Annotated in this window: 55 protein-coding genes, 5 tRNA genes, 2 pseudogenes and 3 riboswitches; of the genes and pseudogenes, 32 read left to right on the top strand and 30 right to left on the bottom strand. The window is 40.0% G+C overall.

Annotation, left to right across the window (positions count from 1 at the left end; genetic code table 11):
• Positions 1–126: 126 nt before the first annotated feature.
• From HNQ82_RS12690 to HNQ82_RS12670, 5 genes are all read left to right on the top strand, one after another.
• A tRNA-Gly gene (locus tag HNQ82_RS12690) sits at positions 127–197 on the top strand.
• A gap of 5 nt (positions 198–202) precedes the next feature.
• A tRNA-Ile gene (locus HNQ82_RS12685) sits at positions 203–276 on the top strand.
• Between the two features lie 19 nt (positions 277–295).
• Positions 296–370, top strand: a tRNA-Asn gene (locus tag HNQ82_RS12680).
• 3 nt (positions 371–373) lie between these two features.
• Positions 374–465, top strand: a tRNA-Ser gene (locus tag HNQ82_RS12675).
• 11 nt (positions 466–476) lie between these two features.
• A tRNA-Glu gene (locus tag HNQ82_RS12670) sits at positions 477–548 on the top strand.
• 191 nt (positions 549–739) lie between these two features.
• On the opposite strand, the gene HNQ82_RS12665 is transcribed toward HNQ82_RS12670, so the two are convergent.
• On the bottom strand, positions 740–1,720 hold the full coding sequence (locus tag HNQ82_RS12665; protein WP_183250101.1) for a cation diffusion facilitator family transporter: 981 nt from the start codon (positions 1,718–1,720) through the stop codon (positions 740–742).
• A 274-nt stretch (positions 1,721–1,994) separates the two neighbouring features.
• Between HNQ82_RS12665 and glgB the strand changes: the two genes are divergently transcribed.
• The 5 genes from glgB to HNQ82_RS12640 are packed head-to-tail and all read left to right on the top strand — an operon-like array spanning position 1,995 to position 9,875.
• Positions 1,995–3,920, top strand: coding sequence for a 1,4-alpha-glucan branching enzyme (gene glgB, locus HNQ82_RS12660; RefSeq protein ID WP_183250109.1), 1,926 nt, complete (start codon positions 1,995–1,997; stop codon positions 3,918–3,920).
• The gene (locus HNQ82_RS12655) at positions 3,868–5,040 is read left to right on the top strand and encodes a glucose-1-phosphate adenylyltransferase (RefSeq protein ID WP_183250099.1); all 1,173 of its coding nucleotides are present in this window, start codon (positions 3,868–3,870) and stop codon (positions 5,038–5,040) included. Before glgB ends, HNQ82_RS12655 begins: the two co-directional genes overlap by 53 nt.
• Entirely contained in the window at positions 5,028–6,050 is a 1,023-nt protein-coding gene (locus HNQ82_RS12650; protein ID WP_055442073.1) for a GlgC family sugar phosphate nucleotidyltransferase, read from the top strand. Before HNQ82_RS12655 ends, HNQ82_RS12650 begins: the two co-directional genes overlap by 13 nt.
• On the top strand, positions 6,047–7,501 hold the full coding sequence (glgA, locus tag HNQ82_RS12645) for a glycogen synthase GlgA (RefSeq protein ID WP_032100477.1): 1,455 nt from the start codon (positions 6,047–6,049) through the stop codon (positions 7,499–7,501). Before HNQ82_RS12650 ends, glgA begins: the two co-directional genes overlap by 4 nt.
• Positions 7,488–9,875 (top strand): glycogen/starch/alpha-glucan phosphorylase, encoded by a 2,388-nt coding sequence (locus tag HNQ82_RS12640; protein ID WP_183250096.1) that lies wholly within the window; start codon positions 7,488–7,490, stop codon positions 9,873–9,875. Before glgA ends, HNQ82_RS12640 begins: the two co-directional genes overlap by 14 nt.
• A 40-nt stretch (positions 9,876–9,915) precedes the next feature.
• Here HNQ82_RS12640 and HNQ82_RS12635 read toward each other — a convergent pair whose 3' ends face one another.
• Both HNQ82_RS12635 and HNQ82_RS12630 read right to left on the bottom strand, forming a co-directional pair.
• Positions 9,916–10,650: a yteA family sporulation protein gene (locus HNQ82_RS12635; protein WP_425486271.1), complete on the bottom strand. Its 735-nt coding sequence runs from the start codon at positions 10,648–10,650 to the stop codon at positions 9,916–9,918.
• A gap of 83 nt (positions 10,651–10,733) precedes the next feature.
• On the bottom strand, positions 10,734–11,669 hold the full coding sequence (locus HNQ82_RS12630) for a 1,4-dihydroxy-2-naphthoate polyprenyltransferase (protein ID WP_183250091.1): 936 nt from the start codon (positions 11,667–11,669) through the stop codon (positions 10,734–10,736).
• Positions 11,670–11,826: 157 nt separating this feature from the next.
• On the opposite strand from HNQ82_RS12630, the gene HNQ82_RS12625 reads away from it, so the two are divergent.
• The 5 genes from HNQ82_RS12625 to HNQ82_RS12605 are packed head-to-tail and all read left to right on the top strand — an operon-like array spanning position 11,827 to position 18,038.
• On the top strand, positions 11,827–13,182 hold the full coding sequence (locus tag HNQ82_RS12625) for an isochorismate synthase (protein ID WP_183250089.1): 1,356 nt from the start codon (positions 11,827–11,829) through the stop codon (positions 13,180–13,182).
• A complete protein-coding gene (gene menD, locus HNQ82_RS12620; RefSeq protein WP_183250087.1) occupies positions 13,179–14,912 on the top strand; it encodes a 2-succinyl-5-enolpyruvyl-6-hydroxy-3-cyclohexene-1-carboxylic-acid synthase in 1,734 nt (577 codons plus the stop codon). Before HNQ82_RS12625 ends, menD begins: the two co-directional genes overlap by 4 nt.
• 2 nt (positions 14,913–14,914) lie before the next feature.
• Complete coding sequence (gene menH, locus HNQ82_RS12615; RefSeq protein WP_183250085.1) at positions 14,915–15,742, top strand: 2-succinyl-6-hydroxy-2,4-cyclohexadiene-1-carboxylate synthase; 828 nt, start codon at positions 14,915–14,917, stop codon at positions 15,740–15,742.
• Complete coding sequence (menB, locus tag HNQ82_RS12610) at positions 15,732–16,550, top strand: 1,4-dihydroxy-2-naphthoyl-CoA synthase (protein WP_032100470.1); 819 nt, start codon at positions 15,732–15,734, stop codon at positions 16,548–16,550. Before menH ends, menB begins: the two co-directional genes overlap by 11 nt.
• A 57-nt stretch (positions 16,551–16,607) precedes the next feature.
• Positions 16,608–18,038 carry an o-succinylbenzoate--CoA ligase gene (locus HNQ82_RS12605; protein WP_183250083.1) on the top strand — a complete coding sequence of 477 codons (1,431 nt, stop codon included), beginning with the start codon at positions 16,608–16,610 and terminating at the stop codon, positions 18,036–18,038.
• A 20-nt stretch (positions 18,039–18,058) separates the two neighbouring features.
• Here HNQ82_RS12605 and cydB read toward each other — a convergent pair whose 3' ends face one another.
• From cydB to HNQ82_RS12590, 3 genes are all read right to left on the bottom strand, one after another.
• Complete coding sequence (cydB, locus tag HNQ82_RS12600) at positions 18,059–19,087, bottom strand: cytochrome d ubiquinol oxidase subunit II (RefSeq protein WP_183250081.1); 1,029 nt, start codon at positions 19,085–19,087, stop codon at positions 18,059–18,061.
• Positions 19,077–20,426, bottom strand: a complete 1,350-nt coding sequence (locus HNQ82_RS12595) for a cytochrome ubiquinol oxidase subunit I (RefSeq protein WP_183250079.1) — start codon at positions 20,424–20,426, stop codon at positions 19,077–19,079. The genes cydB and HNQ82_RS12595 overlap by 11 nt, the downstream gene beginning before the upstream one ends.
• Before the next feature lie 180 nt (positions 20,427–20,606).
• On the bottom strand, positions 20,607–20,762 hold the full coding sequence (locus HNQ82_RS12590) for a DUF1540 domain-containing protein (RefSeq protein ID WP_072242634.1): 156 nt from the start codon (positions 20,760–20,762) through the stop codon (positions 20,607–20,609).
• Positions 20,763–20,937: 175 nt separating this feature from the next.
• Here HNQ82_RS12590 and HNQ82_RS12585 point away from each other — a divergent pair, with 175 nt between their 5' ends.
• Entirely contained in the window at positions 20,938–21,228 is a 291-nt protein-coding gene (locus HNQ82_RS12585) for a DUF2325 domain-containing protein (RefSeq protein ID WP_183250077.1), read from the top strand.
• Entirely contained in the window at positions 21,225–21,677 is a 453-nt protein-coding gene (locus tag HNQ82_RS12580) for a diverged REC-like domain-containing protein (RefSeq protein WP_183250075.1), read from the top strand. Before HNQ82_RS12585 ends, HNQ82_RS12580 begins: the two co-directional genes overlap by 4 nt.
• 12 nt (positions 21,678–21,689) lie before the next feature.
• Here the strand turns inward: HNQ82_RS12580 and HNQ82_RS12575 are convergent, their stop codons facing one another.
• The 8 genes from HNQ82_RS12575 to yidD form a co-directional block, all read right to left on the bottom strand.
• Positions 21,690–22,727 carry a ribonucleotide-diphosphate reductase subunit beta gene (locus HNQ82_RS12575; RefSeq protein WP_183250073.1) on the bottom strand — a complete coding sequence of 346 codons (1,038 nt, stop codon included), beginning with the start codon at positions 22,725–22,727 and terminating at the stop codon, positions 21,690–21,692.
• Entirely contained in the window at positions 22,681–23,172 is a 492-nt protein-coding gene (locus HNQ82_RS12570; protein ID WP_183250071.1) for a flavodoxin domain-containing protein, read from the bottom strand. The genes HNQ82_RS12575 and HNQ82_RS12570 overlap by 47 nt, the downstream gene beginning before the upstream one ends.
• A gap of 11 nt (positions 23,173–23,183) precedes the next feature.
• Positions 23,184–25,463 (bottom strand): ribonucleoside-diphosphate reductase subunit alpha, encoded by a 2,280-nt coding sequence (locus HNQ82_RS12565; protein WP_183250069.1) that lies wholly within the window; start codon positions 25,461–25,463, stop codon positions 23,184–23,186.
• A gap of 109 nt (positions 25,464–25,572) precedes the next feature.
• Positions 25,573–25,773, bottom strand: a riboswitch (cobalamin riboswitch).
• 93 nt (positions 25,774–25,866) lie between these two features.
• Positions 25,867–26,904 (bottom strand): cytochrome d ubiquinol oxidase subunit II, encoded by a 1,038-nt coding sequence (locus HNQ82_RS12560; RefSeq protein ID WP_183250067.1) that lies wholly within the window; start codon positions 26,902–26,904, stop codon positions 25,867–25,869.
• Positions 26,905–26,918: 14 nt separating this feature from the next.
• A complete protein-coding gene (locus tag HNQ82_RS12555; RefSeq protein WP_183250107.1) occupies positions 26,919–28,247 on the bottom strand; it encodes a cytochrome ubiquinol oxidase subunit I in 1,329 nt (442 codons plus the stop codon).
• Between the two features lie 97 nt (positions 28,248–28,344).
• Complete coding sequence (locus HNQ82_RS12550; RefSeq protein ID WP_183250065.1) at positions 28,345–29,346, bottom strand: metal ABC transporter substrate-binding protein; 1,002 nt, start codon at positions 29,344–29,346, stop codon at positions 28,345–28,347.
• 94 nt (positions 29,347–29,440) lie between these two features.
• Positions 29,441–30,625, bottom strand: a complete 1,185-nt coding sequence (locus tag HNQ82_RS12545; RefSeq protein WP_183250063.1) for a GTP-binding protein — start codon at positions 30,623–30,625, stop codon at positions 29,441–29,443.
• 75 nt (positions 30,626–30,700) lie between these two features.
• Entirely contained in the window at positions 30,701–30,925 is a 225-nt protein-coding gene (gene yidD / locus HNQ82_RS12540) for a membrane protein insertion efficiency factor YidD (RefSeq protein WP_032100458.1), read from the bottom strand.
• A gap of 129 nt (positions 30,926–31,054) precedes the next feature.
• Between yidD and HNQ82_RS12535 the strand changes: the two genes are divergently transcribed.
• The 4 genes from HNQ82_RS12535 to ytkD all read left to right on the top strand — a co-directional run bounded on the left by HNQ82_RS12535 (position 31,055) and on the right by ytkD (position 33,043).
• Positions 31,055–31,528: an S-ribosylhomocysteine lyase gene (locus tag HNQ82_RS12535; RefSeq protein ID WP_055440163.1), complete on the top strand. Its 474-nt coding sequence runs from the start codon at positions 31,055–31,057 to the stop codon at positions 31,526–31,528.
• A gap of 121 nt (positions 31,529–31,649) precedes the next feature.
• Positions 31,650–32,087 carry a Dps family protein gene (locus HNQ82_RS12530; RefSeq protein WP_055440162.1) on the top strand — a complete coding sequence of 146 codons (438 nt, stop codon included), beginning with the start codon at positions 31,650–31,652 and terminating at the stop codon, positions 32,085–32,087.
• Between the two features lie 110 nt (positions 32,088–32,197).
• Positions 32,198–32,506, top strand: a complete 309-nt coding sequence (locus HNQ82_RS12525) for a hydrolase (protein ID WP_183250060.1) — start codon at positions 32,198–32,200, stop codon at positions 32,504–32,506.
• 63 nt (positions 32,507–32,569) lie between these two features.
• Entirely contained in the window at positions 32,570–33,043 is a 474-nt protein-coding gene (gene ytkD, locus HNQ82_RS12520; protein WP_183250105.1) for an RNA deprotection pyrophosphohydrolase, read from the top strand.
• 30 nt (positions 33,044–33,073) lie between these two features.
• Here the strand turns inward: ytkD and HNQ82_RS12515 are convergent, their stop codons facing one another.
• From HNQ82_RS12515 to HNQ82_RS12500, 4 genes are all read right to left on the bottom strand, one after another.
• Entirely contained in the window at positions 33,074–33,880 is an 807-nt protein-coding gene (locus HNQ82_RS12515) for an ABC transporter permease (RefSeq protein WP_183250059.1), read from the bottom strand.
• On the bottom strand, positions 33,867–34,637 hold the full coding sequence (locus HNQ82_RS12510) for an ABC transporter ATP-binding protein (protein ID WP_183250056.1): 771 nt from the start codon (positions 34,635–34,637) through the stop codon (positions 33,867–33,869). The genes HNQ82_RS12515 and HNQ82_RS12510 overlap by 14 nt, the downstream gene beginning before the upstream one ends.
• 9 nt (positions 34,638–34,646) lie before the next feature.
• Positions 34,647–35,624 (bottom strand): ABC transporter substrate-binding protein, encoded by a 978-nt coding sequence (locus HNQ82_RS12505; protein WP_183250054.1) that lies wholly within the window; start codon positions 35,622–35,624, stop codon positions 34,647–34,649.
• A gap of 100 nt (positions 35,625–35,724) precedes the next feature.
• The gene (locus tag HNQ82_RS12500) at positions 35,725–35,967 is read right to left on the bottom strand and encodes a DUF2584 domain-containing protein (protein ID WP_055440158.1); all 243 of its coding nucleotides are present in this window, start codon (positions 35,965–35,967) and stop codon (positions 35,725–35,727) included.
• Between the two features lie 232 nt (positions 35,968–36,199).
• Between HNQ82_RS12500 and desB the strand changes: the two genes are divergently transcribed.
• Positions 36,200–37,279 carry a Delta(10) desaturase DesB gene (gene desB, locus HNQ82_RS12495; protein WP_183250103.1) on the top strand — a complete coding sequence of 360 codons (1,080 nt, stop codon included), beginning with the start codon at positions 36,200–36,202 and terminating at the stop codon, positions 37,277–37,279.
• A gap of 65 nt (positions 37,280–37,344) precedes the next feature.
• Here the strand turns inward: desB and HNQ82_RS12490 are convergent, their stop codons facing one another.
• From HNQ82_RS12490 to pckA, 5 genes are all read right to left on the bottom strand, one after another.
• The gene (locus tag HNQ82_RS12490) at positions 37,345–38,070 is read right to left on the bottom strand and encodes an energy-coupling factor ABC transporter ATP-binding protein (protein WP_246349050.1); all 726 of its coding nucleotides are present in this window, start codon (positions 38,068–38,070) and stop codon (positions 37,345–37,347) included.
• Entirely contained in the window at positions 38,070–38,804 is a 735-nt protein-coding gene (locus tag HNQ82_RS12485) for an energy-coupling factor transporter transmembrane component T family protein (RefSeq protein ID WP_246349048.1), read from the bottom strand. The genes HNQ82_RS12490 and HNQ82_RS12485 overlap by 1 nt, the downstream gene beginning before the upstream one ends.
• Entirely contained in the window at positions 38,801–39,766 is a 966-nt protein-coding gene (locus HNQ82_RS12480) for an energy-coupling factor ABC transporter permease (RefSeq protein ID WP_183250048.1), read from the bottom strand. Before HNQ82_RS12480 ends, HNQ82_RS12485 begins: the two co-directional genes overlap by 4 nt.
• A 51-nt stretch (positions 39,767–39,817) precedes the next feature.
• Complete coding sequence (locus HNQ82_RS12475) at positions 39,818–40,795, bottom strand: N-acetylmuramoyl-L-alanine amidase (protein WP_183250046.1); 978 nt, start codon at positions 40,793–40,795, stop codon at positions 39,818–39,820.
• Between the two features lie 117 nt (positions 40,796–40,912).
• On the bottom strand, positions 40,913–42,499 hold the full coding sequence (pckA, locus tag HNQ82_RS12470) for a phosphoenolpyruvate carboxykinase (ATP) (protein WP_183250044.1): 1,587 nt from the start codon (positions 42,497–42,499) through the stop codon (positions 40,913–40,915).
• A 174-nt stretch (positions 42,500–42,673) separates the two neighbouring features.
• Positions 42,674–42,782: riboswitch (SAM riboswitch) on the top strand.
• Positions 42,783–42,903: 121 nt separating this feature from the next.
• On the opposite strand from pckA, the gene metK reads away from it, so the two are divergent.
• On the top strand, positions 42,904–44,109 hold the full coding sequence (gene metK, locus HNQ82_RS12465) for a methionine adenosyltransferase (RefSeq protein ID WP_004888955.1): 1,206 nt from the start codon (positions 42,904–42,906) through the stop codon (positions 44,107–44,109).
• Positions 44,110–44,171: 62 nt separating this feature from the next.
• Complete coding sequence (gene asnB, locus HNQ82_RS12460; RefSeq protein ID WP_183250042.1) at positions 44,172–46,061, top strand: asparagine synthase (glutamine-hydrolyzing); 1,890 nt, start codon at positions 44,172–44,174, stop codon at positions 46,059–46,061.
• Here asnB and HNQ82_RS12455 read toward each other — a convergent pair.
• The 3 genes from HNQ82_RS12455 to HNQ82_RS12445 form a co-directional block, all read right to left on the bottom strand.
• The gene (locus HNQ82_RS12455; protein WP_183250040.1) at positions 46,052–47,179 is read right to left on the bottom strand and encodes a glycosyltransferase family 4 protein; all 1,128 of its coding nucleotides are present in this window, start codon (positions 47,177–47,179) and stop codon (positions 46,052–46,054) included. The two genes, asnB and HNQ82_RS12455, sit on opposite strands and share 10 nt — an antisense overlap.
• A 13-nt stretch (positions 47,180–47,192) precedes the next feature.
• Positions 47,193–47,711, bottom strand: a complete 519-nt coding sequence (locus HNQ82_RS12450; protein WP_183250038.1) for a phosphatase PAP2 family protein — start codon at positions 47,709–47,711, stop codon at positions 47,193–47,195.
• 75 nt (positions 47,712–47,786) lie between these two features.
• Positions 47,787–48,317: a gamma carbonic anhydrase gene (locus HNQ82_RS12445; RefSeq protein ID WP_183250036.1), complete on the bottom strand. Its 531-nt coding sequence runs from the start codon at positions 48,315–48,317 to the stop codon at positions 47,787–47,789.
• An 82-nt stretch (positions 48,318–48,399) separates the two neighbouring features.
• Here HNQ82_RS12445 and HNQ82_RS12440 point away from each other — a divergent pair, with 82 nt between their 5' ends.
• The 3 genes from HNQ82_RS12440 to HNQ82_RS12430 are packed head-to-tail and all read left to right on the top strand — an operon-like array spanning position 48,400 to position 50,869.
• A complete protein-coding gene (locus HNQ82_RS12440) occupies positions 48,400–49,218 on the top strand; it encodes an alpha/beta hydrolase (RefSeq protein ID WP_183250034.1) in 819 nt (272 codons plus the stop codon).
• Entirely contained in the window at positions 49,193–50,263 is a 1,071-nt protein-coding gene (locus HNQ82_RS12435; protein ID WP_183250032.1) for a tetraprenyl-beta-curcumene synthase family protein, read from the top strand. The genes HNQ82_RS12440 and HNQ82_RS12435 overlap by 26 nt, the downstream gene beginning before the upstream one ends.
• A gap of 42 nt (positions 50,264–50,305) precedes the next feature.
• The gene (locus HNQ82_RS12430; protein WP_032100441.1) at positions 50,306–50,869 is read left to right on the top strand and encodes a Uma2 family endonuclease; all 564 of its coding nucleotides are present in this window, start codon (positions 50,306–50,308) and stop codon (positions 50,867–50,869) included.
• A 41-nt stretch (positions 50,870–50,910) separates the two neighbouring features.
• Here the strand turns inward: HNQ82_RS12430 and mnmM are convergent, their stop codons facing one another.
• Positions 50,911–51,483, bottom strand: coding sequence for a tRNA 5-(aminomethyl)-2-thiouridylate-methyltransferase MnmM (gene mnmM, locus HNQ82_RS12425; protein ID WP_032100440.1), 573 nt, complete (start codon positions 51,481–51,483; stop codon positions 50,911–50,913).
• Complete coding sequence (mnmL, locus tag HNQ82_RS12420) at positions 51,483–52,433, bottom strand: tRNA modification radical SAM protein MnmL/YtqA (RefSeq protein WP_055440145.1); 951 nt, start codon at positions 52,431–52,433, stop codon at positions 51,483–51,485. The genes mnmM and mnmL overlap by 1 nt, the downstream gene beginning before the upstream one ends.
• 124 nt (positions 52,434–52,557) lie before the next feature.
• On the opposite strand from mnmL, the gene HNQ82_RS12415 reads away from it, so the two are divergent.
• Together HNQ82_RS12415 and HNQ82_RS12410 are read left to right on the top strand one after the other, a co-directional pair.
• Positions 52,558–52,821 carry a YtzC family protein gene (locus HNQ82_RS12415; protein WP_003397789.1) on the top strand — a complete coding sequence of 88 codons (264 nt, stop codon included), beginning with the start codon at positions 52,558–52,560 and terminating at the stop codon, positions 52,819–52,821.
• A 10-nt stretch (positions 52,822–52,831) separates the two neighbouring features.
• Positions 52,832–52,972 (top strand): hypothetical protein, encoded by a 141-nt coding sequence (locus HNQ82_RS12410; RefSeq protein ID WP_009361597.1) that lies wholly within the window; start codon positions 52,832–52,834, stop codon positions 52,970–52,972.
• Positions 52,973–53,007: 35 nt separating this feature from the next.
• Here HNQ82_RS12410 and HNQ82_RS12405 read toward each other — a convergent pair whose 3' ends face one another.
• A complete protein-coding gene (locus HNQ82_RS12405) occupies positions 53,008–53,784 on the bottom strand; it encodes a hypothetical protein (protein WP_183250030.1) in 777 nt (258 codons plus the stop codon).
• Positions 53,785–53,804: 20 nt separating this feature from the next.
• Positions 53,805–54,308, bottom strand: coding sequence for a hypothetical protein (locus HNQ82_RS12400; RefSeq protein WP_183250028.1), 504 nt, complete (start codon positions 54,306–54,308; stop codon positions 53,805–53,807).
• Positions 54,309–54,599: 291 nt separating this feature from the next.
• On the opposite strand from HNQ82_RS12400, the pseudogene HNQ82_RS12395 reads away from it, so the two are divergent.
• The 3 genes and pseudogenes from HNQ82_RS12395 to HNQ82_RS14760 form a co-directional block, all read left to right on the top strand.
• Positions 54,600–55,939, top strand: a pseudogene (locus HNQ82_RS12395) (ISLre2 family transposase).
• Positions 55,940–56,264: 325 nt separating this feature from the next.
• A riboswitch (purine riboswitch) is annotated at positions 56,265–56,366 on the top strand.
• A 196-nt stretch (positions 56,367–56,562) separates the two neighbouring features.
• Positions 56,563–57,489 (top strand): dGTP triphosphohydrolase, encoded by a 927-nt coding sequence (gene dgt / locus HNQ82_RS12390; protein WP_183250026.1) that lies wholly within the window; start codon positions 56,563–56,565, stop codon positions 57,487–57,489.
• A gap of 54 nt (positions 57,490–57,543) precedes the next feature.
• Positions 57,544–57,671, top strand: a pseudogene (locus tag HNQ82_RS14760) (ISL3 family transposase); the annotation flags it as partial.

Genomic DNA, 57,671 nt, shown 5'->3' with positions numbered 1-57,671 from the left:
CAACGCATCTGTTGAATAAGCTACGAGTTGCCTCGACGCATCAATCATCATTGAGTTTGCGAGTAGAGGAAGAGGCATGATTAGGTGTAGCGAGTAGTATTGTTTATGGAGAGTTTAGTCGATCATGCGGGTGTAGTTTAGTGGTAAAACCTCAGCCTTCCAAGCTGATGTCGTGGGTTCGATTCCCATCACCCGCTTACATGGGCCTATAGCTCAGCTGGTTAGAGCGCACGCCTGATAAGCGTGAGGTCGGTGGTTCAAGTCCACTTAGGCCCATTTGTTTTTGTACTTTTATTCCGCAGTAGCTCAGTGGTAGAGCACTCGGCTGTTAACCGAGCGGTCGTAGGTTCGAATCCTACCTGCGGAGCCATTTGGAGAAGTACCCAAGTGGCTGAAGGGGACGGTTTGCTAAACCGTTAGGTCGCGTTTTGCGGCGCGCGGGTTCAAATCCCGCCTTCTCCGCCATTGCCACATATGGCCCGTTGGTCAAGTGGTTAAGACACCGCCCTTTCACGGCGGTAACACGGGTTCGAATCCCGTACGGGTCACTAATAAAAAGGACATCTCCTATCATGAGATGTCCTTTTTTTATTTGTACAAAACCAGGAATTTGTTCTGTTTTGCTTTAAGAACAAATTGTAAAAAAGTATTACCATCCCCACATCATATTGACCCCAATGCTTCACTTTAACACATTGATACATTGTTTTCATCTATAGAGCATAAAAAAGAAGAAACGCTACTCAATGTGAGTAACGTTTTTATATACTTCTTCTTCACCTGTATGCATTTTACTTTTCCGTTCTAAAAATTTTTTTCCATACTCTCCGTGTTGATGAATAGATGGATGTTCAACTTGAACGGTGACATGGGAGAGATTGTATTTTTCTTTTAACATTTCATTAATTGCTAAAATGACACAAAATGGTTGAATGTGCTCATGAATGAGAACATGTGCAGTTAAAGAATAATGATCTGTTGAAATGGACCATATATGCAATTCGTGTACATCCTCAACGCCTTCAATAGATAGAATATCGGTTCGAATGCGTTCGATATCAAATTCGTGCGGAACTGCGTCCATTAAAATAAAATACGATTCTCGAACAATTTTTGCTCCACCTATAAAGATAATGCTGCCAATAACCATACTAATAAGCGGATCAAATATATATATTCCTGTAAAGTAAATTAAAATAGCTGAAATAATAACACCGATAGAGCTGAGTAGGTCACCAATAAAGTGCCATAACGCGCTTTTTACATTTAAATTTTCTTCTTCTTTCATACTTTTGCTTAAAACGATGGTTAATACGAGATTGACAACAAATCCAATCGTTGCGATGGTTAGCATGAAGGAAAATTGAATAGCTTCAGGATGAATGAAACGACGAATTCCTTCGATGAAAATCCAAATAGCAATAATGATAAGCGCAAGCCCATTTAAAAATGAGGCGATAATTTCAAATCGTAAATAACCGAATGTGAATTTTTTATTTGGTGGACGAGAAGCTAAATAAATAGCAATCATGCTTAGTCCTAATGCGATCACATCGGAAGCCATATGCGCTGAGTCTGATAATAAAGCAAGAGAGTTAGATAAAATGCCTCCTACTATCTCTACAATCGTAAAAAAAGTTGTTAACAACAATGTCGTCCAAAGTGCTTTCTTTGACGTCGTCTGTACTTTCATATGCGGTAAATGATGAAAATCGTACATATAAACTCTCCTCATTATTTAAAATAAATATAAAAAAGTATATATAATAATTACTATAAAATATTCTATATAATTATCATTTGATAATCAATCGACAATTTTATGGATGTTCGTATTGATTTTCATTTCGTCATATTTAGCATGTGATTTGTTGAACATTGTCGAAAAATATCTTAATTTTCTTACAGGAATTTTATATGACCTAGTGTAATATATTCAGTACGGAATTATTTCTGTACCCTTTAAAGAAAGGAAGGATGAACATTTGCTAACGATGAGTCCAACCGATTTGCAGTTGCATTTATTTCACGAAGGAACGTTTTATAAAAGCTACCATTTATTCGGGGCCCATCTTGTGAAACAAGATGGGGGAGTAGAAACACGTTTTTGTGTATGGGCTCCACATGCCGAAAAAGTTCGACTTGTTGGGACGTTTAACGACTGGAACGGAGAGAAGCATGAATTAACAAAAATAAACGACCAAGGAGTATGGATGATTGTTGTCCCAAAAAATTTAGAAGGGCATTTATATAAATACGAAATGACAACAAAAGATGGACGCACTCTTCTTAAAGCAGATCCATATGCTTTTTATGCTGAAGAACGCCCCCACACAGCCTCTATTGTATATCAGTTAGATGGATATAAATGGAATGATCAAACGTGGCAAAGAAAAAAGAAGCGAAAAACGATTTATGAACAACCAGTGTTTATTTATGAAGTTCATCTTGGTACATGGAAAAAGAAAGAAAACGGGCAATTTTATACATATGCGGAGATGGCAGATGAGTTAATTCCTTATGTTGTTGAGCACGGATTTACTCATATTGAACTATTACCGCTTATTGAGCATCCGCTCGATCGCTCATGGGGATATCAAGGAACAGGCTATTATGCTGCGACGAGCCGTTACGGAACGCCCCGTGATCTGATGTATTTCATTGATCGCTGTCACCAAGAAGGAATTGGTGTTATTTTAGATTGGGTACCTGGGCATTTTTGTAAAGATGCACATGGATTATATATGTTTGATGGTCAACCGACATATGAATATATGAATATGCAAGATCGTGAAAATATTGTGTGGGGAACAGCCAACTTTGATTTAGGAAAACCGGAAGTGCATAGCTTTTTAATTTCAAACGCTTTATTTTGGTTAGAGTATTACCATATTGACGGTTTTCGTGTTGATGCGGTTGCAAATATGCTTTATTGGCCAAATAGCGATGTGCTACATCCGAACCCATATGCGATTTCATTTTTAAAAAAATTAAACGAAGTTGTGTTTGCTTTTGATCCAAACGTATTAATGATCGCTGAAGACTCAACGGATTGGCCAAAAGTGACTGCACCGACGTACGATGGAGGTTTAGGATTTAACTACAAATGGAATATGGGCTGGATGAACGATGTATTAAGTTATATGGAAACGAGCGTCAATGAACGAAAACATATGCATCATAAAATGACGTTTTCATTGTTATATGCTTATACGGAAAATTTTATTTTGCCTTTATCCCATGATGAAGTAGTGCATGGAAAAAAATCATTACTAAATAAAATGCCGGGCGATTATTGGGATAAATTTGCTCAACTTCGTCTACTTTATGGATATTTCATGACACATCCAGGAAAAAAACTATTGTTTATGGGGGGAGAGTTTGGGCAATTTGATGAATGGAAAGATTTAGAACAGCTCGATTGGGTGTTGTTTGATTTTGACATGCATCGCAAAATGGACGATTACGTGAAATCTCTCACGCATTTTTATAAAAAACAAAAAGCATTGTATGAATGTGATCATGATCCAAGTGGCTTTGAGTGGATTGATGTGAACAACGCTGAACAAAGTATTTTTTCTTTTATTCGGCGAGGTAAAAAAGAAGAAGATATGTTGATTGTTGTTTGTAATTTTACAAATGTCGTGTACGATGATTACAAAATTGGTGTGCCACTTCTTACGTCGTATCGAGAAGTATTCAATAGTGATGATGTGATGTACGGTGGTGCAGGTCATATAAACAAAAAATTGCTTGTCGCATATGAAGAACCATATCACGGAAAACCATATCATATTCGCATGACGATTCCGCCGTATGCTATAACGATTTTACGACCAACAAGAAGAAGAGAAGGGAAGGAAAGCCATGGTACGAAAAAAGTGCGTCGCTATGCTACTCGCAGGGGGGCAAGGGAGTAGATTAAGTTCATTAACAAAAAATTTAGCTAAACCGGCCGTTCCGTTCGGAGGAAAGTATCGCATTATTGATTTTACACTAAGCAATTGCGCTAATTCCGGCATTGATACTGTTGGGGTGCTCACGCAATATCAGCCGCTAGAGTTAAATACGTATATTGGAATTGGAAGCGCATGGGACTTAGATCGGAAAAATGGCGGGGTAACTGTTCTCCCTCCATATGCCGAGTCGTCAGAAATGCGATGGTATAAAGGAACCGCAAATGCAATTTATCAAAATTTAAACTATTTAAAGCAGTATGATCCAGAGTATGTACTCATTCTTTCTGGCGATCATATTTACAAAATGAACTATGCAGATATGTTGCAATATCATATTGAGAAAAAGGCGGATGTGACGATTTCCGTTATTGAAGTACCATGGGAAGAAGCGAGCCGTTTTGGAATTATGAATACAAATGAAGATATGGAAATTATAGAGTTTGAAGAAAAACCGGCGCATCCGAAAAACAATTTAGCGTCTATGGGCATTTACATTTTTAAATGGTCTATTTTGAAAGAATATTTGGAAATGGATAATCGAAATGATCGCTCGAGCCATGATTTCGGCAAAGATATTATTCCTCTGCTTATTGATGAAAAAAAACGACTGATTGCTTATCCATTTAAAGGGTATTGGAAAGACGTTGGAACAGTAAAAAGTTTATGGGAAGCAAATATGGATTTACTCGCAGATACCCCGGCATTAAATTTATTCGATCATACGTGGCGCATTTATTCTGTAAATCCAAATGAGCCGCCGCAATATATTGCCCCATATGCGCAAGTAAAAGAGTCTTTAGTAAATGAAGGATGCATCGTTGAAGGAAATGTAGAACATTCTGTATTGTTCCAAGGGGTGTACATTTCACAAGGTACGACAGTAAAAGATTGCGTTGTTATGCCTAATGCAGTGATTGGGAAAAATGTATACATTGAAAAAGCGATTGTCCCACCGAACATAGAAATTCCCGATGGAACGTTCATTTGTGCCGATTCATATGATGGGGAAGTCATTCTTGTGACAGAAGAGCTTTTGGGACATTTTTCTGAGAGAGAGGATGAAAAAACGTGGGAAAATTAATGCTTGGGGTCATTGATGCAACAACATATAAGCCAGAAATGAGTGATTTGACGATTCAACGTTCCATCGCCGCTGTTCCGTTTGCTGGACGTTATCGATTAATTGATTTTGTTTTATCTAATATGGTTAATTCAAGTATTGAAAGTGTTGCTATTTTCCCGAAATATCAATATCGCTCATTAATGGACCATCTTGGTTCGGGTAAAAATTGGGATTTAAACCGAAAACGTGATGGATTGTTTTTTTTCCCTTCGCCTGATCTCCCGATTTCTCATATTGGATCGTTTCAACATTTTCAACAACATATTGACTATTTTTTGCGGAGTACACAAAAGTACGCTCTTATTTGTAACAGTTATACTGTGTGCAATATTGACTATGAGGAAGTGTTGCGCCGCCATATTACGAACGAGTGTGATATTACTCGTATATGTCATCGTGGTCAATCGCTCGACATGTTTATTTTAGAAACATCGTTGTTGCTCGATTTGATCGCTAACCAACAAAGAAATCATTATCAAAGTATTGTTGATGTTGTTAATGATCAAACGAACGGATTAACAGTATGTGATTATGAATATGATGGATATGTTGCGGTCATTGATAGTATCGAACGTTATTTTCATCATAGTTTAGAACTTCTCCAACCAGATGTGTGGAAACAATTGTTTTTAAAAGGGAGACCGATTTATACAAAAGTAAAAGATGAACCGCCGACCAAATATACATCGCATGCATCCGTTCGGAATGCAATGATTGCGAACGGATGCGTCATCGAAGGGGAAATTGAAAATAGCATCATTTCAAGGGCTGTGAAAATCGGAAAAGGGACTGTCGTTCAAAACAGTGTCATTATGCAAAAAAGTCAAATTGGGGAAAATTGTCATCTTTCGTATGTAATCGTTGATAAAGATGCGCGGATTGGTGACGGGGTAAAGTTAATGGGAACACCAAAAAAACCAATCGTCATTCGAAAAGGAACAATACAAGGAGCGCTGATGAAATCGTGAAAGTATTATTTGTTGTATCAGAATGTGTACCATTCGTAAAAACAGGCGGTTTAGCTGATGTGGCTGGTGCATTGCCAAAAGAGTTGAAAAAGCTTGGGACAGATGTGCGTGTTATGTTACCGAAGTATGGCTTGATCCCACAACATATGCGCCAAAAAATGAATAAAATTGCTGAGCTTGTTGTTCGCGTTGGTTGGAGAAGACAATATTGTGGAATTGAACAATTGGAATATGAAGGAATTACATATTATTTTGTCGACAATGAGTATTACTTTAAGCGAGATTCGTTATATGGTCATTACGATGACGGCGAGCGTTTTTCATATTTTTGTCGCGCTGTGCTCGATTCCCTCCCGGTCATTGATTTTCAACCGAGTGTGATTCACTGCCATGACTGGCATACAGGTATGATTCCATTTTTGCTGCGTGAAGAATATATGAACAATTCATTTTACGCACGAATGAAAACCGTATTTACGATTCATAATTTACAATTTCAAGGCATTTTCCCACGCGAAATTTTAGGAGACTTACTAAATTTAAGCGACCGCTATTTTTCTATCGAACATTTAGAGTTTTATGGAAATGTCAGCTTTATGAAAGGAGCGCTTGTATCAGCGCATATGATTACAACGGTCAGCCCAACATATAAAGAGGAAATTCAAACGCCATATTATGGAGAGCGGCTTGACGGGTTATTGCGGGCAAGAAGTTCACATTTAGTTGGAATTTTAAACGGAATTGACGATGAAATATACAATCCGAAAAAAGATCCACATATTGCAGTGCCGTACGATGTAACGACAATTGCGCGCAAAAGTATTAACAAACGAGCTCTTCAACAACATTTTTCATTGCCATCAGAAGAAGATGTTCCTGTTATTGCTATTGTGTCGCGGTTAACAAAACAAAAAGGATTAGATTTAGTGAAATGTGTATTCCATGAAATGATAGCGGAAAACGTGCAAATGATTATCCTTGGAACAGGGGAATGGGAGTTTGAACATTTCTTTCATGAAATGGCGATAACATATCCGGATCGTGTGCGTGTATATATTGGCTTTTCGGAGCAGCTTGCACATCAAATTTATGCGGGGGCGGACATGTTTTTAATGCCATCTAAATTTGAACCGTGTGGTCTCGGGCAAATGATTGCCATGCGTTATGGGGCTGTGCCAATCGTTCGAGAAACGGGCGGATTAAACGATACAGTGCAGTCATTTAACGAATTTACGAAAGAAGGGACAGGGTTCACGTTTAAAAACTTTAATGCGCATGATATGTTATATACCATCCAGCGTGCCCGTTCATTTTATGAACAAAAAGAAATATGGGAAGGAATTATGAAACAGGCAATGAGTCGGGATTACAGTTGGGCAAAATCAGCGTTTAAATACAATCAACTATACGACGAACTAATGGCTGGGAGTGGCATCTATGTTCACGAATAAGGAAGAGTTTAAGCAAACGTTTTTGAAACGGTTAGAAATGATGTATGGGAAGCGGTTTTGGGAATCGACTGTCCTTGATCAATACAATACGCTAGGGAATATGATTCGCGAGTATATTAGTAAGCATTGGATTCAAACGAACGAACGATACCGTGCCGAACATAAAAAGCAAGTATATTATTTGTCAATTGAATTTTTGTTAGGTCGCTTGCTAGGTAGTAATTTAATGAATCTCGGTATACGAGAGGTTGTGGAAGAAGGACTAAAAGAGCTAGGCATTGAGTTAGCTCATATTGAAGAAGTAGAAATGGATGCAGGTCTCGGAAACGGGGGACTCGGTCGATTGGCTGCTTGTTTTTTAGATTCCCTTGCTTCTCTCGACTTACCCGGACATGGGCAAGGCATTCGATATAAGCATGGTTTATTTGATCAAAAAATAGTGAATGGTTATCAAGTCGAGCTCCCAGAACAATGGTTGCGTCATGGAAACGTTTGGGAAGTAAAAAAAGAAGATTTAGCGGTAGAGGTCAATTTTTGGGGGAAAGTAGAATGTTACGAACAAGATGGGCGTTTAACGTTTCGACATTATGATACAGAAAAAGTGATGGCAGTTCCTTATGATATGCCTGTCATCGGGTACGATACGACAACTGTCAACACGCTACGATTATGGAGTGCTGAACCCGCAAAATTTCCGCTTCATAAACACGTCATGCAGTATAAGCGAGAAACGGAAGCTATTTCTGAATTTTTATATCCGGACGATACGAACGATGAAGGAAAAATTTTAAGGTTAAAACAGCAATATTTTCTCGTTGCAGCCAGCCTCGGAAGTATTGTACGTGATTATAGACAACGCTACGGTCATTTACAACATTTCCATCGGCACGTAGCTATTCATGTGAATGACACACATCCTGTGTTGGCTATTCCCGAGCTGATGCGCATTTTGTTAGATGAGGAAGGAATGGGATGGGACGAAGCGTGGCACATTACGACAAACACGATCTCTTATACAAATCATACAACATTGTCTGAAGCGTTGGAAAAATGGCCTATTTACATTTTCCAACCGTTATTGCCGCGAATTTATATGATTGTGCAAGAAATTAATGAACGGTTTTGTCGCGATTTATGGAATCGATATCCTGGTGATTGGAAAAGAATCGAGGAGATGGCCATTATTGCTCATGGGCTTGTGAAAATGGCTCATTTAGCGATTGTAGGAAGCTATAGTGTGAATGGTGTCGCGAAAATACATTCTGAAATTTTAAAGCATCGGGAAATGAAATTATTTTACGAATACTTTCCAGAAAAGTTTAACAATAAAACGAACGGTATTACACATCGCCGTTGGTTGTTAAAAGCAAACAAAGGGCTCACTTCCCTTATTAATGAGGCCATTGGGACAGAATGGATCAAGCAACCAGAGCAGCTGATTCAACTAAAAAAATATGCAACCGATCATGCATTCCAAGAACAATTAGCAAAAGTGAAACATGACCATAAACAGAAGTTGGCCAAATATATTTACGAAAAAACAGGGGTGACTGTAGACGACTCATCGATTTTTGATGTGCAAGTGAAACGATTACACGCCTATAAAAGACAGCTATTAAATGTACTCCATATTATGCATTTATATAACCGATTAAAAGAAGATGAGCATTTCGATATGCATCCACGAACGTTTATTTTTGGCGCTAAAGCATCGCCAGGATATCATTATGCGAAACGGATCATTAAGTTAATTAATTCCGTTGCACAAAAAGTGAATAGCGATGAGCAAATTAACGGACGGTTAAAAGTTATTTTCTTAGAAAATTACCGTGTCTCGTTGGCAGAAAAAATTTTCCCTGCTGCGGATGTAAGTGAGCAAATTTCAACAGCTAGTAAAGAAGCATCGGGAACAGGAAACATGAAATTTATGATGAATGGAGCCGTGACAATTGGGACACTAGATGGAGCAAATATTGAAATTTTAGAACGTGTCGGTCATGACAATATGTTTATTTTTGGGTTGACGGCAGAAGAAGTGTTGCACTATTATGCAAACGGTGGATATCATTCGTATGAATATTATCATCATGATCAACGGATTCATCAAGTCGTAAATCAACTTGTGAATGGCTTTTTTCCAGATGCGTACGATCATTTTGAACCGATTTACGATTCGTTGCTTGCCCACAACGATCAATATTTTGTTTTACGCGATTTTGCATCGTATGCCGATGCTCAACAACGGTTGGGAGCAGCGTATGAAAATGAGAGAAAATGGTTAGAAATGAGCGTGACGAATATCGCTTGTTCTGGATATTTCTCAAGCGATCGAACGATTGAAGAATACGCTCACGACATTTGGCATATTCGCTAATAAAAAGTTAGTCCTGTAAGCATATGCTCACAGGACTTTCTTATGAAGTATAAGGATCTTTTTCGTAAGCTGGAAGATCACCAAGCGGAGACATTAATTGTTCGTCATCGAGCATTTGTTCATATTGTTCATGAATAATGTTTGGATAAATTGTAATACCTGTGCCGTAGAGATCTGTTGCTGCAAATGTTTCAAGCGGTTCGACGTAACCGATTTGTTCGCCGGCATCGATATACATTCGATCATAATGTACCGTATCTTCTTGAACATCTGAAGGTGTTTCTGATGTACCGAAACGAGCGACCTTTTGCCAGCTATCTTCAGCATCAAATGTTTCTATATCTTCATGAACGACAAATTCACCAAATGGAGGAGACAAAACACTCTCTTCAATTGGACGCTGTTGTGAAACAACTTGATCCGCACTATGCTGTTTACAAAACATTGTTGTTGGAATGGCCTCAAGACGTTCGAGAGGGATTGCTTCTCCACATATTTGGCAAATTCCGTACGTCCCATTTTCCATCGCTTGTAGCGCACGTTCAATATCGTGAAGCTCTCTTTCTGTATGTTCATTTAAAGCAATATCTTTTTCCCGTTCATATAGTTCTGTTCCGCTGTCGGCAGGGTGATTGTCATAGTTTGAAAGCTCCCCAACTGAGTCATGGGCAGATGTTCGCGTGAGACCGAAATGGTCATTTTGTTTTAACCGTTGCATGATTTGCTGCTTTTCTTGTAATAGCCGTTCACGCCAATCTGATAAGTTTACCAATATAACCCCTCCTTTATATTCGACTATGCATAGTATGAACTAAAAAGAAAAAACCATAGCACCAAGGCTATGGTTTTTCTTAACAATTATTGCATCCAATAATGAATAAATAGACCGGCAACGAGTAAAAATCCAAACTGCGTGTTCGTTTGAGCTGTTGCTTTCATTGCTGGCATCATGTCGATTGGTCTTGTTTTTCCGATGAATCCTTTTGTTGCTTGCCATGCTTTTGGAACACTTAAAAATACGAGCAATGTCCATGGCGAAATCGTTTTAGCGAAAACAAGCAATACAACCCATAAAAATGATGTGACAAACATGCCACCTAATAACGAAATGGCCCGTTTTCTACCGAGTAAAATGGCTAACGTTTTTCGACCACTTTTTTTGTCCCCCTCTAAGTCGCGAATGTTATTGGCTAATAAAATAGCGCCGACTAGAATAGAGATGGGAACAGAAACAAGAATAGGCGTTGATGTAATTGTACCTGTTTGAATAAAAAACGAAATTAAAATAATGGTAAGCCCCATGAAAAAGCCGGCTGCCAATTCACCAAACGGGGTATATGCGATCGGAACGGGTCCCCCTGTGTAAAAATATCCTGCTGCCATACAAATAGTGCCGATCACAGCGAGCCACCAACTGCTATGAACGCAAATATAAACACCAAGTAGCATAGCAATAGCGAAAAAAGACCAAGCAAGTAGTAAGACCGTTTTTGGAGAGATGCCATCACGGACAATCGCTCCACCGATTCCGACGGATTCAGGTGTATCTAGTCCACGTTTATAGTCGTAATATTCATTAAACATATTTGTCGCCGCTTGGATAAATAATGAAGCTACGAGCATGGCAAAAAATAAGGGGAAGTGAATTGGCGTTTCATCTACTGCAAGCACAGTACCAATGGACACAGGAACGAACGCTGCAGTAAGCGTATGTGGACGCAATAATCGCCACCAAACACGCCAGTCTCGTTTATAATGAACCGTTTGAGTATTTGAACGTACTGGTGTCGGCATACTATTCTTCTCCTTTAAGTAAAATGTCGTTCACAATAAGTTTAGGGAAGTGGGGAAAATGTGTCAATGTCTTGACAATATAAATTGTTTCCTATCTCTAAAAAACAATATTATAATGAAAAAGGGACAAAAAGTTTAAGTATAGGCGTGATAAAAGGTGGTTACTTTATATCAAAACAAAGTTATTGACCAATTGCGTGATGTATTGAAGAAAAAACAGCATATGGTTAGTGTCACCATAAAAATGGAGCAAATCGATCCGCTTGATTTTTTCGCTGCGGGTGAAACGTTATTTCATGGACAACGTTTTTATTGGTCAGATTACTTTCAAGAACAAACGTTCGTTGGACTAGGTCATGCGCACGTTATAAAAAGCGAAGAAAAGACGAAAAAGCGATTTCGTGAAGTCGAACGAGAATGGAAACAAATTGTAGAAGGCGCTTTCATCGAAGGTCAAGGGCCACTGATGTTTGGAGGATTTGCCTTTGACCCGCTAAAACGATCGGATGAACATTGGAGTGAATATCCTGCTGCCCAATTTGTTGTACCTACATTCTTGTTAACAAAGCAGCGAGATGACACATGGTTAACAGTCAATGTTGTTCATGAATCGCTCGATCGGCTTGAAGAAATGATCGATTCCTTATTTCACATACGTGATGAGGGGGAATGGCATCACGCTTACGTCGTCAAAAAAGAAGAAGTCGCACGTGACCAATGGATTCGTGCTGTTCATTATGCAACGGATCTCATTCAAAATAAAGCGATTGAAAAGGTCGTTTTAGCACGCGAATTATTTCTTTCTTTTTCTCATCAAGTTGATCGTTCTCATGTGTTACGTGCTTTACGTGAGCAACAACCGATGAGCTACATTTTTGCTTTTGAAAATGGCTCTACTTGCTTCATTGGGGCTTCCCCAGAGCAACTTGTGAGAAAGAACGGGCGCGTGTGTGAAACAGCTTGTCTGGCCGGATCGATTCGTCGTGGACGTACAATTAAAGAAGATGAAGAACTCGGACGTTGGTTACTTCAAGACGATAAAAATCGTCGCGAGCATGCATTTGTTGTTGACATGATTGAACGAGCGATGAATGAGGTATGTACCGAAGTCGTCGTTCCGAGTGAACCGACCCTTTTAAAAATGAGACATATTCAACATTTATATACACCTGTTCAGGCAAAAACGAGAGAAGGGATCTCGATTTTCTCACTCGTTGAACGCCTTCATCCAACCCCTGCACTCGGGGGATTTCCGAAAGAAAAGGCGGTACAGACGATTCGGGAGATTGAGCCACTTGATCGTGGATGGTACGCCGCTCCAATCGGTTGGGTTGATGCGAATGGAAATGGAGAGTTTGCGGTAGCGATTCGTTCTGCATTGCTTGGAGACAACGAAGCACATTTGTTTGCTGGATGTGGCATTGTTGCTCATTCTGATCCACATAGCGAATACGAGGAAACGAATGTAAAGTTCAAGCCGATGTTATTAGCGTTAGAGGGGGGACGAGAATGAATGAAATGACCGCATATGTTGGAGCATTTGTTAACCAGTTAGCTCATATGGGCGTTCAACAAGTTGTGATTAGTCCTGGATCTCGCTCTACCCCTCTTGCAATGGTGATGGCTGAACATCCGATGCTAAATATTCATGTTCATATTGACGAACGTTCTGCGGCTTTTTTTGCGTTAGGTATGGCGAAAGCTTCTAGAAATCCGGTTGCTCTTGTTTGTACATCAGGAACAGCAGTAGCTAATTACTATCCAGCAATCGTTGAAGCTTATTATGCACGTGTTCCGCTCGTTGTTATTACGGCCGACCGACCTCATGAACTGCGTGATGTCGGTGCTCCGCAAGCAATTGATCAGCTGCATATATACGGTTCATATGTAAAATGGTTTGTTGATATGGCGCTTCCAGAAGGAAACGAGCGGATGCTTCGTTATGCAGAGATGGTTGCCGCTCGCGCTGTATCCGTTGCATCGTCTGTTCCAAAAGGACCGGTGCATATTAACGTTCCGTTGCGTGAACCGCTCGTTCCAAATATCAACGAATCGCTGTTTTCGCCATCTCTTCCAGCTCGCATCGTGTATAAAGGAAACAAACATCTTTGTGAAGAAATGATTGACGAGTTGTATGCGGAATTGAGCGGTGTCGAAAAAGGGATCATTATATGTGGAGATTTGCATATCGAAGGGTTTTCTGACGCAGTTGTGAGGTTAGCAGAAGCATTGCAATATCCTATTTTAGCAGATCCTCTTTCTCCATTGCGTACAGGTACACATGAGAAACAAGTTATTATTGAATCGTATGATGCGATGTTAAAAAATGAAATGTTTGCGAATCAATTTGTTCCGGATGTCGTTGTTCGCTTCGGAGCGATGCCTATATCCAAATCGCTTTATCTCTGGTTGCAGCATCATAAACAAGTGAAACAAATTGTTGTCGATGAAGCTGGACAATGGCGCGATCCGACATTATCGCTTCATGCGCTCGTTGAGGCGAACGAGGTGCAATTTTGTCATGAGTTAGCTAAACGCGCTTCTACTGCTACTCGTTCGTCACAATGGGTAAGCCAATGGAAGCAAATGAATGAGCATGCGAAACAAATATTGCTACAAGCAAAAGATGAGAAAGAGATGTTTGAAGGGAAAGTATTTATCGAGCTTGCCCACATATTACCGGATGAAGCGACGCTTTATGTTGGCAATAGTATGCCTATTCGTGATGCGGATACGTTTTTTATGTCCTCCCATAAACGCATTCGTTTATTAGCGAATCGTGGGGCAAACGGGATTGACGGAGTTGTATCAAGCGCTCTAGGGGCAAGCTACGTTGCTCAACCACTTGTGTTAGTTATCGGTGACTTGTCATTTTATCACGATTTAAATGGTTTGTTGGCAGCAAAATTACAAAAGCTGCATGCGACCATCATCGTGCTAAACAATAACGGTGGGGGCATTTTTTCGTTCTTGCCACAAGCGAATGAACCAAAACATTTTGAACGATTATTTGGTACGCCGACCGATTTATCGTTTGAGCATGTCGTAAATATGTATGATGGACATTACGAAAAAGTAGAAACGTGGGAGCAATTTCGTTTTGCGATGATAGACGCCCTAGCCCGACCAACATTAAACGTTATTGAAGTTCCGATATCACGTGAATATAATGTCAAAATTCATCGGAAATTGTGGAAAGATGTTTCCCAGGAAATGTCCAACTTGTTGAATAAAGGGGAATAAGCATGAGGCTTGTCGTTCAAGGGCAAACGTATTATGTGGAAATGTGCGGAAACGGGCAACCGCTGTTGTTACTACACGGATTTACGGGCAGCTGTCAAACGTGGCATTCGTTTATGTCGACTTGGAGCCAACATATGCAATGCATCGCTGTTGATATTCTTGGTCACGGACAAACGGATGCCCCTTCAGATGTGCAGCGATATGACATCGAGATCGTTGCTCAAGATATTGTTACGTTATTTAAGCAATTAGAAATAAAAAAAGCGCACATATTAGGATATTCCATGGGGGGACGACTTGCGCTGACATTTGCGATTCGCTATCCACAGTACGTTCAAACGCTCATATTGGAAAGTAGCTCTCCGGGTTTACGGACGGAAGAAGAACGAGTGAAACGTCGGGAAGAAGATGAACGATTAGCGCAGTTTATTGAACAACATGGGGTTGCATCGTTTGTTGATAAATGGGAGAAAATCCCTTTATTTTCTTCGCTTCAACGATTGCCAAAAGATGTGCAACAAAGGTTGCGAGAAGAACGATTACAACATACAGCTATTGGATTAGCCAATAGTTTGCGTGGCATGGGGACAGGCGCACAACCTTCTTGGTGGGAGGCATTGCATCAGTTAAATATGCCGACATTGTTGATTTGTGGAGAAGATGATGAAAAGTTTTGTCGAATTGCGTCAGAAATGGTACAATTATTACCAAACGGAACGCTTATCACCGTTCCGCATGCCGGGCACGTTGTGCATATGGAGCAACGTGAGCGATTTGGTACGCTTGTTCAACAATTTGTTCTAAAAGGAGGTTCATTGCATGGCGATTGAATGGGTAAAAGAGAGGGAATATGAAGATATTTTGTACGAAACGTACAATGGCATTGCAAAAATTACAATTAATCGTCCTGAAGTACATAATGCATTTCGTCCAAAAACAGTAATGGAATTAATTGATGCGTTTGCATACGCGCGTGACGATGCAAATATTGGCGTCATCATTTTAACAGGGGCAGGCGGTAAAGCGTTTTGCTCGGGTGGCGACCAAAAAGTGCGTGGACATGGTGGATATGTTGGCGAAGATCAAATCCCACGCTTAAACGTATTAGACTTGCAACGTTTAATTCGTGTTATTCCGAAGCCTGTCATTGCGATGGTTGCAGGTTATGCGATTGGTGGCGGCCATGTGTTGCATGTCGTATGTGATTTAACGATTGCAGCAGACAACGCGATTTTTGGACAAACAGGACCGAAAGTGGGCAGCTTTGATGGTGGGTACGGTGCTGGTTATTTAGCGCGTATTGTCGGTCATAAAAAGGCGCGCGAAATTTGGTATTTATGTCGTCAATACAATGCACAAGAAGCGTTAGAAATGGGATTAGTCAATAAAGTTGTTCCGCTTGAACAGTTAGAGGAAGAAACGGTGAAATGGGCGGAAGAAATTTTAGAAAAAAGCCCGACAGCTATTCGTTTCTTAAAAGCTGCGTTTAATGCAGATACAGACGGATTGGCAGGCATTCAACAACTAGCCGGAGATGCGACGCTTCTTTACTATACGACAGATGAGGCAAAAGAAGGACGCGATGCATTTAAAGAAAAACGGAAACCGGACTTCAAGCAGTTCCCGCGTTTTCCGTAAAAATAAAAACAGCTTGATGTATGCACATCAAGCTGTTTTTTTGAAGGTGGTGTGAAGATGATCCCAAATTGGTTACGTCAACGTGCATATTTAACTCCGGATCGCGTGGCGCTATACGATGATACGCAAGAGATTTCATTTGCTGAGCTTCATGAGCGGACGGTAAAACGAGCAAGGCAATTTGCATATCTTGGTGTAAAAAAAGGAGACGTTGTAGCCGTTTTGATGAAAAATAGTGTACATATGGTCGAAGTTATTCACGCTCTTCATTATATTGGTGCAATTGTTTTGTTACAAAATGTACGTTTATCTGTTGAAGAAGTGAAGTGGCAACTAGAACATAGCGGAGCACGTTTCGTCATTTGTGATGAGTCGTTTCCGGATGAACGAGCAATTGAATGGAACGAATTTATGAGGTTCGATGAACGAGATGGAGAATGGCAAACGATGTACAATCTTGATGATGTAGCAACCATCATGTATACATCAGGGACGACAGGAAAACCAAAAGGTGTTATGCAAACGTATGGAAATCATTGGTGGGGTGCAATTGGTTCTGCTTTAAACCTTGGATTGCGTGAAGATGATTGTTGGCTTGCGGCCGTTCCATTTTTTCATGTGAGTGGTTTGTCGATTTTAATGCGGAGTGTCATTTACGGCATGAGGATTTATATTATGCCATCGTTTGATGCGAAACGCGTTAATGAACTGATTTACCAAGGGAAAATTACGATGATGTCCGCTGTCAGCACAATGGTGCAACAAATGATTCAACAACTAAAAGAGCCGTATCCTTCGTCATTTCGTTGTATGCTCGTGGGAGGAGGACCTGTTTCTCAGCCATTATTACAATCATGTGTCGATTGGAATATACCTGTATATCAAACGTATGGTATGACAGAAACCGCTTCTCAAGTGGCTACATTGCCTCCAGATGCTCGTCATAAACATGGTTCAGCAGGAAAACCGCTGTTTCATATGAGCATTCGCATTGAAAAAGATGAGCACCAAATGAATGCAAATGAAGTAGGAGAGATTGTTGTAAAAGGCCCGAGTGTTATGAAAGGGTATTGGCAAAACGAAAAGGAAACGAATGCGGTTTTAAAAGATGGTTGGTTATATACTGGAGACATTGGATATATGGACGAAGAAGGATTTTTATATGTTCTTGACCGTCGTTCAGATTTAATTATTTCTGGCGGAGAAAATATATATCCTGCTGAAATTGAGTCGGTACTTTTGGAACATAGGGCAGTAAAAGAAGCAGGCGTCATTGGAGTTGCTGATGAAACATGGGGACAAGTACCATATGCGTTTGTTGTATTACATGATCAAATAGCAACGGAAGAACAATTAAAGTTGTTTTGTATGAGTAAATTAGCTAAATATAAAGTTCCAAAGCGAATTTATATCGTTGACCATTTGCCGCGCAATGCTACAAACAAACTGATGCGCCATAAGCTAAAAAAATGGATCGAGGAGGCGTAAAAAGCCTCCTCTTTCTTAATTTATTGATATCCTTTTGCTGTTTCTTTCGTAATTTTTTCTTTGAACAGTTTATAGCTCCAAAGTTGATAGCCTACGACGATCGGTACCATGACAATAGCGACGCCGAGCATAATTTTTAAGTTCAATTCGCTTCCTGCCGCTTCAAAAAGCGTTGTGCTATATTCATCGTTGATGCGCGAAGGAAGCATATTTGGGAACATGCCGATAAAACCAGTTGCCATAAGTGTGAAAATTGTCAAACAAATGTTTGTAAACGCAAGTCCAATACGTTTTTGCCAAACGAACAATAACATAAGTAATGCACATACGAAAGCAAGCGCTGGGATGATCCAAAGAATAGGGAATTTTGTGAAATTGTTCAGTAGTGATGTGCGATTACTTGTTGCAACAAAGAAAATAGATAGTGTGACAACCGCAACAACAGCAGATGGGCGCGCGACTGTATATGCCCGTTCCGCTACCTCTCCAACGGTTTTCAGCATTACCCATAGAGCACCAGAGACGATAAATAAACTCATGAACACCAATCCGCCTAATAGACCGTACGGATGAAGCAAGCTAAAAAACGTTCCTTCATATCCGGACGGACCAATTTTTAAACCGTAAAACAAATTCGCAAACGCAACGCCAAATAAAAGTGCTAAAGCAAAACTGCTAATTGTAAATGCCCATTTCCAGCTTTTTTGCCAAATCGGTGAATCGTCTTTATGCATAAATTCCAATCCAGCAGCGCGGAAAAACAGCGCGAATAAAATAAGCATCATTGGCGTATATAAGAAGCTAAATAAATCTGCATAAACGGCTGGAAAGGCAGCAAATGTAGCTCCGCCGGCTGTGATTAACCATACTTCATTGCCACCCCAAAACGGTCCGACAGCTTCTTGTAGTTGATTTCGCTCTTGTCGATTTTTCGCTAAAAACGGAAACAACATCCCGGTGCCTAGTGTATATCCATCTAAAACGAAGTATACCGTCCAAATGAGTCCCCATAGACCAAACCAAATGATCGCCACTGTTTCATGAGACATGTTGAACTTCCCCACCTTTCGTAGCTGTGGATGTGTATGGTCCTTTTTTCGCATACTTTAACATTAAGTACACGTCAGCAATAAGTAAAATGGTATAAAACAACACGAGGCTAACAAGTGAGAAAATGATTTGCGAAAGTGAAATTGGTGATACCGCCTCAGCTGTGCGCATTAATCCGTACACTGTCCAAGGTTGGCGACCAACTTCGGCAACAACCCATCCAGCATTAATAGCCACATACGGCAGTAACACAGAATACATCACAAGTTTTAAGAAACGTCGTGATTCCAATAGTTTATTTTTGCGATATAAGTAAAATCCGTACCAAAATAGAGCGACAAAATATAAACCGAGCGCGACCATTAAACGAAACGAATAGAAGACGATATTGACATTTGGACGTTCATCTTTTGGAATTTGATCGAATCCAACGACTTTTCCATCAAAAGAATGTGTATAAAAATAACTGCCGAGTTTTGGGATCGTTAAAAATTCAACGATATTTCGCTCATTTTCTGGGTCTGGAATTTGAATAATGTGAAATGGTAAACTTTCTTTTGTTTCCCAAACTGCTTCAAGTGCAGCCCCTTTAGCTGGTTGCATTTTTGCTGCAAACGACGCTGATTTATGACCAATAAACGGTGTCGCTGTTGCTGCGATTAGTCCTAAAATGAGGCCATATTTAAACGATTTTTTGAAAAACTCGACATGTTGTTTACGTAATAAATGCCATGCACTAACCGCCATGACAAAAAACGCTCCAACGATATAACAGCTGACAACAGTGTGTACAAACATATGCCAAGCATATGGGTTTGTTACAACTTCCCAAAAGTTTTGTAGTTCGATACGTCCGTTTCTTTCAATATACCCAACTGGATTTTGCATAAAGCCGTTTGCTGTAATAATCCAAAGTGCTGAAATATTTGTACCGAGCGCAACCATCCAAATAGAAAATGCACGAAGCTTCGGTGAAATTTTATCCTTTCCGAACAGCCAAATACCCATAAATGTTGATTCTAAAAAGAAAGCAACGAGCGCTTCAATAGCGAGAGGAGAGCCGAAAATGTCCCCCATATATTTCGAATACTCAGACCAGTTTGTCCCAAATTGAAATTCCATCGTGATACCTGTAACTACACCGAGAACGAAGTTAATGGCAAATAGTTTCCCCCAAAAGTCTGCCATTTGTCGATAAAGTGGGTTTTTTGTTCGCACATGTTGTGTTTCCATCCATGCAATTAAGACAATAAGCCCAATGGTTAACGGAACAAATAAGAAATGATAAAAAACCGTAATCGCAAATTGAAAACGGCTAAGCAAAAGCACGTCGCTCATAAGTCTCCCTCCAACATTCGAAATATATTTTATATATGTATAAGAGTAACGCTAACACGTGAAGAAGAGGTGAGAGAAATGTTGCGAAACTGTGGCGATATTTTAAAAAAAATGTGTCTATACATAGTTTTTAACGTAATAAAGATGGAAACCCCTTGCTCGATACAAGGGGTATATTGTTTATTCGCTCGGTTGGAACGTTTTACAGTCTGTCTCTGTCGAACTTGTCGCTGTTGAGCCTGCATGACTTACAACGTAGATGGCGTCTGCACTACATCGGTTGCCTTGCGACCAAAACTGACAGTTTTGCACTTCACAAAGTACATCTTTAGCCACGATTATCCCCCCTTTCTTTATGCTGATGTTAGTGTAGACAAAACATTGGCAAGACATAACATGAAAAAATGAACAACATTATTGAGAATTTTTATCATTAAATATTGACATAGATAATCATTCTCAATTAGAATGAGATTATGGAATATAAAACAAAAAATTTGGAGGGAGTTACATGTCATCATTATTAGTTGTTGGAGCAGATCATTTAGGAAACATTACCGATAAATTAAAAAACTCAGGATTTAAGGAGATTATTCATTTAGATGGCAGGAAAGTGAATATGGTGAAACGACAAATTCCTGAGCACGTTGATATTGTATTTGTTATGACGGATTATATTAACCATAATTTAGCCAAAGTCATTAAACAAAAAGCAAAAGACCAACATAAGCCAATTTATTTTGTGAAACGTTCATGGAGTTCCATCCAATCCGTCATTCAGCAAATGGGGGAAGTGAGATGACATTGTGGCAATCGTTTTTGAATGAAGTGTTAGCTTATCATTACAGCATATGTTCACCTCATCGTTCATCGCTTACGTTGCTAAAAGGAATTGAACGGGCAACATCATCGTTTTCGATCGCTTCTTTTGATTCTCCCGTTACATATTATAAAACGATTGCACAAATGACAGATTACTTGCTTCGTTTCGTTGCGAACGATCAGTCCTTTGTTCACATATTAGATGCTCGTGATGCCTTTATTACCGCATCATGTACGTCTCACATAGGAGTTGCACCGTTATGTATGGACGTTTTTGTTGTTGATCGTATTTCTTTGTTCGATGCATTCCAACAATTTGAAAATCATTTCGGTCAAAAACCGAAAACAGTACGAATATATCATATAATGAAAAACCGTTTATCGTATGTTACGTTTGCAAGTGAAACATATTGTAAAAAAACCGGGTGATTCACCCGGTTTTTACAATTCATCAAATCCATTAATATCTGTCGTTTTTGTATATGAACGTGGACGTGCTTCGAAAAAGTCCGTTTTGCCTAAGTTCACATTTTCATCACTAAAGACACGAATCCAAGGCATGCTATTTTCATCTGCATCGTATCGATCATCTAAGCCGAGCATACGCAACCGCTTATTTCCAAGATATTCAATATATTTTTCCATTTCAATGACATCAATGCCATCCATATCGCGCAACACAAAGCGTGACCATTCTATTTCGTAACGAATCGCTTCATCGATATACTCATATATCCACGCAGAAAACGCTCCATCTTCATCAATATGTGGATTTTCCCATAGGACAGCGCGTACGAGTTGAGAAATAAAGTAGCTATGGCATAGCTCATCTTTATTAATATAACTAATCATTGTTGATGTTTTTAACATTTTTTGATTTCGGGCTAAATTGTAAAAAAAGGCGAAACCAGAGTAAAAATTAATTCCTTCTAATACGAGTGAAGCGACGAGGGCTCGGCAAAATGTTTCAATAGTCGGTTGTTCACGAAATGCTTCATATACGCGAATCACGTGCTCATTTCGTTTATAAATGTGCGGATTCGTACGTGCCATTTCAAAAGCGCGATGTTGCTCGGATAATTTTTCGATCGAAGCAAGGACGTACGAGTATGATTGATTATGGACCACTTCTTGCTGTTCGATAATCGAAAAAATAGCTTTGACGCTCGGATCAGTAATATATTCTTTCATCGCTCCAATAAAGTTCGGTTGAACAGAGTCTAAAATTGAAAGCAGGCCGATAATGTGTAAAAACGCATCGCGCTCTCGCTCGCTTAACGCGTGCCATTGTTTAATATCGTCAGACATGTTAATTTCAAATGGTGTCCAAAAGTTTGCTAGCAGCATTTTATATATGTCATAAAAGTGACTATACTTAATATCATTCCAGTTTAAAATGCCGCTTGCTTTTCCATTGATAATGCTTGTTGCTTTATTTGGATGCGACGGTTCCAACAACTTTACTTTCGTCAATAACAAAACGTTCGACCTCCTCTAGTAGTCGTTGTACGAACAAAGCCGGCAAATGTTGTTGATGTCCGCGTGGCGATTGCTCAATTTTTAGCATGCCGAGCACTGGTGTGACTTTTCGTAAATGGTATGCCATTTCATCAACTGCACGGCAATAATATGGCCACATTTGATCTCCTGTACCAAATAGCGCAACAGGAGGCAGAGTAAGTTTTCGTTCTTTAATAAGAAAACGAAGCATTCTCCTCATTTCATGTGGAAGTTGTCCATTTCCCCATGTATACGAACCGAATAGAAGGAGATGCGCTTCATGGATGAGTGATTCGATAGCAAAAACATGGTCAATATTCATCGTTTTCACGGCATGTCCATGTGAATGAAAAGCTTCCTCAATCAACAAGGCGACTTCTTTCGTGTTTCCTGTTTTCGATGTATAGCAAATGAGAACGTTCATAATTTTTCCCCCTACGATGAGCAAACGTCGCATTCTTCAATTGTTACGGCGGTACTGCGAACGTAATACGTTGATTTTAAACGCTCTTTCCATGCCGTTAAGTGCAAATCTAACAAATCTTTTGCTTTAATGGTGTTATAGACATAAAGATTAAAGCTTAAAGACTGATCGACATGTTTTTGTCTTGCTGCGTTCTGACGAATGCTCATTTTTTGATCGACTTCATAGGCATTTTCGTAAAACCAAAATGTTTTTGCATTTAAATCTGGTACAGTCACAGGAATCTTGTAATTTTTCTTTTCCTCAAAATATAAACGATTGAATACAGGGTCGCATGACGCTGTTCCATTGGCTAAAACGGAAGTCGAAGCATTTGGCGCAGGAGCCATTAAATAACCGTTACGAATACCATGCTTCATCACTTGTTGTTTTAAACCATCCCAGTCTAAATCATCATGCGAATGATAACCGCGAAGCTCAAAATATGTTCCTGTATGCCAATCAGATCCCTCAAAAGCTGGATAGGCTCCTTTTTCTTTTGCCAATTCCATGCTTGCTTGAATCGTTAAATAAGCGATTTTTTCAAACAATTGATCCGCAAGATGAACACTTTCTTCGCTATTCCATTTGATCCCTTTTAACGCTAATAAATGATGCCAAGAAAACGCCCCTAAACCGATGGCGCGATATTTTTTATTTGTCATCACCGCTTGCAACACTTCAATTCGATGTTCGTTTAAGTCGATCACGTTATCTAACATGCGCACTTGAATCGGAATGAGTCGTTCGAGTACACCGTCTTGAACCGCGCGAGCAAGATGAATACTAGATAAGTTGCAGACAACAAAATCGCCAGGTTTTTTATGGATAATAATTTCGCCATCTTGTGTATATTCTTTTGTGACGGTTGTTGGACTCATATTTTGCATAATTTCTGTACATAAATTGCTCGAATAAATCATGCCTGCATGTTTGTTTGGATTCATTCGGTTCGCTTCATCGCGATAAAACATATAAGGTGTTCCTGTCTCTAATTGAGATTTCATAATTCGTTTCATCACTTCAATCGCAGGAACGCGCTCTTTCGTTAATTGTGGATGATTGACGCACTCCTCATATTTTTCGCGGAAGGAACCACGTCCTCTTTGTTCATCGTAAAAATCTTCAAGACCTAACGGATTGCCATTTTTATCTTTCCAACCCATCACCATTTTCACTTCGTGTGGATCAAATAAATACCAATCCCCGCGTTTTTCGACTTGTTCCATAAATAAGTCAGGAATGCAGACGCCATAAAATAAGTCGTGGCATTTTTGACGTTCATCCCCGTTGTTTAATTTGGCATCTAAAAAAGAGAAAATATCTTTATGCCAAACGTCTAAATATACAGCGATAGACCCTTGACGTGTACCAAGTTGGTCCACCGATACAGCCGTATTGTTTAATTGGCGCATCCATGGAATGACGCCAGACGATACCCCTTTAAAACCTTTAATATCCGAGTTACGCGCGCGAATTTTTCCTAAATATACACCAATTCCGCCACCGCCTTTAGATAAACGAGCGATGTCTGTATTCGATTCATAAATACCGATTAAACTGTCATCTACCGTATCAATAAAACAACTGGATAACTGTCCGTATGATTTTCCTGCGTTTGCGTATGTTGGTGTAGCCACCGTCATATATTGATTGGATAATGCCCAATACGCTTCTTTAGCGAGCGCCATTCGTTTCGTTGGCTGTTCATGTGCCATTAATGTTAACGCGATGGTTAAAAAACGCTCTTGAGGCAGTTCGTAAATTTCACCGCTATAACCTTTTGCTAAATAACGATCAACAAGTGTTTTTAACCCGATGTATGTAAATTGCTCGTCTTTTTTCGGATCGATCCATGTCCCTGCTTCTTGTAGTTCCTCTTTCGTATACCGTTCAAGTACAAAAGGATCGTAAATGCCGAGATCGACGAGCTGTGTTTGCAACTCATAAAAGTAGCCATATGTTTCGAATCGATCGTAGCCGCGATTTATAGCAGCTTCATTGTATAATTGTTGTAAATAAAGACGTGCTGCAACAAACGTCCAATCAGGTTGCTCCACGGTAATTTCGTCAAGCGCATTTAAAATAAGTTTATTTATTATGTCGTTGTAATTTCGCGTGTGGACAAGCGAGCGTACGGTACGTTCAACGTATCGCTCGCTTGATAAGTGTGGAAAGTCTTTGAAAATATGAAATAACAAAGTTCGAATCGTCTCTTCATTTACTTCCTGCTGCTCTTTTATGTGCATCATCCAACATCCCTTCCCCTAAAAAATAAAAATCCGCCCTAGTTGAGCGGATGAAACGATGGAAAAAGGCGTGCTTTCACCATCGTTTCATCTTCTCAATCCCCGAAGAATATGAAACGATACAAGGAAGGCAGGTCTCCTGACTTGCGCTTCTTCCTACTTTGGATTCCTTCCCATATACGTGCCACAAACAGCTGACGTATACAGTGGTGTTGTTTCCATTTCGTCTGCGCACACAGTTGCGGGGACAGCTCTGGATTCGCACCAGATTCCCTATTAAGTCCATTGGGACACCTTCACTTGCTGGTTTCAATATATAGTTACTTTTTGTTTTTTTATCACAATATATTGTATAAAAAAGGTTTACGTTTAAAACTATAACGAAAAATTTCAACATTTGCAATCATTATTTTTCATCATTTGCTAAGTAGCGCCGATCTTTCATAAACAGTCGCCAAAAATAAATGAAACCTGGAAATAAAATTGCAAAGCCGACAATATACGTCACGAAAAGGGCGCGAAACGTATTCGGATGTGTAAATCCAGACTCGATTGTTATATCTGGATAAATCATGTATGGTAAATGAGCTTTTCCATATGCGTAACTTGCACAAAAATATTGTAATACAATTGCTACAACTGCAAGGCGGGGCATTCCACGTCCGTTTTTCTTTTTCCATGAAGGAAGAAAAAGAGCTAAACCAGCCGCGAGAAATAGTGCGACAGAAGCGGCAAGCCATGGCCAATACGCAATCATCCCATCATACAACCAACGCGCTTCGCTTCGCATCGTGATCATAATTAAAATTGAAGAGAGGAGAGCAAATGGCCCGATAATGAGCGCATCGCGACGATAAATTGCATAGGCTTCGGTTTCATTTGCTTCGTTCGAGTAATCCGCCAATAAAAGTGAAGAAAGAAAAAGTGTGCTTGTTATAGCAAAGGCAATGAATGCATATTCGTGTGGGCTTGTAAATAGACGGTCTAGACGAAGGTGACTGACGCTATTAACCGTTTCAACGAAAGATCCATGTGTAATGGGTAAGACGCTAATTAAAAAGGCTGGAATAAGCAAACCGCTTATACCAGAAATGTAAACGAGCACTTTTTCATACTTAGGAGCAACGTGTGAAAAAACGAGAAACGCACTGCGAATAGTGAGCAAAAGTAAAATGATGCTTCCAGGAATGAGTAAAATCGTGCCGAGCATAAACGTTGCTCCTGGAAAAAAGCTAACGAGCGCCACGACGATCGCGACGATAAATACATTTGTCACTTCCCATGTCGGCGACAAATATCGATTGGCAATTTTCGTCGCTTTCGTTTGAGGGCGGTTCATATATACCATCGACCAAAAACCAGCTCCAAAGTCCATCGTCGCCATGACGGCGTAAATAAAAATAAATCCCCATAAAATCGAAATAGCAATTAATTCATCTGTCATCATCTTGCTCCTTTCTACATGTGTGTAGATAAATGTTGTTCAATCGGATGACGGCGGAAGTACGAACGTAAGACGAGCACGACGGCTACAAGTAAAAATACGTAAATGGACGTAAATAAAAGAAAAAGTGTTCCTAAATTTGTTGATTGAGTCACAGCTTCTGCAGTTGTCATCATGCGATAAATAACCCACGGTTGCCTGCCTGTGCAAGCAAAAATCCAACCAAATTCAATGCCGAGAAGGGAGAGGGGACCGGCGGTAACGATCGTCCACATAAACCAGTTCGGAAATATGTGTTGTTTTTTTACTCGATGCCAAATGAATCCGACGATCGAAAGAAGGAGCAGAAACATGCCAATCCCGACCATTGCGTTAAAAAGTGTATGGACGAATAACGGAGGCCACCATTCTTCAGGGAAATCATTTAACCCGACAACGACGGTATCGAATCGATTACCAGCTAAAAAGCTAAGCAGCCACGGAATTTCAATGCCCCATTTTACCGTTTGTGTTTCGCGATCTGTAAAACCACCGATAACGAGGGGGGCGTGCGACTGTGTTTCAAACAATCCTTCGGCAGCGGCTAATTTTTCAGGTTGATACTCATGAAGGAGTTGCGCTGATTCATGTCCGTTGATCGCCGTTAATAGAGAAAACACACCGCCGACTGTTAGCCCGAGCATCAGTGCTTTTTTATGAAAAAGCTGAATGCGCTCGTTATGTTTATTTTTCAACATCTTATAGGCAGCGATGGAAGCAATCGTAAAAGCTCCGGTCATATAAGCTGATAAAACAACGTGTGTAGCTGTAACTGCGAAGCTCGGATTAAAAAACGCCTTCCATGGGTCGACGTCGACAATTTGTCCATTTTCGATCCGAAAGCCTGTCGGCGTACCTTCAAAGGCATGTACGTTCGTAATTAAAATGGCAGAAGCGGCTGCCCCAATGGCAACAAACGCCAAGCTCACGATGCGCATCGTTGGAGAAATGCGGTTAGCGGCATATACGTAAATGGATAAAAACAACGCTTCAACGAAAAACGCATAAATCTCAATTTGAAATGGGAGTGCCATCACTTTTCCGATCACTTCCATAAACCCTGGCCATAAAAGAGAAAGCTGTACGCCCGCAATCGTTCCAGACGGGATTGCTACGCCAAGCAAAATGGCGAGCGCTTTCGTCCAACGATTTGCCATGAGTGCATAGTCATTGTCTTTTGTTTTTTGATATAGCAACTCAGCTAATAAAATCATAAGCGGAATACCAACTCCGAGCGTCGCAAAAATAATGTGAAACGCCATCGTTGTGCCAAAGAGCGTTCTTGCTGTTAATACGTGATCCATACCGAAATGTTCATTCCTTTCCATACATTGTCGTTTCATAGTTTGATGTGAAAAGAGAAAAAATATGCAAAAAAAAATAAGCGACCGTTACGATCGCTTATTGTAGTGCTTTTTTTAATGCGGATATATTGTCATTCATAATTGCAAAGTAATCTTTGTTGTTTGCAATATCATTATTTGTACGAGCTTCTAAGTTGTGAAGAATAAGCACATCAGCCCCAATTTCATTTTTTACAACTTCAGCAATTTTGGATGTCACGTTTTGTTCAAAAAAGATATAGCGTATGTCATGCTCTTTTGCTGTTTGAATGATTGAAGCAAGTTGTTTTTGTGACGGTTCGTTTGTTGGTGATAGCCCCGTTACACTTATTTGTTTTAAGCCGTATCGTTTTTCCCAATAGCCGTATGCGGCATGAGCAACAAGAATTTCTTTTGTTTTCGCGTCTTTTATCAATTGTTGAAACTGGCTATCGAGCTGTTCAAGCTGCTGTTTTAACGAAGCAAAGTTTTGTTCAAAATCTTGTTTCGCCTCAGGTTTTAGTTCTATTAGTGTTTGTTTAATTGTTTCAGCCATTTGAATGGAATAAATCGGATCCAGCCAAATGTGAGGATCTACATTTCCGTGATCATGTTCGTCTTTTTGTTCATCTTCATGCGCATGTTCATCTTCATGCGCATGTTCGTTTTCGTGAGCATGCTCATCTTCATGAGTATGATTGGATCGAAGTAAATCCATTCCTGCGGTTGCTTCCATGAACTTGACTCGCTCATTTTCTAGCGTTTTGACGATGCGTTCAACAAATCCTTCCATACCTTGACCGATGTAAATGAAAGCGTCAGCATCTGCGATTTGTTGCATCGTTTTTGCTGTCGGTTCATATGTGTGAACATCGACACCAGGAGGGTATACGCTTTCCACTTGAACGTGCTCGCCGCCGATTTTTTGAGCAAAATCTTGAAGTGGGTATACAGTTGTATAAATGATAAGTTTGTTGTTTGTTTTCTCGGTCGTTGACGGCGCTAGTTGTTCTTGTTTATTACATCCAAATAATGTTAGTGTGATCGTAAGAATGATTGATAAAATGATGTTCAACCTCATTTTTTTCCTCCTTCCAAAAAGAAGGATGTCTCTGAAAAACAGAAAACATCCTTTTCTCTCGTCTTATTATATCGTAATCGTTACGATTTGAAAACTATGAAAAACTAACAAATGGCGGAAGCGGGTCGACAAATGTTGACCAATCTTTGTCCATTTCTTCATCCGTTAACAAGCATGTATCGAGTGAAGAAGAAATTTCTTGTTCATCCATATCGATACCGATAAACACGAGTTCCGTCATGCGGTCACCATACGTATCGTCCCATTTTGCGCGCAATTCTTGCTCTTCTTGCAAAATGCGTTCACGTTCATGTGGAGGATATGTCGCAATCCATTCGCCAGCCCCCTGAATCATAATGGACGGTCCAGCTTGCGAAAGAAGTCCACACATATTGTTGCGCGAAGCGAGCCAGAAAAAGCCTTTTGCACGAACGACTTCCACAGGCCAATGTTCAAGCCAATGCATCAAACGCTCAGGGTGAAACGGTCGACGGCGGCGATATACAAAAGAAGAAATGCCATATTCCTCTGTCTCTGGTGTATGTTCTTCATTTAGTTCTTTGATCCATCCAGCCGATTGACTTGCTTTTTCAAAGTCAAATAAGCGCGTATTTAAAATATCATGGAGCGCTACTTTTCCATATGTCGTCCGAATGATTTTCGCTTCTGGATTTAATTTGCGCAAAAGAGTTTCTAATTCGTCTGCATCTTCTTTTGAAATACAATCGATTTTATTTAAAATAAGCACGTTCGCAAATTCAATTTGATCAATTAATAGATCAACGACTTCGCGTGTATCCGTTTCATCGATCGCTTGTTTACGATCCAATAACGTTTCACCTGAAGCGAAATCATGCCAAAAACGATTAGCATCTACGACAGTCACCATCGTATCTAATCGACATTTTGACGTTAAGTCGATCCCGAACTCTTCGTCAATGTAAGTAAACGTTTGAGCGACAGGAATCGGTTCGCTAATACCGGATGATTCGATAACGATATAATCAATATTTCCTGCATCAACAAGTTTTTCAACTTCTTTCATTAAATCTTCCCGCAATGTACAGCAAATACAGCCGTTTTGAATTTGTACAAGTTTTTCTTCGGTGCGTGAAAAGCCACCTTGTTGAATGAGTTCGGCATCAATATTGACCTCGCTCATGTCATTGACGATGACAGCAATTTTTAATCCTTCCCGATTGTTTAAAATATGATTAAGCAACGTTGTTTTCCCAGAGCCTAAATACCCACTTAATACGGTGACAGGAACTTTCATCATATTATTCTCCTTTCTTAAAACGTAATTATTACGATTTACATCGTTTATCATACCGAAAAAGAAGAGAAAGGGCAATTATTTTTCCTCTTTCTCTGGTACAGGATCAAATCCACCGGGATGAAACGGATGGCATTTTAAAATGCGTTTTATTGTTAAATAGCCTCCTTTAAGCGCACCGAAGCGACGAATAGCTTCTAATCCATAATGAGAACAAGTTGGATAAAAGCGGCATGTTGGCGGTTTTAAAGGGGAAATAAATCGTTGATAAAAGCGAATGAGTAAAATGAATATATGCTTCATATCATACACCTCCCCCTATTTTTTCTTATTGTAACATAGATGTATAAATCCATTCCAACAAAAAAAGATGAAAAAAGTCGGACTTTTGTGTATGATAAAAACGTAACAATTAAAAAAGAGGTGGGACATATGCCTTCAGTAGAAAGCTTTGAGCTGGACCATTGTGCGGTCAAGGCACCGTACGTTCGCCATTGTGGTGTCCATCAAGTCGGCAGTGACGGTGTTGTGAATAAATTTGATATTCGCTTTTGTCAGCCAAATAAAGAAGCAATGCAGCCAGCAGCCATTCATACGCTTGAGCATTTGTTAGCGGTGCACATTCGTAAGCATGCCGAAAAATATGATCATTTCGATATTATCGACATTTCCCCAATGGGATGTCAAACAGGTTATTATTTAGTTGTTAGTGGTACACCAACAGTCGAAGAAATTATTGACTTGCTTGAGGCGACAATGAACGAGGCATCGATGGTTACAGAAGTGCCAGCCGCAACAGAAAAAGAGTGCGGTCAAGCGAAATTGCATGATTTAGAAGGAGCCAAACGGCTTATGCGCTATTGGCTATCGCAGCCAAAAGAAGAATTGAAAAAAGTGTTCGGTTAAAAAGTTCAGGATTTTTTCCTGAGCTTTTTTATAAAATAATACAGTACGTTTCATTTTCCAAAAATTTTTTTGTTTGCTACAATGAAGAAGGGGAAAGTTTATAGTTAAGGAGGGAATAAGCGTGAAAGAGAAATTAATTGACATAGTTAATAAACAAATTGCAAATTGGAACGTGCTTTATGTGAAGCTACACAACTATCATTGGTATGTGAAAGGACCACAGTTTTTTACATTGCACACAAAATTTGAAGAGTTATACAATGAAGCAGCGCTACATATCGACGAGTTGGCTGAGCGTCTGTTGGCGTTAGGCGGAAAACCGTTAGCGACGATGAAAGATTATTTAGCGGCAGCTTCTGTACATGAAGCAAAAGGAAATGAAACAGCAGAAGAAATGGTGGAAGAAATCGTTCGCGATTTTGAAACGATGATTCAAGAGTTAAAAGATGGCATGAACTATGCGGGAGAAATTGATGATGAAACGACAGGTGATATGCTTTTAGGCATTCATCAAAGTTTAGAAAAGCACGTATGGATGTTAAAATCGTTTCTTGGATAAGGTGGGGAATCCCACCTTTTTGTGTTTTGTCGAGCGTTTTATGCTTTCGTTGCATGAAAAGAAATGGATCGACTCACACTAACCGTAACAAATCGAAAAGAGGTGGGGCGATGAAAAAAACGTATTATGTTTCGGTGGCGCATGGCGAAATTTCACAAGTGAAAACGGCTTCGCCGTGGGAATTTCGAATTGAGGCGACAGATGAAGAAATCATTCAACTACGTGAGTATTTTGATGAAATGTATTCATCCGATTGGCAATCATTTTGGCGCGCACATGTGCCATATGTGCAATACCATTATGACCGTCCAAATGATGGTTATGATCATGCAATGAAAAAAGTGTACGAGCTCATTTATGAACTTGGAGATGAAGAAGCGAAAAGGCAAATTGAAACGATGGGTGTGATAGAGCTATAAAAGCTGTCAGCGATTGAACTGTGTGGTACAATAAAGAAAACATGCAGTTGAGGGTAGACGGTGATGATAGTATTTCAAGATTATTACGGATATGATGTTCGCCTTTCTTTTTCTGACCATCCTTTTTCAAGACACCCGAAACATGTATTTGTCATTTGCCGTTACGATAACCATTGGCTGTTGACAAATCACGAAATACGCGGCTGGGAGTTTCCAGGTGGCAAAGTAGAAGAAGGAGAAACGGCGGAACAGGCTGCCATTCGCGAGGTAAGAGAAGAAGCAGGGGGCATTGTTCAAACGATCACGTATATCGGACAGTATGAAGTGAAACGCCCAAATGAAACGATCGTAAAAAATATTTATTTTGCCTACGTAGCTTTTCTTGAACAGAGAGAGTCGTATTTTGAAACAAACGGTCCTGTACAAATCGAGCACATACCAGATGATGTAACGACAGACGGACGGTTTAGTTTTATTATGAAAGATGGCGTATGGGCATATACGAAACAAGAGTTACAGCGGCGGGGAATGATTTAAAACCCCACCGCTTTTTCTTTGTGCGTGGGGTTATGCGCGTTTTATTAATTTTTTTTCAAGCCAACCGACAAGCTGGTACATGATGCTAGAGAGTAAAGCGATCATAAGCAAACTTAATAAAACGAGCGTAAAGTTAAACACTTGGAATCCGTAAATAATCATATAGCCGAGCCCTTGTTTCGAAACAAGAAATTCACCGACGATGACACCGACCCAAGATAAGCCAACGTTCACTTTTAGCGTTGAAATAATGGTCGGAAAGGAAGCAGGTAAAATGGCTTCTGTAAACCATTGTCGCTTCGTTGCACCGAACGTTTGAAGTACTTTCATATAATTTGCATCTACTTCTGTAAACGAGGTGTAAACGACAATCGTTGTAATAATGATCGAAATGATCGCTCCCATCGCGACAATCGATGTCATATTTGGACCGAGTGCGACGATGAAAATCGGGCCAAGTGCTACTTTTGGCATGGCGTTTAAAATGACTAAGTACGGATCAACAATTTTTGAGACGCGAGGAAACCACCAAAGTATTGCAGCAAAACAAACGCCAATCATCGTGCCAACAATAAAGCCGAGTATGGTTTCTGTTAATGTGACAGTTGTATGTGAAAGCAATGTGTGATCGCGTATTTTTGTCATAAACAAATGCCAAATTGAGGACGGTGAGCTAAATAAAAGAGGATCGATCCAATGAAAACGGCTTGCGATTTCCCATAAGCTGAAAAATGCAATGACAATGATCGTTTGAAAAAAGCGGACAATCCGTTTTTCACGTTTTTCATATGCCATATACTGATCGTATATACGTTGCAACCATTCATGTTTGTTCAATGCTCTCTAACTCCTTCCAAATCATTTGAAAGAGCGGTGGAAAATCTGGATGTTGACGAGCTTGAAACGGTGTACAAGCTCTTAATGAATCTGGAACGGTAACGATTTTTTGAATTTTTCCTGGTCTAGCGGTAAATAAAACGATCCGATCGCTCATTGCAATGGCTTCACCAATATCGTGCGTGACGAGAAGTGCCGTTTTTCTATATTGTTTTAACGTCTCCCATACGAGATCTTCTAGTTTAAGTTTTGTTTGATAATCGAGCGCAGAAAAAGGTTCATCTAACAACAATATTTTCGGATCGGTTGCAAGTGTACGTACGAGGGCGGCACGCTGGCGCATTCCTCCTGACAATTCATTCGGATAGCGGTCATCGACATCGCGCAGACCGATTTGGTGCAATAAGGCGAGCGTTTGTTTCTTCGTTTTCTCGCTATATTTGCCCGTTAGTTTTAATCCGAGTGTGACGTTTTGTTCAATCGTTTTCCACGGGAACAAATAATCATGTTGGAGCATATATCCAATCGTTTGGCGCATTGTGTGTATCTCTTTTCCTTCGATCAGCACACGCCCTTTTGTCGGGGTGATCAATCCAGCAACAATGGAAAGAAGCGTCGTTTTTCCACAGCCGCTTGGGCCGAGGAAGGAGAGAAATTCTCCCCTCTCGACATTGAGCGATAAATGGTCAAGCGCTAATACGGCAGATTGATTTGTGACGTAGGCGTGCATCACTTGATCAATTGTTAAAATGGGCATGATGTTCACCTACTTTTTTGCTTTTTCAGCGAACGATGTATTCACTAAAATCGAGTGATCAATGTAAGATGGTAACTCATTTGCTTCTTTCATCACGTTTTGAAGATGGTTCCACTCTTCTTCGTCTAAAATCGGATCAGTTGCATATGAGCCTTGATTTTTATAGCGCTCGACGACTTTTTCAATAAGAGCGATATCCGTATTTTCAAAGTATGGCCGAATGACTGTTGCAATTTCCTTTGCATCGTGTGTTTGCACCCATTTCTGTGCTTTATAGAGGGCACGTGTAAATTTTTCGATGACATCTTTATTTTCGTCAATAAAACTTTGTTTTGCCATAAATGTTGTGTACGGGAGGTGTCCAGATTCTGTTCCGAACGAAGCGACAATATACCCTTTTCCTTCTTGTTCAAAAATGCTAGCAGTGGGCTCAAATAGTTGGACGAAATCGCCTGTGCCGCTCGCAAATGCATTGGCGATATTTGCGAATTCAATATTTTGAATGAGATGTAAGTCTTTATGTGGATCGATTCCGTGTTGCTTCAAGACATACTCTCCGACCATTTGCGGCATACCGCCTTTTCGTTGCCCTAAAAATGTCCTTCCTTTCAGTTGATCCCAAGTGAAGTTGGCGATTGGTTCGCGGGAAACTAAAAATGTACCATCGGTTTGTGTCAATTGCGCGAAATTGATGACCGGATCAACGGCTCCTTGACTGTATACGTAAATAGATGTTTCGGAACCGACAAGTGCAATATCTGCTCCGTTCGATAAAAGCGTCGTCATTGTTTTATCGCCGCCCCACGTTGTATTTAGCTCAATATGAAGCCCTTCTTCAGCAAAAAAACCTTTCTCAATTGCCACGTATTGTGGAGCGTAAAAAATTGATCGAGTGACTTCGGCAATGCGCAACGTTTTTACATCATTTGATGAGCAAGCCGCGAGTAAAAACGTCAAAACAATGAGCAAAAACCCCCATTTTCGCATCTTCTTCCCCTCTTTCCTTTCGTTTGCTTTATCGTATGCGCCTAATAAAAATGTGTGAATGCCCGAAAAAGAAAACCGCCGTGACAGATGACACGACGGTTTAATTAATCGAATGTAAGGAAATCAATTCATATGTAACGATCGTTGTCTCGTTTTCAAGAACAAGTTTTTTGACAACAGCTTGCCCTGTTGCTTCTCCGTGTTTTGTTCGTCTTACTTCTAATGGGATATCAAGCGGATATAGACGATAGCCTTCTTTTTGCAAAGTGAATAGATTATGTTCGATTCGTTTTTCTTTTCCGTTCGTGACGATCATCGTTTGAATCTCTAACGGCATACCCATATGGATCACCCCACATTTTTACCTTCATTGAAACACATTTATGACAATTACACAACTACATTTCATATTTTGTAACTACATAATATAAATAAATCATATTACCTAGTAATAAATTCTGTTGACAGGACAAGAATGTAAATGATACGATGGCAATAAGCTTTAAAAAGAGATATTAGAATATTCATTTCTTTTTGAAGCGAAGTGTTTACGTATGAGGGGAGTTTTTTTATTGATGAAACAATTTCATTCATTTGGGTGGTACGCGGCTCGCATTGCCCCGTATTTGCCTGAGGAAGCGTTCCGTCCTGTTCCATCTCGTCTGTTCGGTGGCCTTGCTTACATGCTCGTTTTAGTTAGTAGCATTGTCACGATTTCTTTATTTGATCTACATTGGTTATGGAACGGATTGCTTTCGATTGTTATTGGGTTTTGTTTTGCAGGTTTAGGGTTTTTAGGACATGAAATTTTGCATGGAACGGTCGTAAAGAGAGCATGGCTTCGTGATTTATTAGGTGGTATCGCATTTTTGCCACTTTGCACAGGTCCAAAGTTATGGAGAAAGTGGCATAACGCAACGCATCATGTGCATACTCAACATGAGGAGCTCGACCCAGATGCGTGGCCGACGATCAAACGTTTAGCTCAAAGTCGTTTTCTTCGCTGGATTTACCGCATTCCGTTTCCGATTCGTGCGTTTTTCTCATTTTTGTCTTTAGCAGGGATGTTTACGGTTCATTCACTTCATATGCTTCTTCACTTTTGGAAGGAGTTTGAACGGGGCAGTCGTCGGGCTGTATTTTGGCAGTTTGTATTACCTTGGTCGATATGGATTGGGTTATTGTTGATGATCGGAGTGGAAAAATGGCTTTTTGCGTTCGTTCTTCCATTGCTTATTGGAAATGCGATCGTTATGGGGTACATTTCAACGAATCATCGCTTAAATCCACTCGTTCCGGTTAACGATCCGCTAGCTAATAGCTTAACAGTTATTGTGCCGAAATGGGTTGATGTGTTGCATTTTAACTTTTCACACCATACAGAACATCATTTATTCCCAGCAATGAGTTCAAAATATTATCCGCTAGTTAAACAATATATTAAGCAACTATGGCCGGATCGTTATCATGAAATGCCGATGACAAAAGCATTGATTGCCCTATGGAAAACGCCGCGGCTTTATCATGAGCAAACAGAACTCATCGAACCACGCGAAGGATACGTATACGGAACGCTCGGAAATGGATTGAATATAAATGATCTTTCTCATAAAGTGAAAGAAAATGTTTTAGAAAAAATGGTCAAACAAAAATAAGCGTCATATATGGGCGCTTTTTTTGTTTGTAGAATAAAGATAAGACGTGGGCAATGAGCCACGCCTTATTTTTTCTTTTGGAGCATAAGAGGGAGCTCTAAGTGATGTTCATGTAAAAACGGTTCGTTCGTTAATACGTTTTCTGTCGGACCGTCGTATACGATCGTTCCGTTTGCAAGTACAATCGTTCGCTCACAACACTCAAGTACAAAGTCAAGGTCATGTGTCGTTACAATTTTTGTGTGTGGCAACTCTTGAACGAGGTGAATGAGCGTTCGCCGCGCTTTTGGATCTAACGCCGCCGTCGGTTCATCCATCAGCAAAATTTTTGGTTTCATTGCAAGCACAGTTGCTATAGTGACGAGTCGTTTTTCCCCTTCAGACAAACGATAAGGTGGACGATCTTTTAAATGCATAGCACCAACAATCGTTAAAGCATTTGCTACCCGTTGGTTTACTTCATTTTCATTTATGCCGTCATTGCGAAGTGCGAATGCGACATCATCGTAGACAGTCGGCATAAATAATTGATCGTCTGCTTGTTGAAATGTAAAGCCGACAATTTGACGAATATGTCGTAACGTTTGTTTTGACATGCGCATGTTGTCAATGACAATGCATCCACTTTGTGGTGTATATAATCCGACGAGCAGTTTTAATAACGTTGATTTCCCTGCCCCGTTTGCTCCAATAATTCCAATGCTTTCTCCCTTTTGAACCGAAAAGGAAAGATCGCGAATGGCTTCATGACCATCTGGATATACGTAGAAAACATTCGATACACTTATCATCATATGACCACCAAACGATAAACGATGAACAATATAACCGTTACATATGTATATATCATCTCTTCCGTTGTCCATCGTTTTATTTTTATATGCATATGTTGAATAGAAAAGCCTCGCAACGTCATTGCTTCATACACGCGCTCAGCGCGATCGAAAGTTCGTAAAAGTAAATGTCCAACGAGCGATCCCCAAACGGATAGTTTGATAGCGCGATGGCGTGGGGCTCGCAACATGTACGCCTCGCGAAGGCGTTTTGCTTCCTCTAAAAATAAAAAAATGTATCGATGTGTCAAAAGCAATTGAATAACGAGAAAGCGTGGAATGCGCAAAGAAAGGAGCGCACCAGCAAGTTGTTCAATCGGTGTAGTTAAAAATAAAACGGTTGCTGCAAGTATTGCAAGTGTGTTTTTTAAAACAAATGTAGAAAATGCCATCCATCTTGCTTCGATGTACCAATGGAAAAATAATATATGTTCATCAATAAAAAGCAATTGCGAAACTCCTATGACTGTAGCAAATGGCAATGAAGCGATGAGTACGTGTTTTATATGACGAATGGAAAGGCGACAAAAGATGATCATGGCGATCGGGTAAAGCGATAACGGTATCATTTCAATAAAAGCATATGAATGAAATGATGCAACGACGAAGATGTATGTAAACGTTATAATTAGTGTACTTAGCGGATGAATATTACGTCGTTGCACAATGTTTAGCATATGTGGATAGATCAAGCTTCTCTTCTCCATTTTTTAATAATGTATGGCGCCATGATTGCTACAGCAACAATGAATGCACCGATAATACCAGAAATACTTGTCCCGATATCTAACCATCCGATCGATGCGCCTCCGCTTTTCAGATTGTAGTCAGGAAGCAAAGCAAGCGATTGCTGGAGACGTTCAAACGCGTGATGAATTGCTGTTGTTGCATGCAGTTCATCCGTACCGATCGTATGAAAAATAGACCACTCTAATCCATCTGGCTTAGAAGAAGCGATGGATGAAAAAATGCCACCAATGATGAGAGCGAGCAAACCGAGCGTCCCGATGAGGCGATTCATTGGTGCCTCTATTGTTGGTGAAAGCTCTGGTTTTGTTTTTGTAACAAAGGAGATAACAGTAGCTGTAGCTATTCCTTCTACAATGCCAATCGCTAAGTGAATAGGTTGCATAAATAATGTGAAAGTTGTAAATGGAAGCTCGACTTTGCCTGACAACAATGTTTGAACGACGACACTAAATGCACCGAGTTGTAATCCAACGACAGCAGCGATGATGGAGGCGAACCATATGTTCGTTCGACGAATGAGCTGCTTATATAACGGATACGCGATAAAACATGTGTAAAAGCCGAGATTAAGCACGTTACATCCGAAAGCTAACAGTCCACCATCTGCGAAAAAGAGTGCTTGTATAAATAAAACGACGGATAACGTTAAAAATGCTGCATACGGACCGAGCAAAACGGCAAGCAACAGTCCGCCTCCTAAATGTCCGCTCGATCCTGTACCTGGAATAGCAAAGTTAATCATTTGCGCGGCAAATACAAATGCTCCGAGCACTCCCATAAGTGGCAGCTTTTTTTCATCAGCTTCAATGTTCAATTTTTTTAATGAGTAGCCTGCTATACCTGCTGTAGCCCCCCACATCGCCATTCCTACCGTAGGTGAAATGAGCGCATCTGCCATATGCATCGCTAATATCCCCCCTCATGTTTTATTATAGGGGAGATGTACGATGAAAAGCTATTTTATTTTTTCTTTTAGCTTACTTATTACATAATTTTTCGTCTTTTCGTCATAAACACCATTTTTATTTCCACCAGAAAACATGAGATTGACTCGTTTCACAGCATCTAACGTTTTTTTACCGAATATCCCGTCTTCTGCTCCACATTTGAAATTGATTGCGTTTAGTGCTTGTTGTAAGATGCGCACGTCTTCACCACGATCACCGTATCGTAATACTCTATTCGGAAGTTTGCTTATTAGTTGTTCAATTGGATTTTGCTGTTTTAGTGGTTGATTGAACGATTGAGATGGAGACTTGACTTCTGATTTGTTTACTCTCTTTTCGATAATTATTTGTTGGCTAGGCTGTAATGTTCGAGGATTGATGTCTGGATTTAGACGAAGTAACGTTTTTACACTTACTCCTGTTTTTTGGCTAATTGCCCATAACGTATCTCCTTGTTGAACGGTATATTGTTTTACTTCTTCTTTGATCTGAACAGTGACGTTTTCTTTTTCATTTAGTACTTCTAAGTAGTTAAAGCACGGACATTGTTTCCATTCATATCCTTTCAGCTCGTTGTGTCCTTTTACATCTTTATAGTTCGGCAAGATGCTGACAAGTGTTTTGTATAATGCTTTCAATGATTGTTTTTGCTCATTTGTCGGTTGTTGTGTGCGAAAATCCCCTGTTAAACAAATGCCAATGCAGTATGAATTATGATTGCCAACGTGGTAGCTAATTGTTTCTAAATCGTTGCAAAAATGAATCGTTCCGTCTTGTTCAATAACAAAATGGTATCCGATTCCTGGCCACCCCTTGCTAACATGATAATTAGCAAATGCAAATGCCGAGCCTGTTTTCGTTAAACTATGATGAATAATAATATGTGTTTTTTGCTGCAATGTTGTTTTTTTGTACGACTGTCCAGAACGAGTAGGGAGAAGATGGCGTATATCTTTTAATTGCGGGAGAGCCAATAGTCCATTCATTTTGTATCCTCCTTTTGTTCATTTCTATATACTACTATATGTTTCATAGTAAAAATGGTTTGTACGAAGTCATTAAAAATGAAAAAAGCTGCCGAATAAGCAGGCAGCTTTTGTCGTTTATCCAATTGGTCCACCGAACTGTTCAATGCGTGGGTCAACGTTTTTGAATTTCTTGAAGTTTTCGCGGAACTTCGCCGCAAGTTCTTTTGCTTTTTGTTCGTACTCTGCTTGATCCGCCCATGTGCTTTTTGGTTGTAGCACTTCATCAGGGACACCTGGGACGTGAAGTGGAATGTGTAATCCAAAAATAGGATCTTGAATGGTTTCTACGTTATTTAACTCTCCTTCTAATGCTGCTTTCACCATTGCGCGCGTATACGACAGCTTCATTCGTTCACCAACGCCGTATCCACCACCAGTCCAACCGGTGTTCACTAAAAAGACTTGAACGTCGTGAGCATCGATTTTTTGTCCGAGCATGTCTGCATATCGTGTTGCTGGAAGCGGTAGAAACGGCGAGCCGAAGCATGTAGAGAACGTTGCTTCTGGTGCTGTAATTCCGCGCTCTGTACCCGCTAACTTGCTTGTATACCCGCTTAAGAAATGATACATTGCTTGCTCTTTTGTTAGTTTGCTAATTGGTGGCAATACACCGAACGCATCTGCTGTTAAAAAGACAATTGTATGCGGGTGGCCAGCAACGCTTGGCTGAACGATGTTATCCATTGCTTCAAGCGGGTATGCGGCACGTGTATTTTCAGTTAACGTCGCATCGTCATAGTTTGGTATGCGCGTATCTGGGTCAATCATGACGTTTTCTAATACGGAACCGAAGCGAATCGCGTCAAAAATTTGTGGCTCTTTTTCACGTGATAAGTTAATGCACTTAGCATAACATCCGCCTTCAATATTAAAGACACCGTTGTTTGACCAACCGTGCTCATCATCGCCAATTAAGCGACGGTTTGGATCGGCAGAGAGCGTCGTCTTTCCTGTGCCTGATAAACCGAAAAAGAGCGCGACATCTCCTTCTTGACCAACGTTTGCTGAGCAGTGCATCGGGAAGATTCCTTGCTCTGGCAATAAGAAGTTCATGACTGAGAAAATTGATTTTTTCATTTCGCCTGCATATTCTGTCCCACCAATTAGCACAGTGCGACGTTCAAATGAGATGATAATAAACGTTTCCGAACGCGTGCCGTCAACAGCTGGATCGGCTTTAAATGTTGGAGCAGAAATGACTGTAAATTGTGACTCATGCGCTTGTAATTCTTCCTGTGTTGGACGAATGAACAACTGATGGGCGAATAAGTTATGCCAAGCAAATTCGTTGACAACTTGAATTGGCAAACGATAAGCTGGATCAGCGCCTGCAAAGCCATTAAATACAAACAGTTCTTCCTTTGTCATTAAATAATCGATCACTTTGTTGTAAAGTTTATCAAATACTTCTTCAGAAATTGGCTGATTGACAGTTCCCCAATCAATTTTATGTTTCACGGATGGCTCTTCGACAATATATTTATCTTTCGGGGAGCGACCTGTATATTTTCCTGTTGTTGCACAAATCGCTCCTGATAAAGTAAGAATGCCTTCTTTCCGAGTTAATACCTTCTCTACTAGTCGTGGTACAGATAAGTTATGAAAAACCCCATCCCTTTGTAAGAGTGTCGATAATTTGTTTGTCAGTTCAATGGAATTCATTGGACAAAACCTACCTTTGTTTGATTTATCTTTATGTAAAAAGTATAACACATTTTAATAAATAGTCCATACTAATTCGTGTATTTTTCTTGAATTTATTTTCAAAATCATTACAGTAGAAAAAACGTTGACTCGCTGATGATATATGTGATATGATGCTGAGATGAACGGATACTCTTATCCCGAGTTGGTGGAGGGAGACAGGCCCGATGAAACCCAGCAACCGTCACGTATGTGAAAAGGTGCTAACCTGTGGCAAGGGAACGCCCTTGAACGATAAGAGTGAAAGGCGCAGACAAATGCAAAAACCTTTCCTCTGAAGGAAAGGTTTTTTTCACGATAGACCATAATAAGAGGGATGAGTACCGTATCATTTGTCATTATTATTGAGGAGGAATGTTTGAATGCCTAAACGTCGTCTGTTTACGTCTGAATCTGTAACGGAAGGGCATCCGGATAAAATTTGTGACCAAATTTCCGATGCGATTTTAGATGCGATTTTAGCGAATGATCCAAATGCGCGTGTTGCGTGTGAAACGAGCGTAACAACAGGGCTTGTTTTAGTGAGCGGGGAAATTACAACATCTACATATGTAGATATTCCGAAAATTGTCCGTGAAACGATTCGTGAAATTGGCTATACGCGCGCAAAATACGGCTTTGATGCAGATACGTGCGCTGTATTAACATCAATTGATGAGCAATCTCCAGATATTGCGATGGGTGTTGACAAAGCGTTAGAAGCTCGTGAAGGGCAAATGACAGATGAAGAAATCGAGGCGATCGGTGCAGGTGACCAAGGATTAATGTTTGGCTTCGCGTGCAACGAAACGAAAGAGCTTATGCCGCTTCCAATTTCGCTCGCACATAAACTTGCGCGCCGTCTAGCTGAAGTGCGGAAAGAAGATATCTTACCTTATTTACGTCCAGACGGAAAAACGCAAGTGACAGTGGAGTATGATGAAAACGGCAAACCTGTACGTATCGATACGATCGTTGTTTCTACACAACATCATCCAGAAATTACACAAGATCAAATTGTACGCAACATTAAAGAGCATGTCATTCAACCTGTTGTTCCAGCGGAGTTGATCGATGAAAACACAAAATATTTCATTAACCCAACAGGTCGTTTCGTTATCGGCGGCCCACAAGGTGATGCAGGGTTAACAGGACGCAAAATTATCGTTGACACGTACGGTGGTTATGCTCGTCACGGTGGTGGAGCATTCTCAGGAAAAGACCCAACGAAAGTAGACCGTTCGGCAGCATATGCCGCTCGTTACGTAGCGAAAAACATCGTTGCAGCAGGTCTTGCAGATAAATGTGAAGTGCAGTTAGCGTATGCGATCGGTGTGGCGCAACCAGTATCAATTTCCATTGATACGTTCGGCACAGGTAAAGTATCTGAAGATGTATTAATTGAAGTGGTGCGCAACAATTTTGACCTTCGCCCAGCAGGCATCATCAAAATGCTTGATCTTCGCCGTCCAATTTACAAACAAACAGCTGCTTACGGTCACTTTGGTCGCACAGATATTGATCTTCCTTGGGAGCGTACTGATAAAGCAGAAGCATTAAAACAACAAGCGTTACAGTTAGCGAAGTAAGAAAAAGGGAGAGAGTTACGACATGTAGCTCTCTCTATTTGTTAGTGAAACGGGGTGAAAACATGTGTGGCTTTGTTGGGGTTATATATGATCAACCAAATCAAATATGCGGTGAATGGAAACAAACGTTTCGTCAGATGAATGATGCGATTATTCATCGTGGACCAGATGACGAAGGATATTTTTTCGATGAGCATGTGCATTTTGCTTTTCGTCGTCTGAGCATTATTGATTTAGAGGCAGGTCATCAGCCGCTTTCCTATGAAAATGATCGATATTGGATTATTTTTAATGGAGAAATTTACAACTATATTGAACTGCGCGAGCAACTTGAGCAAAAAGGATATAAATTTACGACACATTCAGATACAGAAGTTATTTTAGCGTTATATGCTGAAACAAAAGAGGCTTGTGTTCAGCAATTGCGCGGTATGTTTGCTTTCGTCATTTGGGATAAAGAAGAAAAAATAGTATTTGCTGCACGCGATCCGTTTGGTATTAAGCCATTTTTTTATACGATTGAAGATGATCGTCTTCTCGTTGCTTCGGAAAAGAAAAGCCTCTTATTAGCAATTGATGGAGATATCAACAGAGAAGCACTCCATCATTATTTAACGTTTCAATATGTGCCAGAGCCACTTACAATGACAGGAAATATTTGTAGACTGAAGCCTGGGCATTATATCAAGAAAAAAATTGGCGAGCAACCAATGTTTGTTCGTTATTTTACCCCAACATTTACGCCGATCCATCAATCAGAAGAAAAGTGGATTAGTGATATTCGCGATGCACTATTCAAATCGATTGAAGTGCATATGCGTAGCGATGTGCCTGTCGGTTCTTTTTTATCCGGTGGGATTGATTCTTCCCTTGTTGTTGCGATAGCTAAACAATTTCATCCGCAGCTCGAGACATTTTCGGTTGGATTTGCCCGAGAAGGGTTTAGTGAAATAGATGTGGCGAAAGAAACAGCTGATCAGCTACATGTTCGACATTACAGCTATATTATTTCTCCAGAAGAATACGTACAAGCACTTCCACGTATTATGTGGCATATGGATGACCCACTTGCTGATCCTGCCGCTGTCCCGCTTTATTTTGTCGCTCGTGAAGCGAGAAAGCGTGTGACGGTCGTTTTATCAGGTGAAGGGGCAGATGAATTATTTGGAGGTTACAATATTTACCGTGAACCACATTCTTTACGCCTGTTTAATCATCTCCCTCAGCCGATGAAGCATGTATTACGCATGCTCGCTCGTCTTCTTCCAGAAGGAGTGAAAGGAAAAAGTTTTATTGAACGCGGTACGACACCATTGCGTGATAGATATATTGGCAACGCAAAAATGTTTGAGGAAAAAGAAAAAGCCCTTATATTAAAAGGATACAAGAGCGATTGGAAATATACGAACGTAACGAAACATTTATATGATGAAACAGCGTTATACGATCCCGTCGAACAAATGCAATATGTCGATTTGCATACGTGGTTATGTGGAGATATTTTGTTAAAGGCTGACAAAATGACGATGGCTCATTCGCTTGAGTTGCGTGTCCCGTTTTTAGATAAAGAAGTGTTCGCTGTGGCTAAACATATACCTGCTCACTTGAAAACAGCTAACGGTACAACAAAGTATATATTGCGGAAAGTGGCAGAAGGCATTGTTCCAGATCACGTATTGCATCGTAAAAAACTCGGTTTTCCTGTTCCGATTCGTCATTGGTTAAAAGATGAGTTGTACGATTGGGCAAAAACGATGATCCAACAAAGTGAAACGAATCATTTATTCCATAAGCATGTTCTTTTGCAGTTGCTTAATGACCATGCGACAGGAAAAGCCGATTATAGTCGAAAATTATGGACGGTACTGATGTTTATCGTTTGGCATGCCGTGTACGTAGAAGAAAAGTACGATTTTGCAAAGCTATCTCCACTTCTTCGCTCTTACGCGTAACGAGACTCGCGTTTATGCATCACTTGTTCATAGTGGGAAAGAAGTTCGGTGAATATGCTGTTCCAGTCTTTCGTTTTTGCGTATTCCCGAGCGGCTTTCCCCATTTGTTTTCGTTTTTCTTTATTTTCTAACATATATTCAATTGCTGCTCGCCAAGCGTTTAAATCATGAGGAGGGCACAATAAACCTGTTTGTTGCTCTTTCACAATTGTTGTTACGCCACCACGATTTGCGCAAACAACAGGAGTTCCTGATGCGAATGATTCTAATACGACATTGCCAAACGTTTCTGTTGGTGATGGAAATGCTAGTACATCTGCGAATGCATATGCTTCAGCGAGTGCCTCTCCGCTTAAAAAACCTGTAAACGTCACATTGCTTGGAGCTACTTGTTGTAATTGCCCTTTTAGCGGTCCGTCTCCAACGATCATCCAACGAATAGAAGATGGCATTTGTTTGGCGAGTTGGATGAGTAAATCGACATTTTTTTCCCGCGCTAACCGTCCGACATATAAAACGATATACGGTTCAGTAATGCCATATGCTTGTCGAAATGGCTGGTTGTCTTCTCTCGGATAAAACGTTGTGCAATCGACGCCACGCGACCAAATGTGTAAGTTTGTAAAGCCACGCTGTTGCAAGTGATTGAGCGTTTCTTCAGAAGGGATGAAAATTTTTTCGGCAGAACGATGAAACCAATGCATATAACGCCAAAGCCACGGTGATAAAAAATCGAGGTTGTAGTAGTGTAAGTATTGATCAAAATGGGTATGATAAGAAGCGACGAAGGGGATATTCATTTTTTTGGCATAATGCAAACCACACAAACCAATATTAAATGGAGTAGCAATGTGGATGAGCGTTGGTCGAAATTGCTCTAGCTGCTCTCTTATAGTCATCATGTTTGGGATTGCCAAACGACATTCGGGATAAAGAAAAAAACGAAAGCTTTTGAAGTGATAAATACAATTTGTCGAAACATCTTCTGACCGCGTTTCCGGAGCGAAAACGCGGTATTCAACTTGGTGGTTTTCTAAAAAATCGACCCATCTTTTTAATGTACGGGCTACCCCGTTTACTTCAGGGGCGAATGTGTCAGTGAATAAAGCAATTTTCATGCCCATTCCTCCCTTATAAAATGACAGAAAATGAAGCGACGCCAAACAACGTACCGAGCATACAACCAGCAAGCACATCAGACGGATAATGGAGCCCTAAATAAATGCGCGAAACAGCGACACTACATGCGATCGGCAACAGCCAAATCATTAATGGTGGAGCGTATAATAAAAATGGAATAACGACAGAGAATGTGGCCGTCGTATGTCCTGATGGAAATGAATGGTCAGTTAATGGGTTTTTTGTTACTTTCGTGTTATGCAGTGAAATATACGGTCGTTTGCGAGGATACATTTTTTTCATTATTGCGACAGGAATATGGCTAAGTGCTAAGGCGATCGCACTTGCGATAGCAGTATCGCGCCATTCATCATGCAATAACCAAATGGCTAGCATAACCGCTGTAATTGAAAATGTTGCGCCTCCGATGTGTGTAATCGAACGAAAATAGGCGTTTAGCCATTTCCGATCAAAATAACGATTAATGCTGTAAAACAACTTGCATTCCCAATCGTACCATTTTCGTAACATAAGCAAATCCCCCTGAATTTATGATAAAATATATATGTTAAGTCAATAATAAAACAATGTAAAAATACCACGCTCTTATTTATTGCGTGGTTTGTTTAATTGAAGCGACTTATAATATTGTCCTTTTTCAACATATTCGCGGCGAATGCGTGCCATTTCACGCTCATCTTCTTCAGTTAGTTCACGAATCACTTTCGCTGGGCGTCCGAATGCGAGTGTGCGAGGAGGGATTTTTTTCCCTTGAGGCACGAGGCTGCCAGCACCGATAAACGCACCTTCACCAATTTCAGCACCGTCTAAAACGATCGAACCCATGCCGACGAGAGCGCCTTTTCTAATGATCGCACTATGTAAAATGACTTGATGACCAACGGTGACATCATCTTCAATGATGAGTGGATTGTTTGGACTTTGATGAAGGACAGAGTTGTCTTGAATGTTTACACGGTTACCGATGATTGTCGGCGCGACATCTCCGCGAATGACCGTGTTAAACCAAACGCTCGTTTCCTCTCCAATCGTTACATCGCCTGTAATTGTGACATAATCTGCAATAAAGGCGGAAGGTGCAATGTTTGGTGTATGTTCTTTATAAGGATAAATCATTTGACTCGTTCCTTTCGTTTCAATTTGTTATATTTAGTGTACAAATTTTTCGGCTATTCGTAAATATAAAGGGGGGCAGTATATGTGGAAATGGGAAGGAGAAAACGCGAAAGGAACGATCGTGATCGTTCACGGTGCAGCTGAGCATCACGGTCGTTATAAATGGTTGATTGAAATGTTTCGCATGCACGGTTTTCACGTTGTTGCAGGAGATTTACCGGGGCAAGGAACGACATCACGCAGTCGAAGAGGACATATCGATTCATTTGACGAATATATTGAAGCAGTCGCAAGTTGGGTTCATGAAGCAAGCGTGTATGAACAGCCTATTTTTTTACTCGGTCACAGCATGGGTGGGCTCATTGTTATTCGTACATTGCAAGAAAAGCGTCTTCCTGTGCGCGGTGTCATTTTATCTTCTCCATGTTTAGGGCTCGTTCATTATCCGTCCAAAGCACTTGAAATCGCCTCGCGCATTTTAAATGTCATTCATCCGAAAAAGCGGTTTCCATCTGGATTAACGGTAGAAATGGCAACACGAAATGAAGAAGTGCGTGAGATGGATAAAAACGATTCATTATATGTAACAAAAGTGTCTGTTCGTTGGTATCGCGAGTTAGTGAAGGCGATTCGTATCGCGCACGAAAAAATGGCAGACTTGCCAGACGTGCCAATGCTTGTCATGCAGGCGGGGGATGACAAAATTGTCGATAAAAGTGCAGTGAAATCATGGTTTGATCAGCTGACGGTAAGCGAAAAAGTGTATAAAGAATGGCCAAAGCTATATCACGAAATTTTTAACGAACTTGAACGTGAACAAGTATTTTTATATGCCCATACGTTTTTAACTTTGCAACTGCAAAGGAGTGAACTCATTGAACGTTCCAACAAATCCGTTTAGTCTCATGCGAGCTGTATACCGTCGTGTTTTTCCGCTCGTTCACCGCGAACTAGCTATTTGGAAAAAAAGAGCAGAAGCTATTCCAGATGAAGAATTGCGCAAACAAGCGTTAGCGAGCATCGCAACAAAAACGTTTCATTGTGAGGGAGGCGCCATTTTATCTTTACTTGCAGGAAAAGAAATGGAGCGATGCATTCGTTTTATCGTTGCTTATCAAACGATTAGTGATTATTTAGATAATTTATGCGATCGCAGCACGTCGCTTGATCCGACCGATTTTCGTGCGTTGCACGATTCGATGATCCATGCGTTAACTATCGGCGCAAAAAAAGAGGCGTATTATCGCTATCGTGCCGAACAAGAGGACGGTGGCTATTTGCATGCTCTTGTCGATACGTGCCAAGAAATGTTACAAGAAGTGAAACATTATGACGTCATTGCTCCATTTTTACATGAACTTGCATCATATTATTGTGACTTACAAGTACATAAACATGTAAAAGAGGAAGAGCGTATTCCGCGCTTGAAGCAATGGTTCGCTAAGCATGAAGCATCGTTGCCGAAAATGGAGTGGTACGAATTTTCCGCCTGTTCTGGTTCGACGCTCGGTATTTTTTGTTTAGTCGCTTACGCTTATAACGACTCGTTTGATATTCGTCTCGCTGAACGGGTACGGAATAGCTATTTTCCATATGTACAAGGATTGCATATTTTGCTTGATTATTTCATTGATCAAGAAGAAGATCGGCAAGGTGGAGATTTAAACTTTTGTTTTTATTATCCAAATGAGGAGACATTATTTGCTCGTTTATGCCATTTCGTTGAAGAAGCAGAACGCCATATTGCGCAGTTGCCGCATCGTGAATTTCATCGCTTTATTCATCGTGGTTTGCTCGGATTATATTTATCAGATGAAAAAGTGCATGGGCAAGAAACCATTCGTAAGCTAGCGAAACAATTGTTGCGCGCTGGTGGCATGACATCTCACTTCTTTTATTGGAACGGCAGAATGTATCGAAAATGGCAAAGATGGATGTATGTATGAGAAAATTGCTATATAATGAAAGAAAAGAAAAGAGGGATGATCATGTCGTTGCCTCGCTTTTCGCATGTGACGTATGAACAATATTTAATGATGCGCCAAAATAGTGATGAAAGGTTAGAATACATTAATGGTGTTGTTTATATGACTCCTTCGCCTAGCATTCAGCATCAACTTGTATCGAGCAATCTTCATACGATATTTGGGAATTATTTAAAAAGAAAGACATGTAAAGTATTTGCGGCTCCAACGGATATTGAATTAGTGAGTGAGAAATGTTCTGAGCGAAAACTTGTCATTCCTGATTTAAGCATTATTTGTGATCCATCAGGATTTACAGACACAAAATATGTTGGCGTTCCAACGTTAATTGTTGAAATATTGAGCCCTTCCAATCAAGCGCATGATTTAGTAACGAAATTTAATTTATATATGGAATATGGTGTAAAAGAATATTGGATCGTTAATCCGATGAAACAAGCAGTTACCGTTTATGCATTAAATGAAGACGGGTTGTATGAGCAGGCAGATATTAAGGTGAGCATAGGGATTGTTCAATCTGTTTACTTTTCGGATTTGTTTGTTGATTTAGAAGAAATATTTCACTAACTAAACAAAAGTAGCGATAGGGAGAACCGATCGCTACTTTTTTACCTCTTCTCAATCGCGACGATAAACGGTGGATAGTTGACTTGATTCATAAATTCGTATCGAATGACATGCGCGCGTTGTTGATCGATTGCTGAGACGTATTGCAAAAGGGCATCCCGTTCGATCGCTCCTTCAGGATGACCGTGGTAAATCACGAGTACAATGACTCCTTCAGGAGCCATGATGTCGAGCAACTGTTCAATGGCAGCAATCGTTGAGTTTGGCCTTGTGACAATTTGTTTATCTCCCCCGGGCAAATAGCCGAGATTAAACATCGCTCCGGTAATGCGCCCTTTATATTCGGAGGGAATATGCACATAAAGTTCTGCGTGGCTTGCTTGCACAAGCGTGACCCGTGATTCCATATGATGTTCGCGCAATCGTTTTGTCGTGTTTTCAATCGCTTGTGCTTGAATGTCGAACCCGAACACATGTCCAGACGGTCCGACACGTTCAGCTAAGTAAAGCGTATCATGACCGTTACCAACCGTTGCATCGACGACGATATCCCCTTCTTTGACCGCTAAATCGATGAGCGAGCGCGCAAACGGTAAAATGCGCATTAGTTTCATCATCTTTCTTCCTTTCGCACATATTTTTTTCCTTGATAACTATTACGTCGCTCTAGTTCAGCATCGATAGCGTTTAACACTTCCCATTTGTTGACGCTCCACATCGGACCGATCATTAAATCGATTGGACCATCTCCTGTAATGCGATGAACGATCATTTCTGGCGGCAATACTTCTAACTGATCGCAAACGAGTTGAACATACTCATCGAACGTTAAAAAGCGAAGCATTCCTTTTTCATATTGTTTTACCATTGGTGTTCCTTTTAACAAATGAAGCAAATGTATTTTAATCCCTTGCACATCTAAATGCGCGACCGCCTTTGCTGTTTCCATCATCATGTCGTACGTTTCAAGCGGCAATCCGTTAATAATATGAGCACAAACACGAATGCCGTGTTTGCGTAGCTTTTGTACCCCTTCTACATAACATGAAAAGTCATGTGCTCGGTTAATTAAAGCAGCTGTTTGTTCATGAACAGTTTGCAAGCCAAGCTCGACCCATAAATACGTTCGCTCATTCAATTCGGCTAAATAGTCAACGACATCATCCGGCAAACAGTCAGGTCGTGTCGCGATTGATAAACCGACGACCCCTTCTAAATGTAATACGGTTTCGTATTTTTCACGCAATACGTCAACAGGAGCGTGCGTATTTGTGAACGCTTGAAAATAGGCAATGTATTTGCCATCTCTCCATTTCGTATGCATTTTTTCTTTAATCGTATGAAATTGTGTCACTAAATCGTCCGTTCGTCTGCCAGCAAAGTCACCGGAACCCGCAGCGCTACAAAATGTGCAACCGCCGTATGCGACCGTACCGTCGCGATTTGGACAGTCAAATCCTGCATCAAGCGACACTTTAAACACTTTTTCACCGAACGTTTGGCGTAAATGATAATTCCATGTGTGGTACCGTTTATTGTCGTTTGTATATGGAAAAGGATTCATATTTATCACCTCGCATCATTTTAGCATTGTAGCACGTTTCAAGCGTGAAACTCAATGGTGCTGTGATAAATGACAAGAAAATGTACAAACTATAAAGCGATAGAGAAGAAAGGAAGGGATGCGTATGGCAACAAGACAGTCGATGGATGAATTTTTGCAGCATTGTGAAGATGTGCTTCGCTACGCGAAAGAGCAATATACGGAAGCGAGCAAGCTTGAACATTATAACGATACAGAATATGTAAAAGCACAGCAAATGCTTGAACATGCGGTGACCGATTTGGCGCATTTTTCGTTAAGTTGTAACGCCCAACAGCGCGAACAATTACATCGCATGCGCCTGCAGCTTGAACAATTACAAAACGATATGATTTTACTTCGTCACTAGGAGGAAAACGATGAAAAAACGTTCGAAACAAAACAATCCAGAACAAAAAACGTTGCATGCGAAAGATTTCGGTGATCCGATAAAAGAAGTGAAACAAAGGAATGCGAAAAAAGGGCAAGAAGCGAAAGCAGAATATCATAATGAAACATAATTTCCCCACTCGGACATGCTCCGGGTGGGGATAGTTTAGTTTTGTTTCAAAATGTCATCTAGTTTTTCTTTGGTAAGGTTTGTCACACCGTAAAAAACAGGATCAATATATGTGCTTGATGCTTCTCCTGCTAATTCATATTCAATTTTTGGTGTAATAATATAAAAATGAGCGTTTTGTTCTGTCTTTTCAGCAAGAGTAAAATACATATTTATTGTTTCGTTTGGACTTACACTCTGTTTTTCCGATTTATCGTTTATTTTTACATCTTTTGTCTGTAAATAAGTGTTTTCTACAGTTACACGCTTTATTTGGATCGTATGCTTTGAAATGTTTTTCAGCTTTGCTTGAAAAAATTGCGTATTTGGATAAGCTGTCACATACTCATTTTGTGGAGTAAATATTCCTTTCTCGTCTACAGCTAACTTAATTTGACCGATCGGGAATGTCTCTTTATATTTTTGATCAAATATGAGAGTTATTTTAGATAGTGTCGCGCTATTTGTTTCTTTTAAACGTAAATTTACAGCGATGTTAAATAATTGAAAGTCTTTATATTTATCACCTTTGATAAGATCATATTGCATGTCCTCGATTGCGTGTGAGATTTCAGGAAAGTCGATAGATGTTACGTTTGTTAGAGGGCTGTCACTTAATAAAATGAAATTAAGAACGAAAGGATCATCTTTTTTGGCTACATATACACCGTCCCATTTTCCAAAAACAATAAATCCTTTTATGTGTTCCGACTGGCATCCGAGAATAAGAAAACTAACGAGTGTACAGAAAATGAGAAAAGATTTTTTAATCATAAGCACTACTACCTTTTAGATTAGTTTTTGTAAACTACTTTTAAATAATGAGTTGAAGTTGGCTCGTATGCGTCATGGTGGGAGGTTGTTTCTTGACCAAATTTATCTTTTACTACTTTTACATAGTATTTATTAAAATCACCAAATAATCCAAGCTTTGAGTATTTATTTTTATCTGCAGGAATTTGAATAGCTACAGAATAAGATTTGCTTTTCGACCAACTTAGGTTAAGTTGATTTTTAATAGCTTCAGTGATATCAAAGGTTGCTCCACCTGTAATTTGTAACGTAGTTGTAGTAGTTTCTGACCATACATAGCGGTCAGAGTAGGCCCATGCTGAGGTTAAATAAGTTTGAAACTTTTCAGTAACAAGAGAAGGACCACTAATTTTTGTAACTTTATATGTTGCTTCACCACAAACGATACAATCCGAGTCATCTCCTTGGGGTTTCTGAGCCAATGAAGAGATTGGGGATATAAAAACAAGAATGAAAAATAAAAAGAATAGGTGTAAATTTTTCATTATTTATCCTTCCTTTCTAAAATTTATTATAAAACACCTTAATTATAAAAAAAAAGTAATAAAAAGTAAATAAAATTTTGAATTTTTATTTATATGAAAATTTGTTATATTGTTTAGTTATGAAACAACACTTAGTATGAGTAAAATATTTGTGGGAGAAAAGAAGACAGGTTCCTGATTTATACAAATTAGAAACCTGTCACATACGTAAGCAAAATAGATGAAAAATGGGCTCTCCTCCTGTAAGGTAGAAAGTGCGAAAAAAAACAACCAAAGAAAGGAGTGGAGCCCATGCAGGATTATATCACAAATGGAGTCACATGGAAAGACATTGAACAATCTTTGTTTCGGCATATGCAAAAAGAATATGGTCAACTGCTTCAACAGGTGTTGGAGGATATCGACCGCACATTGGCGGAAAAACGAGATAAAAAACGATACGCGCTCAAAGATAAGCGGATGATACGGATGCAGACGATGTTTGGGGAATTGGAAGTCAAGCGGAACTACTACTTCGATCGGGAAAAACAGGAGTATATCTGCTTGTTGGATGCTTTTCTTCAGTTTGAGGGGGCACATGGAGTCAGTCCGTTGTTAGAAGAAATAGCGATTCATCTGGCAGTGACAGGTTCATCGTATCGACAAGCTGCCCAGTCCTTAGAGAAATTGGTGGGATATGCGTGCATGAGCCACGAAACGATTCGTCAGTTGATTGTCGAGGCTGAAGTCGTTGGACACCGCAAGATGGAGAAAAAAGGTCGGGTATTTTTCATTGAGGCAGACGGACTATACGTCAAACGGCAACGAAGCCGCATGAAAGGAAAAGAAGAGAAAATTGTGACGATTCACCAAGGATGGGAGAAAAACGGCAAACGAGTTTCTTTGGTGAACCGACGCTACTATGTTCATCAAACGAATGAGCCAATCTGGGAAGCTGTCGAGAGCTTCTTAGTGAAAGAATATAGGTATGATCCACTAGAAGATTGGGTCGTCATCAATGGAGATGGTGCCCCATGGATCACAGGTTGTCGTGAATATTTCGGAGATAGAGGGGATATTGCAAGGGATATCCGACAATGGTTTCGTGATCATCCGGGATACCGAGCGATACGGAAAACACTGGCTTCACAAGATGAAGAAGGGGTATGAAAAGAGCTGACAAGTGCCGTGGGAACACTGGGAGACGAAGAGAAAGAACGGCAATTACAGGCACTTGTTCGTCGGATCGAAGAGCTACCTGGATGTTTGAGTGACTATCGCGCATATGGCTGCAGGAAAAAGGGATAGATACAACGAACATGCGAGCGATGGGCAGTGCAGAAAGAACGATGCATGTGTTTGCGAAGCGAAGTAAAAACGGTCGAAGTTGGAGGGATGCAGGAATTGATGCGATGTTACGGACCATGACCGTCATCAAAGATACGTTACCGATTCGTACACGCCGTGGAGTCATATGTCATGTGGAAGAGCGAGAAGAAACGAAACGAGAAGCGATCGTGAAAAAGGCAATGAAACACGTCTCATCTCGAATGAAGGAAGTGATTCGGGACAACATTCCGTATTTCCGTCAGTCTTCAGGAACACCGATCAGTCTTCAGGAACACCGATTTACGAGGTATTACAAGCATTGAAAGGTTTTTAAAAACACAGATATAGGCACATACCTACAGGATAAGAGTAGATAAAAGCGCTTACATGAAACAAGTCCATAAAACCATATATAACCAATAAAATCGGTCGAGAAAAAAATCTCCCACAAAGTCTTGACTCAAACAATGAAAGTGCTCTTGCATGGGGATTCTCCTTTCGAATGTTTGGTAGCACTTTCATTCTACAGGAGATCCGCAGGCAAGGGCTATTTTTATGCTTACTCGATTTTATCTAGTACCACGGGTTATAATTCCATTTTTTGTTGACATAAATTTTTACAATCTATATAATTATTAATAAAAATGAATATTTTAATAAAAACTTGCTCGTATATCCTCAGAAATATGGTCTGAGAGTTTCTACCCGGCAACCTTAAATTGCTGGACTACGAGTGAAAGTGAATCTAAGTCCATTTTATTCAGTAATTAAGAAAGATGAAGGGATATGGACGGGATTCATATACCTATTTATAAGTTGTACATATAGTATCGAAGACATCAACCCAAGAGGATAGGTTTTCACTCGTGAAACATTAATAGAAACCTATCCTCTTGGGTTTTTACTATTTATTCAGAAAACTATTTTTGTAGAGTGGGAGAGGTTAATGTATAAAAAATATGACAAAAGCAGATTTTCACCAGAACAAGAAAAGATTTCGATTTCAGAGTTTAGATGCGATTACCAACGAATACTAAGATCACCATACTTTCGTATTTTACATACTAAAACACAACTTATTCCATTTCCTCATAACCATAATTTACGGAATAGATTGATTCATTCTTTGGAAGTCAACGAAATCGCAGAAATAATTACTGAAAGAGTAAACAATCATTTGTTAAAAAATGATTTACCAACTATTGATTTAAATCTTATTCATGCGGCAACCTTTGCGCATGATATAGGACATCCTCCTTTTGGTCATAGTGCCGAAAGAAGTCTTGATAATATAATGAAATGCTTTGGGGGATTTGAATCCAATGCTCAAACAATAAGAATTGTAACTGAAGAATCTCATAATGTTACATTAAGAACTGTAGCCGCGCTTCTTAAACATAAAAATGTAATACCTCTTAAAAGGGAAGAAGAAGCGAATTTAATTAAGGGATATTATCAGGAGTCATCTATTTTTGTAAATAAAATTCTCCAGACTTACAATCAACCTGTTATTGAAGAATATATAATTGAACTCGCAGATGATATCTCTAATGCCATCTACGATATAAAAGACATGGTGGGTTTCTTTAGTAGAAATCAATTTGCTAATATTTTAAACTCAAATACTATACTTTCGTTAATATTAGAAGGTATAACATCTAACCCTAATTATAAGAATATTGATAATTTAGAGAGAATAATCAATTGTCTTTTCAATGAAATCAAAGATAATTTCTTGGAAGATTTTTTATCTGGCCAAATATCTAGGGAAAGATATGCATTAAATAAAATTGTTATTGAATTTATTGATTCCTTAGAATTTTGGTTCATCACCAAATTTTGTGATTTAGTGACAAAAAAGAGAAAGCACTGACGAGATCCTGGCAATAATGTTAGTGGTGAAATCAACATTAAGGAGGTCTCGTAAGTGCTTTCGATACCACTAGGATTGCCAGAATTGAAAGTGATTAAACAAGAACTTCATTCCTATGGTTATGCGATTCATGTAGAGAAAACAGAGACACAGGAACGCTGCCCTCATTGTGGGTTTGCCAC

This window comes from Anoxybacillus tengchongensis (genome assembly GCF_014201585.1).
Lineage (GTDB): Bacteria > Bacillota > Bacilli > Bacillales > Anoxybacillaceae > Anoxybacillus > Anoxybacillus tengchongensis.
This window is presented reverse-complemented; position numbering and strand designations above follow the sequence as displayed.

What these genes read in the sequence shown, in the direction of transcription:
- HNQ82_RS12450 (WP_183250038.1), bottom strand. Translation starts at nt 47,711, where the DNA reads ATGTTACGAAAATGGTACGATTGGGAATGCAAGTTGTTTTACAGCATT.
- HNQ82_RS12475 (WP_183250046.1), bottom strand. Translation starts at nt 40,795, where the DNA reads ATGAATGGACTATTGGCTCTCCCGCAATTAAAAGATATACGCCATCTT.
- HNQ82_RS12445 (WP_183250036.1), bottom strand. Translation starts at nt 48,317, where the DNA reads ATGATTTATCCTTATAAAGAACATACACCAAACATTGCACCTTCCGCC.
- metK (WP_004888955.1), top strand. Translation starts at nt 42,904, where the DNA reads ATGCCTAAACGTCGTCTGTTTACGTCTGAATCTGTAACGGAAGGGCAT.
- HNQ82_RS12415 (WP_003397789.1), top strand. Translation starts at nt 52,558, where the DNA reads ATGGCAACAAGACAGTCGATGGATGAATTTTTGCAGCATTGTGAAGAT.
- cydB (WP_183250081.1), bottom strand. Translation starts at nt 19,087, where the DNA reads ATGTCTCATGAAACAGTGGCGATCATTTGGTTTGGTCTATGGGGACTC.
- glgB (WP_183250109.1), top strand. Translation starts at nt 1,995, where the DNA reads ATGAGTCCAACCGATTTGCAGTTGCATTTATTTCACGAAGGAACGTTT.
- HNQ82_RS12665 (WP_183250101.1), bottom strand. Translation starts at nt 1,720, where the DNA reads ATGTACGATTTTCATCATTTACCGCATATGAAAGTACAGACGACGTCA.
- menD (WP_183250087.1), top strand. Translation starts at nt 13,179, where the DNA reads ATGAATGAAATGACCGCATATGTTGGAGCATTTGTTAACCAGTTAGCT.
- mnmL (WP_055440145.1), bottom strand. Translation starts at nt 52,433, where the DNA reads ATGAATCCTTTTCCATATACAAACGACAATAAACGGTACCACACATGG.
- HNQ82_RS12545 (WP_183250063.1), bottom strand. Translation starts at nt 30,625, where the DNA reads ATGATGAAAGTTCCTGTCACCGTATTAAGTGGGTATTTAGGCTCTGGG.
- HNQ82_RS12405 (WP_183250030.1), bottom strand. Translation starts at nt 53,784, where the DNA reads ATGATTAAAAAATCTTTTCTCATTTTCTGTACACTCGTTAGTTTTCTT.
- ytkD (WP_183250105.1), top strand. Translation starts at nt 32,570, where the DNA reads ATGATAGTATTTCAAGATTATTACGGATATGATGTTCGCCTTTCTTTT.
- HNQ82_RS12480 (WP_183250048.1), bottom strand. Translation starts at nt 39,766, where the DNA reads ATGCATATGGCAGATGCGCTCATTTCACCTACGGTAGGAATGGCGATG.
- HNQ82_RS12510 (WP_183250056.1), bottom strand. Translation starts at nt 34,637, where the DNA reads ATGCCCATTTTAACAATTGATCAAGTGATGCACGCCTACGTCACAAAT.
- yidD (WP_032100458.1), bottom strand. Translation starts at nt 30,925, where the DNA reads ATGAAGCATATATTCATTTTACTCATTCGCTTTTATCAACGATTTATT.
- asnB (WP_183250042.1), top strand. Translation starts at nt 44,172, where the DNA reads ATGTGTGGCTTTGTTGGGGTTATATATGATCAACCAAATCAAATATGC.
- HNQ82_RS12410 (WP_009361597.1), top strand. Translation starts at nt 52,832, where the DNA reads ATGAAAAAACGTTCGAAACAAAACAATCCAGAACAAAAAACGTTGCAT.
- menH (WP_183250085.1), top strand. Translation starts at nt 14,915, where the DNA reads ATGAGGCTTGTCGTTCAAGGGCAAACGTATTATGTGGAAATGTGCGGA.
- HNQ82_RS12500 (WP_055440158.1), bottom strand. Translation starts at nt 35,967, where the DNA reads ATGGGTATGCCGTTAGAGATTCAAACGATGATCGTCACGAACGGAAAA.
- HNQ82_RS12440 (WP_183250034.1), top strand. Translation starts at nt 48,400, where the DNA reads ATGTGGAAATGGGAAGGAGAAAACGCGAAAGGAACGATCGTGATCGTT.
- menB (WP_032100470.1), top strand. Translation starts at nt 15,732, where the DNA reads ATGGCGATTGAATGGGTAAAAGAGAGGGAATATGAAGATATTTTGTAC.
- HNQ82_RS12525 (WP_183250060.1), top strand. Translation starts at nt 32,198, where the DNA reads ATGAAAAAAACGTATTATGTTTCGGTGGCGCATGGCGAAATTTCACAA.
- HNQ82_RS12400 (WP_183250028.1), bottom strand. Translation starts at nt 54,308, where the DNA reads ATGAAAAATTTACACCTATTCTTTTTATTTTTCATTCTTGTTTTTATA.
- desB (WP_183250103.1), top strand. Translation starts at nt 36,200, where the DNA reads ATGAAACAATTTCATTCATTTGGGTGGTACGCGGCTCGCATTGCCCCG.
- HNQ82_RS12585 (WP_183250077.1), top strand. Translation starts at nt 20,938, where the DNA reads ATGTCATCATTATTAGTTGTTGGAGCAGATCATTTAGGAAACATTACC.
- HNQ82_RS12535 (WP_055440163.1), top strand. Translation starts at nt 31,055, where the DNA reads ATGCCTTCAGTAGAAAGCTTTGAGCTGGACCATTGTGCGGTCAAGGCA.
- HNQ82_RS12490 (WP_246349050.1), bottom strand. Translation starts at nt 38,070, where the DNA reads ATGATAAGTGTATCGAATGTTTTCTACGTATATCCAGATGGTCATGAA.
- HNQ82_RS12655 (WP_183250099.1), top strand. Translation starts at nt 3,868, where the DNA reads ATGGTACGAAAAAAGTGCGTCGCTATGCTACTCGCAGGGGGGCAAGGG.
- HNQ82_RS12565 (WP_183250069.1), bottom strand. Translation starts at nt 25,463, where the DNA reads ATGATGCACATAAAAGAGCAGCAGGAAGTAAATGAAGAGACGATTCGA.
- HNQ82_RS12430 (WP_032100441.1), top strand. Translation starts at nt 50,306, where the DNA reads ATGTCGTTGCCTCGCTTTTCGCATGTGACGTATGAACAATATTTAATG.
- HNQ82_RS12570 (WP_183250071.1), bottom strand. Translation starts at nt 23,172, where the DNA reads ATGAACGTTCTCATTTGCTATACATCGAAAACAGGAAACACGAAAGAA.
- HNQ82_RS12595 (WP_183250079.1), bottom strand. Translation starts at nt 20,426, where the DNA reads ATGAGCGACGTGCTTTTGCTTAGCCGTTTTCAATTTGCGATTACGGTT.
- HNQ82_RS12555 (WP_183250107.1), bottom strand. Translation starts at nt 28,247, where the DNA reads ATGGATCACGTATTAACAGCAAGAACGCTCTTTGGCACAACGATGGCG.
- pckA (WP_183250044.1), bottom strand. Translation starts at nt 42,499, where the DNA reads ATGAATTCCATTGAACTGACAAACAAATTATCGACACTCTTACAAAGG.
- mnmM (WP_032100440.1), bottom strand. Translation starts at nt 51,483, where the DNA reads ATGAAACTAATGCGCATTTTACCGTTTGCGCGCTCGCTCATCGATTTA.
- HNQ82_RS12550 (WP_183250065.1), bottom strand. Translation starts at nt 29,346, where the DNA reads ATGAGGTTGAACATCATTTTATCAATCATTCTTACGATCACACTAACA.
- HNQ82_RS12505 (WP_183250054.1), bottom strand. Translation starts at nt 35,624, where the DNA reads ATGCGAAAATGGGGGTTTTTGCTCATTGTTTTGACGTTTTTACTCGCG.
- HNQ82_RS12640 (WP_183250096.1), top strand. Translation starts at nt 7,488, where the DNA reads ATGTTCACGAATAAGGAAGAGTTTAAGCAAACGTTTTTGAAACGGTTA.
- HNQ82_RS12580 (WP_183250075.1), top strand. Translation starts at nt 21,225, where the DNA reads ATGACATTGTGGCAATCGTTTTTGAATGAAGTGTTAGCTTATCATTAC.
- HNQ82_RS12605 (WP_183250083.1), top strand. Translation starts at nt 16,608, where the DNA reads ATGATCCCAAATTGGTTACGTCAACGTGCATATTTAACTCCGGATCGC.
- dgt (WP_183250026.1), top strand. Translation starts at nt 56,563, where the DNA reads ATGTATAAAAAATATGACAAAAGCAGATTTTCACCAGAACAAGAAAAG.
- HNQ82_RS12560 (WP_183250067.1), bottom strand. Translation starts at nt 26,904, where the DNA reads ATGACAGATGAATTAATTGCTATTTCGATTTTATGGGGATTTATTTTT.
- HNQ82_RS12630 (WP_183250091.1), bottom strand. Translation starts at nt 11,669, where the DNA reads ATGCCGACACCAGTACGTTCAAATACTCAAACGGTTCATTATAAACGA.
- HNQ82_RS12455 (WP_183250040.1), bottom strand. Translation starts at nt 47,179, where the DNA reads ATGAAAATTGCTTTATTCACTGACACATTCGCCCCTGAAGTAAACGGG.